50 protein-coding genes, 1 tRNA gene and 1 rRNA gene (1 of these 52 running past the window's edge) are annotated in these 57,671 nt (G+C 37.7%); 21 read left to right on the forward strand and 31 right to left on the reverse strand.

Features of this window, described 5'->3' with window-relative positions; all coding sequences use genetic code 11:
• Positions 1–81 precede the first annotated feature (81 nt).
• The 5 genes from rrf to recA all read left to right on the forward strand — a co-directional run bounded on the left by rrf (position 82) and on the right by recA (position 4,091).
• Positions 82–193, forward strand: a 5S ribosomal RNA gene (gene rrf / locus BMY50_RS26555).
• 182 nt (positions 194–375) lie between these two features.
• Positions 376–1,986, forward strand: a complete 1,611-nt coding sequence (locus BMY50_RS26560) for a S8 family peptidase (protein WP_093332554.1) — start codon at positions 376–378, stop codon at positions 1,984–1,986.
• Between the two features lie 80 nt (positions 1,987–2,066).
• Complete coding sequence (locus BMY50_RS26565; RefSeq protein ID WP_093332557.1) at positions 2,067–2,270, forward strand: hypothetical protein; 204 nt, start codon at positions 2,067–2,069, stop codon at positions 2,268–2,270.
• 90 nt (positions 2,271–2,360) lie between these two features.
• Positions 2,361–3,038 carry an endonuclease III gene (gene nth / locus BMY50_RS26570; RefSeq protein ID WP_093332560.1) on the forward strand — a complete coding sequence of 226 codons (678 nt, stop codon included), beginning with the start codon at positions 2,361–2,363 and terminating at the stop codon, positions 3,036–3,038.
• A gap of 57 nt (positions 3,039–3,095) precedes the next feature.
• A complete protein-coding gene (gene recA / locus BMY50_RS26575) occupies positions 3,096–4,091 on the forward strand; it encodes a recombinase RecA (protein ID WP_093332565.1) in 996 nt (331 codons plus the stop codon).
• 47 nt (positions 4,092–4,138) lie between these two features.
• On the opposite strand, the gene BMY50_RS26580 is transcribed toward recA, so the two are convergent.
• Both BMY50_RS26580 and tsaD read right to left on the reverse strand, forming a co-directional pair.
• Positions 4,139–4,342: a hypothetical protein gene (locus BMY50_RS26580; RefSeq protein WP_093332568.1), complete on the reverse strand. Its 204-nt coding sequence runs from the start codon at positions 4,340–4,342 to the stop codon at positions 4,139–4,141.
• Between the two features lie 12 nt (positions 4,343–4,354).
• Positions 4,355–5,374, reverse strand: coding sequence for a tRNA (adenosine(37)-N6)-threonylcarbamoyltransferase complex transferase subunit TsaD (gene tsaD, locus BMY50_RS26585; RefSeq protein WP_093332571.1), 1,020 nt, complete (start codon positions 5,372–5,374; stop codon positions 4,355–4,357).
• Between the two features lie 33 nt (positions 5,375–5,407).
• On the opposite strand from tsaD, the gene BMY50_RS26590 reads away from it, so the two are divergent.
• Positions 5,408–9,817: a translocation/assembly module TamB domain-containing protein gene (locus BMY50_RS26590; protein ID WP_449406641.1), complete on the forward strand. Its 4,410-nt coding sequence runs from the start codon at positions 5,408–5,410 to the stop codon at positions 9,815–9,817.
• Between the two features lie 49 nt (positions 9,818–9,866).
• On the opposite strand, the gene BMY50_RS26595 is transcribed toward BMY50_RS26590, so the two are convergent.
• The 3 genes from BMY50_RS26595 to BMY50_RS26605 form a co-directional block, all read right to left on the reverse strand.
• Positions 9,867–11,081 carry a bifunctional 3,4-dihydroxy-2-butanone-4-phosphate synthase/GTP cyclohydrolase II gene (locus BMY50_RS26595; protein WP_093332577.1) on the reverse strand — a complete coding sequence of 405 codons (1,215 nt, stop codon included), beginning with the start codon at positions 11,079–11,081 and terminating at the stop codon, positions 9,867–9,869.
• Between the two features lie 74 nt (positions 11,082–11,155).
• Complete coding sequence (locus tag BMY50_RS26600) at positions 11,156–12,634, reverse strand: LptF/LptG family permease (RefSeq protein ID WP_093332579.1); 1,479 nt, start codon at positions 12,632–12,634, stop codon at positions 11,156–11,158.
• 86 nt (positions 12,635–12,720) lie between these two features.
• Entirely contained in the window at positions 12,721–13,101 is a 381-nt protein-coding gene (locus tag BMY50_RS26605; protein WP_093332582.1) for an START-like domain-containing protein, read from the reverse strand.
• Positions 13,102–13,206: 105 nt separating this feature from the next.
• Between BMY50_RS26605 and BMY50_RS26610 the strand changes: the two genes are divergently transcribed.
• Positions 13,207–13,280: transfer RNA gene (locus BMY50_RS26610), tRNA-Met, on the forward strand.
• A gap of 167 nt (positions 13,281–13,447) precedes the next feature.
• Here the strand turns inward: BMY50_RS26610 and BMY50_RS26615 are convergent.
• The 3 genes from BMY50_RS26615 to BMY50_RS26625 form a co-directional block, all read right to left on the reverse strand.
• Positions 13,448–14,809, reverse strand: coding sequence for a Gfo/Idh/MocA family protein (locus tag BMY50_RS26615; protein WP_093332583.1), 1,362 nt, complete (start codon positions 14,807–14,809; stop codon positions 13,448–13,450).
• Positions 14,810–14,945: 136 nt separating this feature from the next.
• A complete protein-coding gene (locus tag BMY50_RS26620) occupies positions 14,946–15,776 on the reverse strand; it encodes a CvfB family protein (protein WP_093332585.1) in 831 nt (276 codons plus the stop codon).
• A 25-nt stretch (positions 15,777–15,801) separates the two neighbouring features.
• Positions 15,802–16,203 carry a lipocalin family protein gene (locus tag BMY50_RS26625; protein WP_162276684.1) on the reverse strand — a complete coding sequence of 134 codons (402 nt, stop codon included), beginning with the start codon at positions 16,201–16,203 and terminating at the stop codon, positions 15,802–15,804.
• 160 nt (positions 16,204–16,363) lie between these two features.
• Between BMY50_RS26625 and BMY50_RS26630 the strand changes: the two genes are divergently transcribed.
• The 5 genes from BMY50_RS26630 (at position 16,364) to BMY50_RS26650 (ending at position 21,398) form a co-directional block, all read left to right on the forward strand.
• The gene (locus BMY50_RS26630) at positions 16,364–18,190 is read left to right on the forward strand and encodes a DUF4670 domain-containing protein (protein WP_093332589.1); all 1,827 of its coding nucleotides are present in this window, start codon (positions 16,364–16,366) and stop codon (positions 18,188–18,190) included.
• 323 nt (positions 18,191–18,513) lie between these two features.
• Positions 18,514–19,512 (forward strand): SPFH domain-containing protein, encoded by a 999-nt coding sequence (locus tag BMY50_RS26635; RefSeq protein ID WP_093332592.1) that lies wholly within the window; start codon positions 18,514–18,516, stop codon positions 19,510–19,512.
• Between the two features lie 20 nt (positions 19,513–19,532).
• Positions 19,533–19,763, forward strand: coding sequence for a hypothetical protein (locus tag BMY50_RS26640; protein ID WP_093332594.1), 231 nt, complete (start codon positions 19,533–19,535; stop codon positions 19,761–19,763).
• 35 nt (positions 19,764–19,798) lie between these two features.
• Positions 19,799–20,590, forward strand: a complete 792-nt coding sequence (locus tag BMY50_RS26645; RefSeq protein ID WP_139202341.1) for a hypothetical protein — start codon at positions 19,799–19,801, stop codon at positions 20,588–20,590.
• Between the two features lie 40 nt (positions 20,591–20,630).
• On the forward strand, positions 20,631–21,398 hold the full coding sequence (locus tag BMY50_RS26650; RefSeq protein ID WP_093332598.1) for a DUF6620 family protein: 768 nt from the start codon (positions 20,631–20,633) through the stop codon (positions 21,396–21,398).
• A gap of 61 nt (positions 21,399–21,459) precedes the next feature.
• Here BMY50_RS26650 and BMY50_RS26655 read toward each other — a convergent pair whose 3' ends face one another.
• Both BMY50_RS26655 and BMY50_RS26660 read right to left on the reverse strand, forming a co-directional pair.
• Positions 21,460–21,981 carry a methylated-DNA--[protein]-cysteine S-methyltransferase gene (locus tag BMY50_RS26655; RefSeq protein WP_093332600.1) on the reverse strand — a complete coding sequence of 174 codons (522 nt, stop codon included), beginning with the start codon at positions 21,979–21,981 and terminating at the stop codon, positions 21,460–21,462.
• 78 nt (positions 21,982–22,059) lie between these two features.
• Complete coding sequence (locus BMY50_RS26660; RefSeq protein WP_238383900.1) at positions 22,060–22,935, reverse strand: diacylglycerol/lipid kinase family protein; 876 nt, start codon at positions 22,933–22,935, stop codon at positions 22,060–22,062.
• 56 nt (positions 22,936–22,991) lie between these two features.
• On the opposite strand from BMY50_RS26660, the gene BMY50_RS26665 reads away from it, so the two are divergent.
• The gene (locus BMY50_RS26665) at positions 22,992–23,987 is read left to right on the forward strand and encodes an App1 family protein (protein ID WP_093332602.1); all 996 of its coding nucleotides are present in this window, start codon (positions 22,992–22,994) and stop codon (positions 23,985–23,987) included.
• A 2-nt stretch (positions 23,988–23,989) separates the two neighbouring features.
• Here BMY50_RS26665 and BMY50_RS26670 read toward each other — a convergent pair whose 3' ends face one another.
• Positions 23,990–24,577: an RNA polymerase sigma factor gene (locus BMY50_RS26670; protein WP_093332604.1), complete on the reverse strand. Its 588-nt coding sequence runs from the start codon at positions 24,575–24,577 to the stop codon at positions 23,990–23,992.
• A 264-nt stretch (positions 24,578–24,841) separates the two neighbouring features.
• Here BMY50_RS26670 and uvrA point away from each other — a divergent pair, with 264 nt between their 5' ends.
• The 5 genes from uvrA to BMY50_RS26695 all read left to right on the forward strand — a co-directional run bounded on the left by uvrA (position 24,842) and on the right by BMY50_RS26695 (position 31,078).
• Positions 24,842–27,637 (forward strand): excinuclease ABC subunit UvrA, encoded by a 2,796-nt coding sequence (uvrA, locus tag BMY50_RS26675; RefSeq protein ID WP_093332606.1) that lies wholly within the window; start codon positions 24,842–24,844, stop codon positions 27,635–27,637.
• 134 nt (positions 27,638–27,771) lie between these two features.
• The gene (locus BMY50_RS26680; RefSeq protein ID WP_093332608.1) at positions 27,772–28,209 is read left to right on the forward strand and encodes an RrF2 family transcriptional regulator; all 438 of its coding nucleotides are present in this window, start codon (positions 27,772–27,774) and stop codon (positions 28,207–28,209) included.
• A 172-nt stretch (positions 28,210–28,381) separates the two neighbouring features.
• A complete protein-coding gene (gene cobA / locus BMY50_RS26685; RefSeq protein WP_093332610.1) occupies positions 28,382–29,182 on the forward strand; it encodes a uroporphyrinogen-III C-methyltransferase in 801 nt (266 codons plus the stop codon).
• Between the two features lie 198 nt (positions 29,183–29,380).
• Entirely contained in the window at positions 29,381–30,550 is a 1,170-nt protein-coding gene (locus BMY50_RS26690) for a trans-sulfuration enzyme family protein (RefSeq protein WP_093332612.1), read from the forward strand.
• A 114-nt stretch (positions 30,551–30,664) separates the two neighbouring features.
• Positions 30,665–31,078, forward strand: coding sequence for an OsmC family protein (locus BMY50_RS26695; protein WP_093332613.1), 414 nt, complete (start codon positions 30,665–30,667; stop codon positions 31,076–31,078).
• A 31-nt stretch (positions 31,079–31,109) separates the two neighbouring features.
• Here the strand turns inward: BMY50_RS26695 and BMY50_RS26700 are convergent, their stop codons facing one another.
• The 6 genes from BMY50_RS26700 to BMY50_RS26725 form a co-directional block, all read right to left on the reverse strand.
• On the reverse strand, positions 31,110–32,156 hold the full coding sequence (locus BMY50_RS26700) for a DUF2157 domain-containing protein (RefSeq protein ID WP_093332615.1): 1,047 nt from the start codon (positions 32,154–32,156) through the stop codon (positions 31,110–31,112).
• A gap of 68 nt (positions 32,157–32,224) precedes the next feature.
• Complete coding sequence (locus BMY50_RS26705) at positions 32,225–33,196, reverse strand: bifunctional riboflavin kinase/FAD synthetase (protein WP_093332620.1); 972 nt, start codon at positions 33,194–33,196, stop codon at positions 32,225–32,227.
• Positions 33,197–33,317: 121 nt separating this feature from the next.
• Positions 33,318–34,046: a tRNA pseudouridine(55) synthase TruB gene (gene truB / locus BMY50_RS26710; RefSeq protein ID WP_093332623.1), complete on the reverse strand. Its 729-nt coding sequence runs from the start codon at positions 34,044–34,046 to the stop codon at positions 33,318–33,320.
• 83 nt (positions 34,047–34,129) lie between these two features.
• Positions 34,130–34,924: an undecaprenyl-diphosphate phosphatase gene (locus BMY50_RS26715; RefSeq protein ID WP_093332626.1), complete on the reverse strand. Its 795-nt coding sequence runs from the start codon at positions 34,922–34,924 to the stop codon at positions 34,130–34,132.
• Positions 34,924–35,166, reverse strand: a complete 243-nt coding sequence (locus BMY50_RS26720; protein ID WP_093332629.1) for a DUF3098 domain-containing protein — start codon at positions 35,164–35,166, stop codon at positions 34,924–34,926. Before BMY50_RS26720 ends, BMY50_RS26715 begins: the two co-directional genes overlap by 1 nt.
• Positions 35,167–35,188: 22 nt before the next feature.
• A complete protein-coding gene (locus tag BMY50_RS26725) occupies positions 35,189–36,067 on the reverse strand; it encodes a cell division protein FtsX (protein WP_093332632.1) in 879 nt (292 codons plus the stop codon).
• A gap of 102 nt (positions 36,068–36,169) precedes the next feature.
• Here BMY50_RS26725 and leuS point away from each other — a divergent pair, with 102 nt between their 5' ends.
• Positions 36,170–38,959: a leucine--tRNA ligase gene (leuS, locus tag BMY50_RS26730; protein WP_093332634.1), complete on the forward strand. Its 2,790-nt coding sequence runs from the start codon at positions 36,170–36,172 to the stop codon at positions 38,957–38,959.
• 62 nt (positions 38,960–39,021) lie between these two features.
• Here leuS and BMY50_RS26735 read toward each other — a convergent pair whose 3' ends face one another.
• From BMY50_RS26735 to BMY50_RS26765, 7 genes are all read right to left on the reverse strand, one after another.
• A complete protein-coding gene (locus tag BMY50_RS26735) occupies positions 39,022–39,927 on the reverse strand; it encodes a DUF1338 domain-containing protein (protein ID WP_093332637.1) in 906 nt (301 codons plus the stop codon).
• An 89-nt stretch (positions 39,928–40,016) separates the two neighbouring features.
• The gene (locus tag BMY50_RS26740; RefSeq protein ID WP_093332639.1) at positions 40,017–40,529 is read right to left on the reverse strand and encodes a GNAT family N-acetyltransferase; all 513 of its coding nucleotides are present in this window, start codon (positions 40,527–40,529) and stop codon (positions 40,017–40,019) included.
• A gap of 14 nt (positions 40,530–40,543) precedes the next feature.
• Positions 40,544–41,026: a MarR family winged helix-turn-helix transcriptional regulator gene (locus tag BMY50_RS26745; protein ID WP_093332642.1), complete on the reverse strand. Its 483-nt coding sequence runs from the start codon at positions 41,024–41,026 to the stop codon at positions 40,544–40,546.
• Complete coding sequence (locus BMY50_RS26750; RefSeq protein ID WP_093332645.1) at positions 41,019–41,528, reverse strand: GNAT family N-acetyltransferase; 510 nt, start codon at positions 41,526–41,528, stop codon at positions 41,019–41,021. Before BMY50_RS26750 ends, BMY50_RS26745 begins: the two co-directional genes overlap by 8 nt.
• A 67-nt stretch (positions 41,529–41,595) precedes the next feature.
• Positions 41,596–42,738: a redoxin domain-containing protein gene (locus tag BMY50_RS26755; RefSeq protein ID WP_093332649.1), complete on the reverse strand. Its 1,143-nt coding sequence runs from the start codon at positions 42,736–42,738 to the stop codon at positions 41,596–41,598.
• A gap of 196 nt (positions 42,739–42,934) precedes the next feature.
• The gene (locus tag BMY50_RS26760) at positions 42,935–43,333 is read right to left on the reverse strand and encodes a GNAT family N-acetyltransferase (protein WP_093332652.1); all 399 of its coding nucleotides are present in this window, start codon (positions 43,331–43,333) and stop codon (positions 42,935–42,937) included.
• Between the two features lie 26 nt (positions 43,334–43,359).
• Positions 43,360–43,800, reverse strand: a complete 441-nt coding sequence (locus BMY50_RS26765; RefSeq protein WP_093332655.1) for a carboxymuconolactone decarboxylase family protein — start codon at positions 43,798–43,800, stop codon at positions 43,360–43,362.
• A gap of 79 nt (positions 43,801–43,879) precedes the next feature.
• Between BMY50_RS26765 and BMY50_RS26770 the strand changes: the two genes are divergently transcribed.
• Positions 43,880–45,352: an aminotransferase-like domain-containing protein gene (locus BMY50_RS26770; protein WP_093332658.1), complete on the forward strand. Its 1,473-nt coding sequence runs from the start codon at positions 43,880–43,882 to the stop codon at positions 45,350–45,352.
• A gap of 6 nt (positions 45,353–45,358) precedes the next feature.
• Here BMY50_RS26770 and BMY50_RS26775 read toward each other — a convergent pair whose 3' ends face one another.
• Together BMY50_RS26775 and BMY50_RS26780 are read right to left on the reverse strand one after the other, a co-directional pair.
• A complete protein-coding gene (locus BMY50_RS26775; RefSeq protein WP_093332660.1) occupies positions 45,359–47,137 on the reverse strand; it encodes an ABC transporter ATP-binding protein in 1,779 nt (592 codons plus the stop codon).
• A 195-nt stretch (positions 47,138–47,332) separates the two neighbouring features.
• Complete coding sequence (locus BMY50_RS26780; protein ID WP_093332663.1) at positions 47,333–47,521, reverse strand: hypothetical protein; 189 nt, start codon at positions 47,519–47,521, stop codon at positions 47,333–47,335.
• 191 nt (positions 47,522–47,712) lie between these two features.
• Here BMY50_RS26780 and BMY50_RS26785 point away from each other — a divergent pair, with 191 nt between their 5' ends.
• Positions 47,713–48,552, forward strand: a complete 840-nt coding sequence (locus BMY50_RS26785; RefSeq protein WP_162276685.1) for a phosphatase PAP2 family protein — start codon at positions 47,713–47,715, stop codon at positions 48,550–48,552.
• 2 nt (positions 48,553–48,554) lie between these two features.
• Here BMY50_RS26785 and BMY50_RS26790 read toward each other — a convergent pair whose 3' ends face one another.
• The 5 genes in view from BMY50_RS26790 to BMY50_RS26810 are tightly spaced (at most 25 nt apart) and all read right to left on the reverse strand, a layout consistent with a single transcriptional unit that may run on beyond the window.
• Positions 48,555–50,894: a hypothetical protein gene (locus tag BMY50_RS26790; protein WP_093332669.1), complete on the reverse strand. Its 2,340-nt coding sequence runs from the start codon at positions 50,892–50,894 to the stop codon at positions 48,555–48,557.
• Between the two features lie 16 nt (positions 50,895–50,910).
• Positions 50,911–54,540 (reverse strand): metallophosphoesterase, encoded by a 3,630-nt coding sequence (locus tag BMY50_RS26795; RefSeq protein ID WP_093332672.1) that lies wholly within the window; start codon positions 54,538–54,540, stop codon positions 50,911–50,913.
• A gap of 25 nt (positions 54,541–54,565) precedes the next feature.
• On the reverse strand, positions 54,566–55,426 hold the full coding sequence (locus BMY50_RS26800) for an SdiA-regulated domain-containing protein (RefSeq protein WP_093332675.1): 861 nt from the start codon (positions 55,424–55,426) through the stop codon (positions 54,566–54,568).
• A gap of 6 nt (positions 55,427–55,432) precedes the next feature.
• Entirely contained in the window at positions 55,433–57,484 is a 2,052-nt protein-coding gene (ppk1, locus tag BMY50_RS26805) for a polyphosphate kinase 1 (protein WP_093332678.1), read from the reverse strand.
• A gap of 7 nt (positions 57,485–57,491) precedes the next feature.
• Positions 57,492–57,671 carry the 3' portion of a Pycsar system effector family protein gene (locus tag BMY50_RS26810; protein ID WP_093332681.1) on the reverse strand. The gene runs 1,032 nt beyond the window's last position, so the window shows 180 of its 1,212 coding nt (coding positions 1,033–1,212); its start codon lies off the right edge, out of view — the gene reads right to left on this strand; its stop codon occupies positions 57,492–57,494.

Raw genomic sequence — 57,671 nt, forward strand, 5'->3', positions numbered from 1 at the left:
TAGCCCGAAGCTTTCTCAAGCAGCAGCAGACTGTTGTCTTCCTGTTTTTTTTCTTCCGGTATATATGTCATATAAAGATATTCGGGTGCCTATATCGGCGGTGTCCACCTCTTCCCATACCGAACAGAGAAGTTAAGCCCGCCAGAGCCGATGGTACTGCAGTAACATGTGGGAGAGTAGGTCGGTGCCACCTTTTACTGGGCCGTACAGCATTGCTGTACGGCCCTTTTTTTGTTACAGCCCAATGAAGTGGAACACCTTCCCTTCTTCTGTAAAAATATCCCTGCACATATGCTTTCCCGGCCGCTATTGAATAATTTGTGCTATCTTTAAGCGATACTATTTTTATTGCTTGCATCTGTTATAAATTTATACATGAATTTCTTAAAGTCATTATTATTCACTTCTCTATTTATCTTACCTCATTTAGTTTTTTCACAACCTAATAAACCAAAACCAAATTGGCAAAATTTGGACCTTCAGGAAGATGGAGTTCCGGGCATGAGTACGGAAAAAGCTTATAAAGAGTTGTTAAATGATAAAAAAGGTGAGCCTATAGTAGTAGCGGTTATCGATGGTGGTGTGGATACGAAACATGAGGACCTCGTAAATAAAATGTGGGTCAATAAGAATGAAGTGGGAAGTGACAGTGTAGATAATGATAAGAATGGTTATGTTGATGATATATATGGATGGAATTTTATTGGAAATGCTCATGGGGAAAATGTTCAATATGATAATATGGAACTTTTACGTTTAATTAAGGAGTTGCACCCTAAATATATTTCCGTATTGCCAACTACGCCACTGGATGAAAAGGAAAGACGTGAGTTTATTGCTTATCAGAAAATGAATACTGATTATATGGGTAAATTGCAGATCGCCCAATTGACCGAAAGAGTGATCAAAGCGTTTAAAAATCAAGTCGATTCAATTGTGGGTAACATTGGTTCGGACGCACCGACACAAATGGAATTTAAAAGATATAAACCAAAGAATAAAATGGAGGGAAGGACCCTTTCTATGATCAATAAGGGGATGGAAGAGGAAGGCGACTTTAAGAAGTTCTATGACGAATTAAAAGAAGGGGTGAAACATTATGAGGCGGAGGTGAATTATCATCTGAATATGGACTATGACCCTCGGGGAATTGTTGGTGATAATTATGAAAATGGAAAGGAACGAATTTATGGAAATGCAGATGTAAAAGGACCAGATGCTTTACATGGTACACACGTGGCCGGAATTATAGCTGCAGATAGGAATAACGATGTTGGTATTAAAGGTGTAGCTGATCATGCAAAAATTATGGCTATACGTGTAGTGCCAGATGGTGATGAAAGGGATAAAGATGTTGCCAATGCTATTTATTACGCGGTTGATAATGGCGCAAAAGTAATTAATATGAGCTTTGGTAAGCCTTATGTTAAAGACAAGCAATTAGTTGACAGCGCCGTACGTTATGCTGTATTGCAAGATGTTTTAATCGTTCATGCTTCTGGGAATGAGGGGGAAGATAATGACATAACGCAAAACTACCCAAATAGAAATTATGTTGATAGCTTAGGGTTAAATAAGGGAAAAGCTGAAAACTGGATAGAGGTGGGGGCAACTGGGTGGAAATATGATGCTTCACTTGTAACAGACTTCTCAAATTATGGGAAAAAGAGCGTGGACGTCTTTGCTCCTGGATTGGATATCAATTCAACCATCCCTGAGTCTAAATATAAAGTTGAACAAGGCACTAGCATGGCAGCCCCAATGGTAAGTGGTGTGGCGGCGCTCATTTGGTCATATTATCCATCGTTTAAGGCGGCAGACATAAAGAAGATCATCCTCGAATCCGTAGTGAAACCAGTACATAAAGTAAAGGTTGTACAGAATAAAAATAAACGAAAAGTCTTGATGTCTGAAATTAGTGTAACAGGTGGTGTTGTTAATGTCTATAATGCATTAAAGCTGGCGGAAGAGCGTTCCAAAATTTAATTAAAATCATTCATGTGAGCACAATATGGCAATGCGTTTTGCGTTAATAAATAATATCACTATTTAAAAAAATATAATCTATGGTTGAAACTTTTACATCAAAAATTAATGATCTTCTCGACAATAATCATGAGGTCTATGACGATCTCCAACTGAATGCCGAGGATAGGCTTTTCTACGCTATGTTAAATGAGCCTTTAAATGCGCTTTTAAAACAACCTTCTGTCGAAGCGGTTCATTCCATTTTAGATTTTTCCAGTAAGTATTCTGAGCAGAGTCATTAACGTTTAGGATTAAGATCGTTTAGAAAACTCTTTTTTAATCAACCAGCTTATCTGCTTTGGTTAAATAGAGATTTTGTTATAGGTTTGCGTATGCTAAAGAAAGATCGCTATCGGGAATTTGTTGCTTATTTCTCTTCACATAACCCAGATGCACAAACAGAACTTAACTATAGTAATCCATATGAACTATTAGTTGCTGTAATTCTATCTGCCCAATGCACGGATAAACGCATCAATCTGGTTACCCCTAAATTGTTTGAGCGATTTCCGGATGTTTACACACTAGCGATGGCTTCGGTTGATGAAGTTTTTAGTTATATTAGAAGCGTAAGTTATCCTAATAATAAGGCTAAACACTTAGTGGGTATGGCTACTAAATTAGTAGATAGTTTTAATGGGATTGTGCCGGCTGATGTGGATGAACTGCAGAAGCTACCTGGAGTAGGTAGAAAAACGGCTAATGTTATTGCTTCTGTCGTTTACAATGCACCTGCAATGGCTGTTGATACGCATGTATTCAGAGTAGCTAACAGAATAGGTTTAACGAATAATGCAACAACTCCCTTAGCTGTTGAGAAACAATTAGTCAAATTTCTACCAAAAGATACCTTGTCTATTGCCCATCATTGGCTTATTTTGCATGGACGGTATATCTGTTTAGCAAGGCGCCCAAAATGTGAAGAATGCCCAATAACCTATCTATGTAAATACTATGAGAAGGAATTTTTAAGCAATAAACAAGAAATAAAAGTAAATAAAATTCAATAATACTAAATATATTAGTATTATTGAATTTTATTTGTATATTTGATCAAAACATCGAAAATGAGTAATCAAGATAAACTAAAAGCGTTACAGTTAACATTAGATAAACTAGAGAAATCATATGGTAAAGGTACCATAATGAAATTGGGTGATTCGGCGGTTGAACCTATTGATGCTATTTCAACAGGATCTTTAGGTTTAGATATAGCGTTGGGTATTGGAGGTGTTCCGAAAGGTAGGGTAATAGAAATATATGGTCCTGAATCATCGGGGAAAACAACCCTGGCAACTCATATTATTGCGGAAGCTCAGAAAAAAGGAGGCATTGCTGCATTTATTGATGCAGAGCACGCCTTTGATAAATATTATGCCGGAAAACTCGGTGTTGATATTGAAAACCTATTGATATCTCAACCGGATAATGGAGAGCAGGCACTGGAGATTGCTGATAATCTTATTCGTTCTGGTGCCATTGATGTGATAGTGATAGATTCGGTTGCGGCTTTGGTACCGAAGGGAGAGATTGAGGGAGAGATGGGTGATTCAAAAATGGGCTTACAAGCTCGTCTTATGTCGCAGGCTTTACGCAAACTTACTGGCACAATTTCTAAAACAAATTGTTGCTGTATTTTTATTAATCAATTACGCGAAAAGATTGGGGTCATGTTTGGCAATCCGGAAACAACAACCGGGGGTAATGCATTGAAATTTTATGCATCTGTACGTCTTGATATTCGGAGAACATCACAAATTAAAGATGCTGATGAGGTGTCAGGGAACCGGGTGAAAGTGAAAATTGTGAAGAATAAAGTTGCTCCTCCTTTTAGAGTGGCCGAGTTTGATATTATGTTTGGTGAAGGGATCTCAAAGGTAGGTGAAATCATAGACCTAGGAGTTGATTTCAATGTTATAAAAAAATCCGGTTCATGGTTTAGTTATGGAGAGACTAAACTGGGGCAAGGGAGGGACGCTGTTAAATCATTATTGTTAGACAATCCCGATTTGATGGAAGAACTTGAGTCTAAAATTAAGACAATGATCTCTTCTGAAAATTAACATTAAATATAATAACGCTAACCATTTACTGGTTAGCGTTATTATATTTAATGATCTATTTGCTCATATTTTTCTCTATCCAATTCGCTTTTGCTAGCTTTTAAGGACGCCGCTACGGCAAAAACAACTAGGATGATAACCACAATTATCCCAAATATGCCCTTTTGCTTGTCTTTTTTCATTAGCCAGATTAAAAAGAGGATTAGTGGAATAGCAAAAATGCCAAAGAAAATTAAACTTGGAGCTCCCATTTTAAATGTTTTTTATTGTGAATGATTGACAGCCCATCTAGCTATTGGAGCTATTTCTTGAGATGCAAAATCTTGTTTTAAGTATTTGTGATAACCGGCAATAGCAATCATGGCGCCGTTGTCTGTACAGTATTCAAATTTAGGAATAAATACGTTCCAATTTTCTTTTTCAGCTAAACAAATTAAATCTTTACGCAAACCAGAATTGGCTGAAACGCCTCCTGCTATGGCGATATTGTTTATTTTTAATTCTTTCGCAGCAAGCGTTAATTTCTTCAATAGAATACTAACAATTCTTTTTTGGATAGAAGCGCAAACATCTTGTAGGTTATTTTCATTCTCAAGAAAATCGGATTGCTCTGATATTTTTTGTTGAATAAAGTAAAGTATAGAAGTTTTTAATCCACTGAAGCTGAAATCAAAACCTTTTATTTGAGGTTCTGGAAAGTTGTAAGCATCGGGATTCCCTAATTTTGCAAATTTATCAATGAGAGGACCTCCCGGGTAAGGCAGGTTCAATACCTTCGCACTTTTATCAAATGCTTCGCCTGCAGCATCGTCAATGGTTTGCCCAATTAATTGCATCTCAAAATAATCTTTCACCAATACGATTTGAGTATGTCCTCCTGATACAGTTAAACAAAGAAAGGGAAAAGCAGGTTTGGGATCTTCAATAAAATGAGCAAGAATATGTGCTTGCATATGATTTACCTCAATAAGTGGAATGTTTTTTGCTAAAGCAAAGGCTTTAGCAAAGGAAGTACCGACAAGAAGCGAACCCAATAAACCAGGCCCTCTTGTAAAAGCTATCGCATCTATATCATTTTTATGTATTTTTGCTTCTAGAATAGCAGTATGCACAGTTGGTATAATGTTTTGCTGATGAGCACGAGAAGCAAGTTCCGGTACAACTCCGCCAAACTTTTCATGTACTGTCTGGTTAGCTATAATATTTGATAGGATTTTTCCGTCTATACATATAGCGGCAGAAGTTTCGTCGCAGGATGATTCAATGCCTAAGATGGTTGCCAAAATAGATTATTTAATGTTTTAAACTACAAATTTATTAAAAAAGCCGCAAAAATAATATTGTATGTTTTTACAAGTACTTTAGTGCTTGTAATTGCTTTATTATTTGCCTTGCAATTCAAAGCAGTACAGACGTTTATATCACAGCGTGTTGCGACATATTTATCTAATGAACTCAATACCAAGATAAAAATTGAAGGGGTTTACTTTAAACCTTTTTCTTCTCTATTGTTAGAGAAAGTACTTATCGAAGATTTAGATCATGATACCCTTTTGTATGCAGAGGAGCTTAGGGCTGATTTGAATCTTCGCGGAATACGAAATAGGAAGATAAGCATCGAACAACTAACCTTATCTAAGACTAGTTTTTATCTGAAAAAGCAACTTGATTCTACCTCGAATCTTACTTTCCTCATTCGTTATTTTAGTAGTCCAAAAAAAGAAGAAAAAGAAGGCTCTTTTGTCGTCAACTTAAATAAATTGTCTCTCCGAGATATCAATTTTAGCTATAAAAACCTTTTGAACAAAGCGAAGAGCGACGGGATAAATTTTAATGATATAGCAGTATATCACCTAAACGGAGATCTTACAGATATTGATGTCGAAAACCACCTCATAAAGGCCCGGATAAAAAATGCCTATCTGAAAGAAAAAAGCGGATTTGAACTGAAAAAGCTTAATGCATTGGCAATCGTTGATAGTAATCGGATGGAGTTTAGTAAACTACATGCCGTTACTAATAGCAGTAACATTGGGGATTATTTGCGATTTGATTATAAAGATATTTCAGATTTCTCCGATTTTATTGAAAGTGTTAATGTGCTGGGTGTATTAAAAAATGCTAGAATAAATTCGAAGGATATTGCCTATTTCGCTCCATCTGTAAATATAACTAAGTTTGATGTTGGCTTGAATGGAGTGGTAAAGGGGAAGGTTGGCAACTTCAGTGGAAAAAAAATGCTTATAAAAACGGGCAAAACTACCTATTTAAAAGGAGACGTTCATATAGTTGGATTGCCTGATATTGATGAAACGATTTTTGATTTGGATCTTGAACAACTATCATCAAACTACGCTGATCTCGGTCCAATTATAACAGGTTTTAGCGGTAAAAACAACCTTAAGTTACCGGAATTTATTGAAACATTAGGTCACTTTAATTATGCAGGTAAGGTTCGGGGTAAATACTATCAGTTCCAATTGCAGGGAGCTCTGAAATCATCTGTCGGCATGCTGAAAACGGATTTAGCTATTAATCTTAAAGACAATTATACTTACCAGGGAGAACTGGAAACAGATAATCTTGATGTTGGCAAGCTATTTCAAAATACGGGCCTTGGTGATGTTTCTTTTGTATCCCGTATCGATGGACATGGTGCTACGATGGATGCTTTGAGTGCTGATATAGATGCGTCGATCAGGTATCTGGAATATAAAGGGTACAGCTACGAAAATCTTACCATGGATGGTCAAGTAGGAAACCGATTGATTCAAGGAGCTTTCACCATAAAGGATAAAAACTTAATAATAGATGCTAATGGCTCTGTAAATCTTCAGGATGACTTGCCTCTTATCACAGTACAAGCTGTGATGGAGAAAATTGATTTGAGGGAAATCGGGTTGTTTAAAGATTCACTTACTGCTCAGGGAAACGTAAATGCTGAATTTCAGGGGAATAATCTAAACAATATTATTGGTGCAATAAATCTCAAAGGTTTGGTGCTACGAAAACCTTCTTATACAACCGCTATTGATTCAATTGTGTTGGCAGCAAAGGGGATGGAAGATAAGCGAGTTATTTCGGTGAAGTCTGATATAGCAGATATTGTTATGAATGGTGAAATCGATTTAAACGCGTTTCCAGCCTATTTTAAATCAATAGCAAAGAGGCATATTCCGTCTTGGAAGGCAGATTTAAACCCAGGTGAGCAATCCTTTGATTTTGCCCTGACACTTAAACGGTCTGAACCTTTAACGGAATTGTTTGCACCTTCCATTAAGGTGCCCGATACAGTCGTGGTAAACGGGAAGTTTTCGACCATCGATCATATTGCAAACTTGAACGGCTATATACCAATGTTGGAAATTGGAAAAATTAAAGTAAAGGACGTTATCTTGGATGAGGTGGCAATGGATGAGTCGCTAAACCTTACATTAACGGCTGATAGAGTTAATATTACGGATAGTCTTTACGTTGACAATATTAATATATCAAATATTTTAAGCAATGACAGTTTACGTTTCAACGTCAAATTATCCGACATAGATGCGAAGAACCAATTAGACCTTAATGGATTAGTTGAATTTAATAGTAATGAGGCAGCTACATTAAGTCTTTTACCTTCGAACGTAGTTATTAATAAGGAAGAGTGGAAATTAGAAGATAAAGTGAATTTTGATTTTCATGAAGGCAATATTCATGTTAAAGGTTTTGAACTAGCAAATGGAGATCAGCATGTACACGTTGATGGTTTAATATCCAATAAAGAGACTGATGTACTGGATGTCAAGTTCGAAAAGTTTGATTTAGTCACGCTTGCCGGTCTAACGAATCCTTTGGGAATTGAACTGAAAGGGACATTAAATGGTGATCTCCAAGTATATTCTCTCTTAAAAAATCCCTATGTATCTGCAGATGTCAGTTCTTCTGATATATTTTATAATGATAGAGAAATCGGGGATATGGTATTAAAAGCAGATATGGACCCTGTTACTGATCTTGTTGGAATGAATATGGAAATAACGCGCCAGGAAGTAAAAACACTTAAGATTACAGGAGAATATAATGCAAAAGCAGCAACAAATAGCCTAAACTTACATGCTACGTTAGACGATAGTGAAATCGTTTTATTTGAACCTTTTCTGAAGAACTTGGTTTCTGATTTAGTTGGAAGTGTTTCTGCTGATATTGATATAACGGGAACCCCCTTTAACCCCGTAATAAGTGGCGATTGTCAATTTAATAAAACGAGTTTTACTGTTAATTATTTAAAGACAAGGTACACGATTAATGATAAAGTGAGTGTTCATAATAGCACTATTGAACTTCAGGAATTGACTGTCTTGGATCAGAATAATAACAAGGCAATAGCCAATGGCTCGGTAGATATGAGTAAGCCGACCGATCCTACTATTAATGTTCGCATAAAAGCCACTAACTTTATGGTGCTTAACACCACTGCAAAAGATAATGCTTTATATTATGGAACAGGTATTGGGACGGGCGATTTTAACTTCAAAGGACCTACAAGCAATATGGATATTGATATTAAAGCTTCCACTGAAGAAGGAACGATCTTTAATATACCGCTAAACGCCGCAGGCACCGTTAGCGAAAATGACTTTATTACGTTTGTGTCGAAAGACTCCACCTTCAGCAAACCAAAAAATTCTTATTTTGATGGTTTAACCTTGCATATTGACCTGGATATAAAAAGAAACGCGGAGGCAAATATATTTACTGATTTAGGAAAGCTATCTGGATCTGGTAATGGGAACATAACAATGAACGTCACAAGTTTAGGTGATTTTGAGATGTTTGGAGACTATGTTATTTTACAGGGAAAATTTACATTTACAGCCCAGGATTTTATTAATAAAATATTTGAAATTAGCAGAGGAGGAACTATTAGATGGACTGGTAACCCATCTGATGCCTTGATTAATCTCACAGCAGTTTACGAAGTAAGAACGAGCGTCCGGCCCCTGTATGTTGCTGCAGGAAGGGCAGGAACAGATCAACGAGTAGTTGCGCAGGCAGAAATGATGTTGGGTGGAAATCTTTTGCATCCGGAGATTAGTTTTGCAATAGATTTCCCGACGGATTCTTATGTTAAAGATGAATTACAAAATTATTTGAGTGATGCCAATAATATTAATCAACAGGCATTAAGTCTTATTGTACGTAGAAGCTTTGCGCCAGGAACGGGTACCGATCTGACGACTGAACTTAATAGTACGTTTTTAAGTGCAGGCACGGAGCTGGCATTCAATCAATTAAATAATATTATCGCACAGTCTTTGAATCTGAATTTTGTGGATTTTAATATTCGATCTTTTAATGAGGCGAGTGCTTCTATTCGGCTACTAAATAATAGGTTAATATTAACGGGGGGTGTTACAGATAGAAGAAGTGAGTTAAATGATTTAAATTTATTTAGTAATCAGGTGGCAAGTGATGTGGAGGCCTTATATGTAATACGAAAAAATGGCAATTTACTTTTTAGAGCATCGAACCGTTTAAATAATAGAAATTTTCTAAATCCTGATGATGAATATGTAAGTGCTTTAGGTTTAGTATATAGGCAAGAGTTCGATACGTTGGGGGAGTTTTTTAGGCGCATGTTTATGCTTAATAGAAAGAAGAGGAAAGAAGAGGAAACACCTTCACCGATACCAAATACAGAGGAAGATAATTCTCCTGTCAAAGGCAGTAAGGTCAATTAGTACTAAACGCCTATCGTATTTCATAGGCATTTAGTACCGTATATAAACATTAGGTATTTTTCATGATGGTGTGCCCCATCCGATCTCTTTTTGTGCGTAAGTATAACTCGTTATGTTTGTTTGATTGGATTTCAATTGGAACATTTTCGACCACCTCTAAGCCATATCCCACTAAGCCTGCGCGCTTTGTTGGATTATTAGATAGAAGTTTCATTTTTGTTACACCAAGATTTCTTAATATTTGAGCTCCTATTCCATAATCGCGCAAATCCGGACTGAAACCGAGTTGGATATTAGCGTCTACAGTGTCTAAGCCGTTTTCTTGTAGATTATAGGCATGCAGTTTATTTATTAGCCCGATGCCTCTTCCTTCTTGGTTCATATAAACAACAACGCCCTTGCCTTCTGCTTCGATCATTTCCATTGCTTTGTGTAATTGCGGACCGCAATCACAACGACATGATCCAAAGATGTCTCCAGTTAAACAAGAACTATGAACCCTTACTAAAATTGGCTCATCGGCTTCCCAAGACCCTTTGATAAGGGCTAAGTGCTGTTCGCCTGTGTTCTTCTGCTTATATGCTACTAAATCAAAATCCCCCCATTCAGTCGGTAATTTGACAGAAACTTCTTTCGTGATGAGCGAGTCTTTCGTTAAGCGATATTCAATCAAATCTTCAATAGAAATGATCTTTAAATCGAATTTCTTTGCAACTTCAATAAGATCAGGCAAACGGGCCATCTCTCCATCATCTTTAAGAATTTCTACTAATACACCTGCAGGTTCGAGTCCGGCCAGACGTGCTATATCAATTGCAGCTTCCGTATGCCCTGTTCTACGCAATACGCCTCCATCCTTTGCAATCAACGGGAAGATGTGTCCAGGTCTGCCCAGCTCTTCTGGGGTAGTATCAGGATTTATTAGTGCTTGTATTGTTTTTGATCTATCGGAAGCAGAAATGCCTGTTGTACAGCCATATCCCTGTAAATCCACGGATACCGTAAAATTCGTTTCATACACAGCAGTATTTTGACCAACCATAGGGCTAAGTTGAAGCTCCTGGCATCTCTGCTCCGTTAAAGGAGCACATACCAGTCCTCTGCCATGCGTTATCATAAAGTTGATTACCTCAGGCGTTGCTTTGCTAGCTGCCGCAATAAAGTCACCTTCATTTTCACGATCTTCATCGTCTACAACGATAATAACTTTTCCCGCCTTGATATCTTCGATTGCTTCTTCAATCGTATTTAAATGGAAACTCATTAGTATATGGTGTTAAAAAATTATACAAAGATAAGACTGTTGGTACAGACCTACATAATAAGAAAGTCATCTGTTTATTTTGCACCCCCGTTTTTGCTAGCCTTTTTATTAAAAAACGCTTTTAATTTGCTGAAGAATTTAGTTACAGCCAATTTGTAACTTTCGATATCAAAGAGTGCGGAATCCGTTGCTGCTTTATAAGTCAAAAATATACCCAGTGGAGTTAAGACGATGATGGCCATCCATATTCCCAAAACGGGATCAATATTCCCTTCCTTTGCAGATTTTTCTGCAACTGTCGAAATAATATGATAGATCAGAAAAAATATAATAGCCATCACAACAGGAAGACCAAGTCCACCTTTCCTTATAATGGCCCCAAGTGGAGCACCAATTGAAAACAATAATAGACAAGAAGCTGCTAACGTGAACTTCTTCTGATATTCAATAATATATCGAATAATTGTTGAGCCAAAATCCTTGTCGGATTTTGATTTCATTTCCAATACTTCCTTTATATATCGCGTATCAGTTAGCGAATTATTAATAGCCATCAAACGTTTATCTGTAGGAATGATTTCTTCAAAAGATTGCTTATAATGAATGGTAGATTTTCCGTTTTGTAATGGCTTATTATGAGAGGCTTGATAGGTGTTGAACAGTTTATAGTTTGACTTTATTTCGTTAAAAATTCTACCTCTAATACTATCTAACATTCTAGTTGTGGAATCAGTGTAGTACTTGAGCTGTTTTAGATTCAGCATCATAGAATGGCTGCTAAAAAGCTCCTGATCTGTTCTTTTCATTTGAAAGGTAGACATGTCAAACTTTTGTTCAGTTTGCTTAAAATAGTACCTTGTATATTGTTGCCGTGGGTTGTATGAACGGTCTCCAGCAGTTGTTTCTTCATAGCGTACGCCGTCTTTTAGCTTTAAGATCATGTAATTATTATCGCGTGAATTATACATCACGCCCTCTTTAGCTAATAGAACATTTGTTCCCCTTGATATATTTCCGTGTTGATAAATGATCAGATTATAGAGAATGGTTCCGTCTTTACTCTTGTTCTGTGCACGGATTGAATACCCAGGAATGCTACTATTGAAGATACCATCTTTTATCAAAAAGTCGGCCTTTTTATTTCGTACGTCATATAATAACGATCCCATCTTTAAATTAGTTATGGGAAGTATATAATCACTAAAAAAGAAAGAAGATATACTAATGAATCCCACTAAAATAATAAGTGGCATCATGGCCTTTCTAAGGGAAATACCTGCTGCTTTAATGGCTACTAGTTCATAACTTTCTCCTAGATTACCAAATGTCATGATAGACGACAGTAGCATAGCTAAGGGCATCGCCATTGAAATCTGAGCAGCAGAAGCATACCATAAAAGTTCTAAAATAACATACCATTCAAAACCTTTACCTATTAAGTCATCGATGTATTTAAATAGAAATAACATCAATAACACAAACATGACGATGAAAAAGGTGACTATAAAGGGTTTAATAAACGCCTTTAAAACGAGCACATGGACTTTTTTCATTTAACAAACATACCTCTATTCTACTCCACAACTTTCCAGCCAAAACCAATCGGGTGAATAAACTGTTGTTACAAAGGTAAAAAAAATTATGCTCCTCCTAGTACACTTAATAGGTATTGAATCTGGTTGTTCCAAATTAGTTTTCTCTCTGCTTCATTTTCTTCTAGCGCAAAGTCTGTGATGGCAAGGGCTAGGTCATTTGTCAATTCGTCTTGTAAAATTTCCAATTCGAAGTAATAGGGAGCATCATCTAACCAAGCAAATTTTACACTTTTATATTCTTTGGCATTTACGAGCTTAGCAGGGTGGGTTTCGTTATCCCATATGAAGTTATATTTATTATCTCTAAAGACAACATCGTCTGCAAACCATTGTGATAAACCATTAGGTTCGCTTATAAATGAATATAATATTTTTGGAGACGATTTTATCTCATATTCTAACTGCATTTTCCTTTTTTCTGCCATAGCGGTTTAGGATAATAAATAATTGTGAAAATACTTTTTTAACTTTTTTTCTAAAGAAAAGGAAAATAAACTATATTTGCAAACCCAAAAGGAAAGGGTAAATAAGGCGGGGTAGCTCAGATGGTTAGAGCGCAGGATTCATAACCCTGAGGTCGGCAGTTCGATCCTGCTCCCCGCTACAGAGGCTGATACGGAAGTGTCAGTCTTTTTTGTTGAGTAGCCTTTGGTATTGTGTAGATATTGCGCAGGCTTCTTATCCGCCAGCTGGCGGACGGCTTTCGATCCTGCTCCCCGCTACTAAGGCTAGTACGATGAGTATTGGCCTTTTTTATTGGCTTAGCTTAAATTACATCATATAGGGATGCTGCCAAGGCTGCCTATAAGGTCTTTTCAATAGCTTTGTTGCTTCGGGATCGTTAATACATGTCTTTTTTTGAGGATCATATTGAAGCGGCCGATTTAACTGCATGGATAGATTGGCTAGTATGCAACTAGCAGTTGATATGTGTCCCTCTTCAATATCTGCAACGGGTAAATGGTCATTTTCAATAGCCGATAGGAGATTCCGCATATGTTGCCGCGTAGCCGGCGCTGTATGTAATTCAATTCTGGGCTCATTTAAATCCGCTGGAAACTCTTCCTTCTCATAAACGACATCTTTTGTAATACGATCGCCTTTCCCTATTGGGATAAACTCATACTTCATGACACTTCCCTTTAGCGTACCTTTATCACCATAAATTATAAATGCCCATGGATATTCGGGATCGGTTGGGTTTCCCCATGTCCGATGTTGCCATACACAGTTCAGTTCATCATATTCAAAAATGGCGGTTTGCGTATCTGCAATATTTGACTTTCCCTCTTTTTGAACATAGATCCCCCCGGTTGCACTAACCTGCTTTGGCCATTTAAGTTGCAACAACCAACGCACCGTGTCAAACATATGCACACACATATCTCCCGTAATGCCATTTCCATATTCCATAAAAGTTCTCCACCAGCTTCCATGTGGCAAACCGTCATATGGACGTAAAGGAGCAGGGCCAGTCCACATTTCGTAATCAAGAAAGTCAGGAACAGCCTCTAGGGGTGGATTCCCATTCTTTCGCATATGATAGTAGCAACACATTTCTACGTGTGATATTTTACCTAGCAAACCTTTATCTATCACACGCTCTTTAGCATCGACGAGATGAGGAGTGCTTCTCCTTTGTGTGCCTACCTGCACTTTTTTGTTGTATTTTCGTGCCGTGCTGAGTATTGCTTCTCCCTCCAGTACATCAACGCTAACGGGTTTTTGTAAATAAACATGTGCTCCTGAGGTCATTGCGTCAATAGCATGTCGCGCATGCCAGTGATCGGGAGTTCCAATGAGCACCAGATCCAATTTATGTTCTGCAAGCATCTTTCTATAATCTTGGTATAACTTCGGCACCTGCTTGGAGGCTTGTCGTTCACTGATCAATTTTCCAGCTTCCTCCAGATGATTGCTGTCTACATCGCACACTGCGACAACATTGACATCGCTGACCTGAATGAGTCTAAAAAGATCACTTTTCCCGTACCATCCTGCTCCAATTAAACCAACCCGCATGTTGTTGAATGTGCCTGGAAACGTTACCCCCTTAGCCTGCAGTGCAGTTAAAGTTAAAACAGCGCTCGCGCCTTGAATGAATTTTCTACGGTTCAGATGAAAGTCAGCCATAATCTATTGGTTTATTATTTTTTATCAGGAAACAAAAAATGAAGATAAGGTTTATTTAACTATTTTCCGCCAAAGAAATAATAAGTGTGCATTTTGCAAAATGGGCAGGCAATAATGTTGTTCAATGTTAATTCATCTATTGATCGGCTAAGAGTTGGATTTGATAATCACTAAGCGTGATGAGCCTTTCTTTATATAGTCCGCCGATGGCCTTCCTAAAAGCATTTTTGCTGATCTGGAAGCGTGCCTGAATTTCTTCGGGTGTGCTTTTGTCGCCCAAGCCTATCGTTCCTCCCTCGCTCTTAAGAGCACGCAGGATCACCTTTTTGGTGTCAAGCACATGGCTAAAACCCTGTGGACGCAGGCTGAGGTCTATCTTGCCGTGAATATGTATGTTTTTGATCCAACCCTTACAGCTGTCGCCGATGGCGACATTGACAAATAATTCATTGCGGTACAACGTTCCTATGTGACGATTGTTAATAATTGCATGGAAGCCTAGATCAGTTTCTTCGCTAATGAGCAGTTTTACTTCATCCCCTACTTCAAAATCACCTTCTTCGATATATTTATGTAGCCACGACGATGCTACTATACGTTGATTCAACTCATCCGGGTAAAGATAAACGATATGCTTTTCACCCTGACGCATCGGTCTCTGCTGCTCTTTAATCGGTACATATACGTCTTTGCTGATGCCGAGATCTAAAAAAGCGCCGTCCTCACCAACGTCGACAACCGTTAAACAGGCAAAATCACCAACCTCTGCAAACGCTTGTTTGGTAGTGGCCAGAAGCTGTCCGGTCATGTTCAGAAATACAAAAACAGTAATAGTGTCGTTTACTTCTGCGTGCGGGGGCACCTCGTCGGATGGTAGTACGATTTCATTTTCCCCATCGGATAAAATTAAGCCATCGCTCTTCTTTCCCACTATCCTAAGGATGTTATATTTTCCTACTGCTGTCATTGTTTCTAAGCCTTTCTCTTAAGTTTTATCTCCTTTCAATTTGAAATTCGGTTTCTGCACCGTCAAAATTAGTTTTATAGAAAATGGCATCATCATCCTTAAAATGCAATACCTTATAAGTAACTATTCCGCGATTATCTGTACATGTTATAATGTTATTATCCAGCGTAAATCTTCCAATAAAACCAAGACCAGTACATTGGTTTTCGTCGGCATATTGGCCCTGTGTCTCAAATTGTAAGTATGAAGTTAAATTGCATGAGTCTATATTGGTCGTAAATTTATCGCCTATTTTTATTTTAGTTGTATACCATTTGCCAGCAAGTTCAGCATAGCTGGGAGCGTAGCCATTCTGATGTTCTATTTCGTCTTTACCACAAGAAGTGAAAACAAGAAAGAGAGCGGTAACCTGTAAATATTTGAGCATTATGTTTTTTGTTTCAAACATAATAAATTATAATTTAACAAAATTTTGCACAGTATAAACAATATATTTGTATATCATAGGATCATCGGAATGTGTCTAAGTAAGGTACATACGACTGATTGTGCCTTTTGCATGATTAGTTATCGATAGACAAAACCATATGACTAATAGACTTCTTCTTTTTTTATGGATACTATTTTATTTCTCTAGGGTTAATGTTTATGCCCAAGTGAAGGAGGATCTCGGACAACTTTTGGAAAAAGCCTATACAGCGCGACTCAAAGCAGACTATGACAGCAATCTTTATCTACTGAAAGAAGCCGAGAAAATCAGGAAACCGAAGCAGGATCCCTTATTATTGGCCAAGCTGTATGGAGAACTAAGTAAGCAGTATTTGATCAGCACAGACTACGATAAAGCTAAAAGTTATGCAGAAAAAAGCCTTCGAACAGGCCAAAAAGCCAAGGATGCATTAACAGAAGCTTATGGATATATTGCGGTATCCTCCTATTACAACTATCTGGAGATTGGGAGTCTTGCTGTAAGCAATGCCCAACAAGCTTTAAAGCTTCTGAAGGGTAAGCGTGACTTTTTCCTTCAATCCCGCGCATATTATATTCTTTATGGGGTTTATTCCGGTTGGAATGATGCTGCTCTCAGTGAAAAGTATGCGCGCCTTTCCATAGATGCTGCAATAAAGGGAAGGAATAACGAGATGCTTTCCAATGCCTACTCTGCCTATTCCGTAGCTATGGAATATCGTTATGGTCAAACCAAAGAACAAAAATACTTAGATAGTATGAAACTGTATCTCCATAAATCGGTGGATGTCTATAAACATTCTCCGGAGACAGTAGGTGTGCGTTCTTATGCTATCGCCAACATCAATCTGGCCAATTATTTTTTTACCTATCAACCCCTTACCGAACAGTCCACGCAGGATAGCATTCTGTATTATACAGACGTTGCTCGCCGTTTCTCCCAGGCGTCCGACAAAAATTACGTTATCATGGGTAATGTTAATGGTCTTTTGTCTGAAGTTGCTAGTTTACAAGGCAATAGCCAAATGGCGGAAGCCTACCTGATGGACTCGTATATCCATCTTACAGCATTGACAACGCCTTCTTATTATACGCTTTCTAATGTTGCTCAAGGATTGAGTGACTTGCACAGGAAACGTGGTGATTATGAAAAAGCATTATTCTATCAAAAGAAAAAAGAAGGGTTCAATGATAAGATCTTCAATGAGACACAGATGCTGGCGGCGAAGAAGTTGGAGGCACAGTATGAAAATAAAAAGCTTTTAGAAGATATTAAACTGACCTCAGAAAAGGCTAAAAGTCAACAGATGCAAAACATATTGTTGGCAGGTATTTGCATACTCTTGTTGGTGAGTTTATTGTTGCTGAGATACTCTTTCAAAAATAAAACGCAATTACAGGAGGAAAAAGCCTTGCGACTGCAGCAGGAAAAGAATGATGCCGAGCGCAACGCACAGCTTCAATCTAAAATGCAAGAGGAGGAGCAGGCCCGACTGCAAGCAGAGCAACAGCTCCTGTTGGTACAAAAAGAACAGATGCAGAAAGAGGCAATGGCCGATGCGTTACAGATTGAGCGCAAAAACCGCCTGCTGTTACAGATGAAAGACAAGTTGAAAAAATTAGAAACCGAACATAATACAGGTTACGTAGAAAGGGTTATTAGAGAAGAAATGCGTTTGGAGGAAACCGTAGAGCGTTCGGCAAAAGAATTTGAGAGTATCAATCCCGTGTTTTTTCGTATGCTCAAGGAAATGTCCGACGACAGACTCACTCTATTAGAACTCAAACATTGTGCATACCTCCATCTCAAGCTTAACACCAAGGAGATTGCTGCTGCTTTTTACATCGAACCAAAAAGTGTGCGTGTCAGTAAGTACCGAATCAAACAGAAGCTTGGATTAGATAAAGATATCGATCTAGATGGTTTTTTACAGAATTTAGGGTGATTAGGTGCAACAACAGCAATAACGAAACAACAAAGACCCGATGATGAACAACAATTGGGTAACGACATTTCTGACTTCTTCCTGAAAAATCAAAATCCTCTTTTACAGTGTCTTATATAAAGACGCATTACGCTTGTAGTCACTTTGTAGCCGATTATTTTAAAACATGTAGCCGCTTTGCAGCGTTCATAACTTGGAAAAAGACTGTCTCTGTAAGTACATTTGAAAATGACTGTTTTAGTCTGTCAGGTTAAGTAAATGAAATACTTTGAGGCTAGTAGATCGGTTAAAATGAATGACTATTTTATTATAAAAGAAAGATTATGAGTATGCCAACATCAAAATTACCTTTTCTGGAGGTCATTGAATGGGTCGAGCACGATCCTAACATTATGATGTGGAAAATCGCAGATGGAGATAAGGAAATCAAAAATGGTGCAAAGTTGATTGTAAGAGAAAGCCAGTCTGCTATGTTTCTGAATGAAGGTACCATTGCGGATATTTTTGTACCGGGTACTTATACGCTCCATACACAAAATATACCTATTTTATCCCGTTTAAGAGGTTGGAAATACGGATTTGAAAGCCCATTCAAGGCGGATGTTTACTACTTTTCGGTTAAGCAATTCGTCAATCTCAAATGGGGTACACCTGCGCCTGTCATTTTGCGAGATCCGCAATTTGGACAGGTGCGTGTTAGGGCTTTCGGTACTTACAACGTGCGTATTACGGATGCTGGACGATTTTTCAAAGAATATGCAGGGACATATCCGAAGCTTACCGTATCTGAGTTTGAGCGGCAACTGCGAGACTTTATCGCCCCTCAATTCAGCGAGGCGCTGGCACTTTCTAATATTTCTGTATTGGACATTGCCGGCAATATCTCATCACTAAACAAGCGTATAGAACCCCTAATCCGCCCATATTTTGAAGATTTTGGTATCGAGATTACCCAGTTCACGCTTACATCAGCTACACTTCCCGATGAAGTTACTCAGTATTACGATAAGGTGACAGGAATGAATATGGTTGGCAGTGATCTAGACAAATTTCAGCAATTTAACACCGCCATTGCCGTCAGCCAGGAAGGCAGCCCTGTGCAGCAAGGAGCACAGCAGGGTGTTGCTTTGGGTGTGCTGATGGGACAAGTGAATCCTAGCCAGCAAAATGTACAAGGCTCTCAACTAACTACACCTGCTTCCGCCGAGTCCAAAGATGAACCTACCATCAAACTGCAGAAAATTAAAGTCCTCTTTGAAAACGGACTGATCGATGAGGAGGAATACAAGGCGAAAAAGGCAGAAATATTATCACAATTATAAATAAAACAGTCAGTTTGGTTATGGAAAAACCCTTATCACTTGTTGCACGTATGAAGCAAAATGCCCTTCAGCAGAAACGGGAGGCATTTGTAGAAAAACAGGCTGGAATGGATACAATTACCTGCCCTAGCTGTGGAGGCGGTCGTGCTAAAGAGGATGGTATTACCCGATGTGCCTATTGTGGATTTGAGTTTATCTCTCACATGCTTTCCGACGGGATTCATATTAAAGATAGCGACAATTCAAAATAAAATAGACCTTAAAGCATGAACTCGAAAAAACAGCTATGATGAACTTTTTTAACTTCAATAAAGAAAAGAACCAAGCGGCCGATTCTACTGGAGGAACGCCACTGACCCAAAGGCTTCAAACTTTTTTGGGTAAATTGCATGCAAGAGCAGAAGAAATGCATGCCGAAGTGCAAGATTCTGCACAAAGCGTAGCTGATGCGGATAGCGATCCTTTTAAAAGAAGTTATTTACAATTTAAGGCGGGTATGATTGCGCAGTTTAACGCGATTATGCAAAAAGGGAGTGGGGTATATCAAAAGGAAGTTGTACCGAAGGCATCTCCTATGGAGTTAATGGCCCTCAGTCAACTATTCAACGACTGGAATATCAGCGTCTTAAACATGATGACCTCTGCTTTTGACCATGTGGTGGAGCGTGATTTAGAACGGGAATATAGGGAAATCATGGAAGAATATGAACGTTATAAAGATCGTTTCCATTGCAAACAATGTGGCGGTAAATTGGAGATACATACCTTTTATTTTACAGCTACCTATATAGCATGTCCATACTGCCGGACACAGAATACCTTTGACCCGGGTACCAAAGTTCGTATGGCAGAACATCTAGCGCGCCCACTTGCGGAGCTTCGCTGTAGGGGAGACTACGAAACATACAAACAGCAGCGTAAATTGCTTGGCGCAAAAGGTGCCGAGGAAAGCTATCGTGCTTATGTATTCGCGCTTATTGGTGAAATGGATAATATTCTTCCGGGCCTGGAAACGCAACATCAAAATTTTTGTAATAGGCTTTTGGATGATTACCAACGTCATGAAGTATTTAGATAACCAGCACAAATAACAATTTTTCACTAATAAATCCATTATCATGTTTAAGAAATTTTTTAAAGACCTCAGCGGAAATTTGGAAGATATTGCAAAAAATGTCTCAAAAGGACAGCAAGATACCGATACTAACGACGAGATACTCAAGGCCTACGCGAATGGAGATATGAATAAAATCTTCGATGTAGGTGCGGCCTCAGCAGGCTATACCACCATGAATACGGCGACAGAAGATCCTAATGATCCGCAATTGCAGCCTGTTCACGGTATTACAGTCTTTGACTATGCTGCCGGAGCGGCGAAAATTGGCGAAGGTTGTACAGAAGAACAGATCTGCCGTGCACTCGGTGTAGAAAGGCCTCAATGGGATGAAGCGCAGACCACTTGGAATAACCGTATGCGAGACGATAAGACCTTCAATGTCATTAATGTTTATTCCAAATATTTTGGAATGGTCAAGGAGCATGAAAAACTAGAGGGATTAAAACCTGATAATGCGCCTACCACAACTGTGGTATCAGAAGACGCAGCTGCCAATTTGCAAAGACTAGAGACTGACAAGCATTATTTCTTTGAGATACAAGCTGCTATGCAGGCTGCTTACGACAATGGCATAGATGGTGCACAATGGTTAATAGACAACCTTGGTCTTACTGTCGCACAAGTCAATGGTTCGGGAACGAAGTGGATGAATGACTTTAACACGATGGCCCAAATGATGGATTATCAAGAACAGAAGAAAAAAGAATATAGCGAACGGTTTGCCAAAGAATCTGGAACGGGGAGCGTTGCCGATGATATCAATTTTTAGCATGATCGTCTATATGTGATCTACTGCGGCACGACCAATATCAATGGAAAAGCCGCAGTAGTTACCAAAGTGTTGGATTTCTCCTTGAATCTTCGAATTTCAGTAAGCGCGATTTGTTTTCCAATCCACCGGCAAAGCCAATTAATTTGCCAGACGTACCGATAACGCGATGGCACGGTGCTATAATCGATATCGGGTTTTTATTCGCGGCACCACCGACCGCTCTTACTGCTTTTGGAGTGCTAATTTGCTTTGCAATTTGACCATATGTTCGAGTTTCTCCAAAAGGTATAGTTAGCAACGCTTCCCACACTTTTTTTTGAAATTCCGTTCCTATAAAATCTAATTCCAGGTCAAAGTTTATCCGCTCCTTCTCGAAATACTCCTTTAGCTGTTTTGCTGTCTCAACGAGAATAGGGTGGTCATTGTATTCTTCACTTTCTCTTATTTGTATTCTTTGGGGATCATCATCCTCCCACAATACAGCAGCAAGACCTTTATTGCTTGCGATAAGTTTTAATTCTCCGAGAGGGGAATTTATCGTTTTATGATAGTAGTTTATGCTATTCTCTCTATGTGTCATTTTTTGCAAAAGATAATAATCTAATATTTATTTGTTTTACAATATGCTTTCATTAGGTAGGCTGTAGCTATGATTTTTCTATGTAATAAGAAGCAATGCTTTCGGTATTATTTTAGCCTCAATCTGATTCACTTTTCCGATATATTCTCCGTCTACTTGAAAAAATGTATTCTCCTTCATATGTAATACAACTTCTTTTGTATGTATAATTTCAGTTTTAAAAGGATTAGGAGGCGCCTTAAAATTAAACCACATTTTGAACAGTTCTATTATCGAAAACCATTTTACAATAACTATTTCAAATTGATCGTCAAATAAGGAACCTGTTCTGTTTATTTTTACACCTGTTCCATAGGTAGTGCCATTTGCCAATACCACCATTTCTGCTTTCCTATATTTTGTTTGTCCGTTTATAGTAATAGAGACATGCATTTTCTTATGCCTTTTTAGCGCCCTCCACGTAGCTCTAGCATATCCAAGCATTCCTCGTTCTTTTAATGATTGGAATTTTTTTACGATACGTGCATTTATTCCAATATCGGCAAGATGAATACTAAGTTCATTATTAATAGACAACGCATGGATCTCTTTCACTTCCCCCTTTACCATCAAGTTGAGTGCGATGTCCAGATTGGTCTTTAGATTAATTTCCTTGGCCATACCATTCGCAGAGCCGGTAGGAATGATAGCTAAAGGAATACCGGTGTGTAATAGACATTCGGCAACAAGCTTTACCGTTCCATCGCCTCCGACTGCTGCAACCCTATGGGGTTTACAGCGGTGTATTTCTTCTTTAATTGAGGCAAGGGTACAATTCTTTTCCAATTTATAAATATGCGCCTTATAACCAGTATCTTTAAAGTGATCTAGTATAAGTGCCGTATAATCTTGATTTTGGCTGCCTGATTTAGGATTTATAATGAAAAATAAAACCAGTGATTGCTCTTTGCTCATTTATGATGTCCTAATTTACTATAAAACCACAAAAGGTTTTATATGTTTGAAGATTAATGAAGACTTCTACAGAGATAAAAATTTACAATGGCTATGGTCATTCCAAGAATTTGGTTGTTTATGGACATGTTTTTAAATGGAGGCCAAAATTAAGTAATAAATACGATAAAAATAGTTTGCGTCATGCTTGGAGTTTGTTAAAGCTGTTCATGGCCAGGCCCTATAGAAATGCGAATTTAAAATTATATTTTAAAGATCAAATAATAAATACACAAGCTGATCATGATGGTTTTTTTAAATTTAAGTGGGCCTCTAATGTGCACTTAGAAGCAGGCCTACACGATCTGAAAATAGCATTAGTTAATACTTCTGGCGAGGTTTCTCATTTCACGAGAGGCAAAATATATATACCTCATTCTACTCAGTACGTATTTGTGTCTGATATTGACGACACCATTTTAATTTCTCATTCGGCCACTGTATGGAAAAGGTTACGGGAGTTATTGGGGAGAAACCCCTATAAACGCAAAATCTTCGCCAATCAAGTTCATTGGTATAATCATTTGTCTCTATCGGGTACTGATCCTGAACATCTGAATCCCTTTTTCTACGTTTCCAGTAGCGAATGGAATCTTTATGATCATCTGCGTGAAATTTTTAATTATAATCTCCTGCCTACGGGTTCTTTTCTCTTAAGTCATTTTAAACAGTGGTATGATTTTTTTAAAACCGGCAGAACCAAACATGAAGATAAATATAGAAGAATCGACCGCTTACTAAGAGTTTTTCCAAAACAAAAATTTGTGCTCATAGGCGATAATTCCCAACGCGATCCTATTATTTACGCTGTATTGGCAAATCATTACCCTGATAGAATAGTAGCTATATATATCCGCAATGTTAAACCTAGAAAAGCCGGAGTATCGCTCCAGCTTTTTACGAATCTAATAAACAAGAATATTTATACATGTCTGTTCGACACTAACCAAGATGCCTTTTCGCATTCTGTAAAAGTAGGTTTAATCCGAGTTAAGCGAACAGAAGTTAATTAAAATTAGCCTGTTTTTAATGCAACCTCTGCACTTGTAATCATTTTGCGTAGGTTGTTTAAAGCATAACGCATTCTCCCAAGAGCTGTATTAATACTTACATCGGTTACTTCGGCTATTTCCTTAAAGCTCATTTCGCCGTAATGACGCATTATTAATACCTCTTTCTGATCGTCAGGAAGCAGTTGGATCATTTTACGCAAATCTTTGTAGGATTGATGCCTGATTATCCGTTCCTCCATACTTTCATCATAAAATGGAAGTACATCAAAGATATCAAACCCGTCACCGTTAGCAATTAGCGGTGTGCGTTTTTCTTTTCTATAATAATCGATAACTAAATTATGGGCAATGCGCATTGCCCAAGGGAGAAATTTTCCTTCATCGTTGTACCTTCCGGCTTTTAAAGTCTTAATAACTTTAATAAACGTATCTTGAAATAAGTCTTCCGCTAAATAGGAATCTTTTACAAGTAGATAAATGGAAGTATATATTTTTGATTTGTATCGATGTACCAGCTCTTCAATAGCGCCCTCATTGCCGGCTAAGTATAAATGAACTAGCTGTCGGTCAGTTTTCTTTTGCAGTGTCATGCTATGCTACTTTTCGTCTTCTTTTTACTGTAAAAAGTTTTTTAAGTAGTTTTTTTCTCTATAGCAGTCCTCCTAATTTGTTTTTGCTAAACAGTATTTTGTCTGTTTGTCCTTGTTAAATTTCTTCAAATCAAAACATTTTTTTTAGAAAAACAAAGAAAAAATATCAAAATCGTTAGTTCGTTCATTAATCTGTATTTTTGTGGTAACATTTTCTCAGCACTAAAATTAGTTGGATGAGAAACAAAAATTAGGAAAGATTTCATGGCAAATAAAGCAGATTTAAGCGCTAAATCTCATATAATAATCAAAGGCGCGCGTGTGCATAATCTAAAGAATATTGATGTAGCAATACCAAAAAACAGATTAGTAGTGATTACAGGCATGTCGGGGTCTGGCAAATCATCCTTGGCGTTTGATACTTTATATGCGGAAGGACAAAGGAGATATGTAGAGAGCTTATCGTCTTATGCACGGCAGTTCATGGGAAGAATGAATAAACCTGAGGTGGACTATATAAAAGGCATTGCACCGGCAATCGCTATTGAGCAGCGTGTTATCACGAGCAACCCCCGATCAACAGTTGGTACTTCAACAGAAATATATGATTATTTAAAATTGCTTTTTGCCAGAATAGGAAAAACAATTTCTCCAATTTCGGGCGAAGTGGTTAAGAAAGATACCGTTACTGATGTGGTTAATTTTGTTGCCACGCTTCCAGTGGACGCTGTTGTTACTATTTACTGTCCTTTGCATCCACATAATAACAGAAAACTGAAAGAAGAATTGGCTGTATTGCTACAAAAAGGCTTTGTAAGGGTAGAATACAACGGGAAACTCGAGAAGATAGAAGCGTTACTGGATGATAAAAAAGTGGCTAACGATAAGATTAAAGATGGTGATTTAAGAATTGTTGTTGATAGAATTCGTGTAGATCGCGAAGAGGAGACATTAAGTCGGGTGGCAGATTCTGTGCAAACAGCTTTTTTTGAAGGAAAGGGTGATTGTTTTGTGAATGATGGGAACAAAGAATATTTCTTTTGCGATCGTTTTGAGTTAGACGGTGTTATTTTCGAAGAACCGACAGCGAACTTCTTTAGTTTCAATAATCCGTACGGCGCCTGTGCAAGATGTGAGGGCTATGGGAAAATTATCGGTATTGATCCCGATTTAGTTGTGCCTGATAAGAGCAAATCAGTATACGACGGCGCAATAGCTCCATGGCGAGGGGAAAAAATGGGTGAGTGGCTAAGTAGACTTGTTAAAGTTGCTATTAAGTTTGATTTTCCCATACACAGAGCTTACAAAGATTTAACGGCCGATCAGAAGGATCTATTGTGGACTGGCAACAATTATTTCAGGGGGCTAAATGACTTTTTTCAAGAATTGGAGGAACAAACGTACAAAATACAGTATCGGGTAATGTTGTCTAGATATCGAGGAAAGACCGATTGCCCAGATTGTAAAGGTACCCGCCTGCGCAAAGATGCAAGCTATGTCAAAGTAGGAGGTAAATCTATAACTGATATTGTGTTGATGCCATTAGATGAACTTCTAGGTTTTTTCAATGCATTAACACTTTCTGAAAATGAAGCAGTAATCGCAAAAAGACTGTTGTTAGAGGTTACAAACCGAATACGATTTTTGACGGAAGTTGGATTAAGCTATTTGACCCTAAACAGGTTATCAAATACCCTTTCTGGAGGAGAATCTCAGCGGATCAATTTAGCGACTTCTTTGGGTAGTTCTTTGGTAGGTTCTATATATGTTTTAGACGAACCAAGTATTGGCCTACATCCGAGAGACACGCAACGTTTAATAAATGTACTTAAATCGCTGAGAAATATTGGTAATACAGTAATTGTTGTAGAGCATGAGGAGGAAATGATGCAGGCCGCTGATCACCTTATTGATATAGGTCCTGAAGCAGGTGTAAATGGTGGGAAACTGGTGTTTTCCGGAGATTTTAAGGATATATTAAAGGACAGCGATAGTCTAACAGGAAAATATTTAAGTGGAGCTGAAAAAATAGCTGTTCCAAGCCAGAGAAGAAAATGGCAACATTTTATTGAAATTAAAGGTGCCAGGGAGAATAACTTAAAGGGCGTCGATATTAAATTTCCGTTGTATAATTTTACTGTAGTATCCGGCGTTTCCGGATCGGGTAAAACATCTTTAATTAAACGGATATTATATCCGGCCTTACAGAAGGCTACTGGAAATTATTCGGGTGAGCAAACGGGTCTTTTTGATAAACTAGAAGGCGATATTAGTTTAGTTGAAAAGGTGGAAATGATTGATCAGAATCCGATAGGAAGATCCTCGCGTTCCAATCCTGTTACTTATGTGAAAGCGTGGGACGAAATCAGGGCCTTATATAGTAACCAATCCGCTTCAAAGGCAGCGGGATTAAAACCGGCCGCATTTTCTTTCAATGTAGAAGGGGGAAGATGTGATGTTTGCCAGGGCGAGGGGGAAGTGAAAATAGAGATGCAATTTATGGCAGATATCTATCTTCCTTGTGAGGCTTGTGGTGGAAGGCGGTTCAAGCAGCAGGTATTAGATGTTACCTGGCATGATAAGAATGTTTATGAAATTTTGGAGCTTACGGTAGATGAAGCGTTGTCTTTTTTTCAGGATCAGCCAAAAATTCTAAATAAAATTCAACCGCTGGCGGATGTAGGACTAGGCTATGTTAAACTAGGCCAATCTTCAAATACATTATCGGGGGGAGAGGCACAACGGATAAAATTGGCTTCATTCCTTGTAAAAGGAAATAATAGTAAAAACACCTTGTTTATATTTGATGAACCAACTATAGGCTTACATTTCCATGATATAAAGAAACTACTAAAATCTTTCGACGCATTAATTGCGCAAGGAAATACAATATTAGTAATTGAACATAATATGGATGTGATCAAATGCGCTGACTGGGTAATTGATATTGGGCCAGAAGGAGGTGAACGTGGTGGAGGATTAGTGTTTGAGGGGATGCCAGAGGACCTTGTTAAGCAGAAAAATTCTTATACAGGAACGTTTTTAAAGGGCCGTTTGTAAAAGATTTGGCCCTGTTGTTTATTAAATTATATTCAATCATTACGAAGGGACAATCGGTAAGCATTAACCCTTAAGCTATAAAATGGTTTAATACTAAACTAAATTTTGTAATTTTACATGCAAAGTGAATAAATATGCTTTCTAAAAAATCCAAATATGCCATAAAAGCCCTTATTGTGTTGGGTAAAAATTATGGTAAAGAACCAATGCAAATTTTGAAGATTGCAGAGGAAGAAAATATTCCAAAGAAATTTTTAGAGCAAATACTGCTTGAAATGCGTAATGCCGGAATCTTGTATAGTAAAAAAGGCGCTGGAGGGGGGTATAGTTTGAATAAAGATCCGGAAGATATTCGTTTATCGCAGGTTATTCGATTAACTGATGGACCAATTGCCTTATTGCCCTGTGTTAGCCTTAACTTCTACAGGCGGTGTGATGAGTGTAAATCAGAGGAGGTTTGCGGTATTAGAGATACATTTGTTGATGTGCGTAATGCTATGCTTCAGATACTTAATGATACCAGTATTGCTGATATTATTAAAAGAGAAGGAAATTTAGCCTTGAATCTATAAAATAACTACTTGATTTTTAGCTAATTGAATTAATAAATATGTTCTTTATTAAAAAAGACTACTAAATAGGTATATTTTATATATATTTGCCTTGTGAAATAAACAAAGCGATTTAAAACGGCATCACGATATGTGTAGCCTTTTTTAACAATTAATATAAGGAGGTAAGCAAATGGAAAGGCAATTTACCGATAAAGAACGGTCTTACGTTGAACCGAAAATCACACTTGTAGGCGCGGGGCCAGGTGATCCTGATTTAATTAGCGTTAAAGGTGTAAAGGCGTTGAAAATTGCCGACGTGATAATATACGATGCTTTAGTAGACGAAGCGCTGTTGGATTATGTACCAAAAGAGGCAACGAGGGTTTATGTGGGAAACCCTTCAGGAGATGAAAATTTTTCTCAATCCACCGTCAATCAGCTCATGGTCGACTATGCGTTGAACTTTGGACATGTTGTGCGATTAAAAGGGGGGGATCTTTTTGTTTTCGGACGCGGATACGAGGAGCTTGAATATGCGGCCTCTTATAGTATTGAAACAGAGATTATACCGGGCATTAGCAGCGCCATTTCAGTGCCAGGATTGCAAGGAATTCCTGTTACACATAAGGGAGATAGTGATGGACTGTGGATATTATGTGGAACAAATGAGAAAGGGCACATTAATACGGAATTAATAAATGCAGCATCTAGTAAGGCAACCGTAGTGGTATTGCTTGGCTATGACCAGCTTCACGATATTGTGAATATCTATCAAAGTATTGGTAAAGGACGCTTACCTGCTGCCGTTATCCAAAATGGGTCTATGAAAAATGAAAAAATTGCGGTAGGGATTGTGAATACTATTGAAGAAATAGTTGAAGAAGAAGGAATTGACAATTCAGGTCCGGTTTTGTTAGTGTTTGGACAAACGGTGGCACATCATCATCGGTTTTGCTCCATCCTAAATTTTCTTGAGGGTGATCATTATTGATTACCTATTGAAGCGTCTTCATTTCTAAGTGTAAAAAAGATTGGCTGCTGTAAGCATTACTTACAGCAGCCAATCTTTTTTACAAGTGAATCTTATTGCTAAGTGTGTTAGGGTATAAAGATTTTTTACAAAACAATTAAAATAAAGTTTTATTGTAAATAAATTTTATGCTAGGTTTGAGTCCATAATAAAATAAGAATGAAGGAACAAAGTAAATTAGTTCGTAATCAAACGCAACGATCGCAGAATAGGGAACATTCTGTACCCTTATATTTAACATCCAGTTTTATTTTTGATGATGCAGAACAAGGACGAGCGATATTTGCAGGAGAAGAGGACGGTAATGTCTATTCGAGATACTCAAACCCTAATACCAACGAATTTATACAAAAGATTTGCGCCTTAGAAGGGGCTGAAGCTGGTTTGGCTTTCTCTTCGGGAATGGCAGCAGTATTTGCATCTTTTGCAGCACTATTAAAGGCAGGTGACCATATCGTAGCATGTAGATCGATTTTTGGTTCAACCCATCAACTGTTCACCCAATTATTTCCTCGCTGGGGTATTACTACTTCTTATGTGGAGGCTTCAGAACCAGAAACTTGGGAGCAAGCAATCCAGGCAAACACCAAAATGATTTTTTTGGAAACACCATCCAATCCTGGGTTGGAATTGATTGATTTAGAGTGGTTGGGAGGATTTAAAAAAAAATATCCACACATCATACTTAATGTCGACAACTGTTTTGCAACACCATATTTGCAGAAACCCATAAATTATGGTTTTGATTTAGTGAGTCATTCCGCAACAAAATATATGGATGGTCAAGGTCGAGTATTAGGCGGTATTGTTGTGGGGAAACAAGAACTTATTGACGAAATGATGTTCTTTATCCGCCATACTGGCCCTGCAATGTCACCATTTAATGCGTGGGTAATCTCTAAAAGTTTAGAAACGTTAGGTTTAAGAATGGATAGACACTGTAACAATGCATTGGCGGTAGCACAAAAATTGGAGGCTAGCGCTGAGGTGGAGATTGTTCGTTATCCTTTTCTTCCCTCGCACCCACAATATGAATTGGCAAAAAAACAAATGAAGGCCGGGGGGGGGATTGTAACGTTTATTATTCATGGGGGCTTTGATCGGGCGAAGCGCTTTTTAGATAATCTGAATATGATTCTCATTACTTCTAATTTGGGAGATTCCCGTTCGATCGCCACACATCCTGCATCAACAACTCACTCTAAATTAACGGATGAAGAACGAAAAATGATCGGAATTTATCCCGGCACTATTAGGATATCTGTTGGGTTAGAAGATATAGAGGATATTCTCGAAGATATCGAACAAGCATTAGCCGCAAGTAAATAGGCTTCAATGAAACTGAAAGATATAGAGAAGGAAGCTTCATATTAAATAGATATGAACCGCTAAGCGGTTCATGAAGGCTATAAATGTAAAACATAAATAAACGATTATTTACAGATGAAAGTAGTATTAAATAGGGTTAATAAAGCGGTACATTTTGAGGGGGATAGCCCCACATCTACTGTTAAGATTCATATTGATGGCTCTCCTGATATAGGAGGCGAAGGATTAGGTGCAAGGCCAATGGAATTGGTGTTGATGGCTTTAGGGTCTTGTAGTGTGCTTGATCTTATAAATATCCTTAAAAAACAGAAACAGGAAATTGAAGATGTATCAATTGAAGTAGAAGGAAAAAGAGTTGATTCAATACCTGCTGTGTTTACGGATATTCATATAATATTTAAGCTAAAAGGTACTGTTGACTATAATAAGGCAGTTAAAGCAGCGGAGCTAGCTGTCAAAAAGTACTGTTCCGTGCATGATATGCTGGCTGCGGGAGGGGTAAATATAACTTATGAAGTACAGCTGTAAATTCATTTTTATCAAATACGAATGATGCCATTTATTTCTTAAGAAAGCTTCCACTCCATATTTTTTCCGCCTTTCTGCCTATCAGCCAAAAGGATAATGCCAGTAGGGAGAAGAATATTGCTCGGTTCACGTTGTCCCACAAATACTCAAAAAAGCGGGTATAGAGATTTATTAGAAGAAAAGTGATGCCAAATTCCCTTGCGATGGCATCTTTCTTCTTTAAGCCATACCAGGCAAATAGGAGTGATACAAGTGTAGATAATATACCCCAATAAAGAATATGGTATTGTTTAACAGTAGCCCATTTATCTAAGTCGCTATAATTGCCGAAAATAGATAATAGCCATAAGGATATAAAAAGATAGAGTATACCAATGGCATAGCTCAACGGTTGAAAAGGCTGTATAATCTTCCATTGTTTATGTAGCGAGAAAGCAAAGGCCGTAAGCACCGCACCGAATAATGTAAAACGTAATGGATAATTCATGCCCCAAAACTTAAATCCCCAATTACTATGATAGGCAGTTTCAGAGGCAAACCAAATACCCAGGGCGATCAGCATAAAAATCCATATCGTTTTTGAGGATAATTTTATGGCTAAGATGGTGTAAATTAAAATAGAGCAGAAAAATAATAAGGAATACAGCCCGCTAACCTTATCAACAATCTTTCCCAAGTACCCAATACTGGTAGCGGTGGCGAAAACGCCTAAAACAATTAAACTTTCGTTACTTAATTGTTTTTCAGGGTACTTTTTCTTGTTGTAATAACCGGCATAGTAAAAAAAGGCAGCAAGAGCAGCACAAATAATGCTTATAATGATGTTCGGCGTTTCATAGAGCGTTTCCAACATCGCTAGAATTTCTTTATCAATAAATAGAGAAAGAAATGCAAGGACAATACAAGAGAGGGCTATCCAAAAGGAATATTGCGCTAAACGACGCCAGTCGAATCCTTTTACTTCATACGATGTTCTTAACTGTTGAGCCGTTTCTAAATCGATAAGATTTTCTTTCTGCCAATGATTAATAGCAGTTTCAATGACTTCTTGCTCATGTCTATCAATATTAAGTTTCATTAAACGATGGTTTACTTTGCTTAATCACATATGATTGTTAATTTTTGTTGACAATGGGCATCGAATTGCTAATTAAGAAGGGCCCTTATGTTTTTCTCATCTTCTGCCAATTGCTTAGTCATTTCTTCTATATTTTCGAACTTATGATCATGTCTTACAAAATGAATAAATTCAATGCGCAGTGTCTTACCATATAGATCTTCATTTAAGTCAAAGAAATTAATTTCTATGCTCCTATTAATGCCTTTAACTGTTGGACGCGTCCCGATGTATCCCATTCCCTTTAATCTTGGACCTGTTATGGCCGGCTTATAGTCGCCTGTTGACATTTCTTCCTGTTCAACGATAGTTGCTTCCACAGCATAAATACCATAGGCCGGAATAAGTTTGTAGTTTTCAGGCACTTCTATGTTTGCGGTGGGATAACCAATAGTTCTACCTAACTGCTGTCCCTTGATCACTTTTCCCGTAATATGGAAAGGATAACCAAGATACTTATTAGCGGTAGCTATTTCACCTATTATCAGAGCTTCTCTAATTTTTGTAGAAGAAACGGCTACATCGTTGATGTCCTGTTCCGGTATTTCCTGAACTGTATAGTGATATAGTTCGGCGTATTTAAGAAGGTCAACCAATGATCCTTTTCTATCTTTTCCAAAATGGTGGTCGTATCCTATAATAATGCGCTTTGTGCCAATTTTACTTACTAAAATTTCACGTATATATTCTTCGGCCGATTGGTTAGAAAAATCACGTGTAAAAGGGGTAATAATCAGATGATCAATCCCACTATCAGCTAAACGATCGGCTTTTTCCTCGATGGTGTTAATTAGGCGTAGGCTGTCGTCATCGGGATGTAAAATCATTCTAGGGTGCGGGAAAAACGTTAAAAGAACAGTTTCCCCATTGATTTTTTGAGCATACTCCCTTAAACTACTGATAATTTTTTGGTGCCCAATGTGTACACCATCAAAAGTACCTATGGTAACCACTGCATTATCCAGTGGTATAAAATCTTCGATATTTCTATAAATCTTCATGTTACAATGTCGTTCTCCGAGATGGGGAAATGTTAGTTAATAACTCCTTTTTGATTTATAGAGTTTTTGTATGTCGGGTTAAAAAGATCATTTAGTAATATTAGGTCGTATATGTGGTGCATTATTGCTCCCCCGAAGGTTCCCTTAAAGAACGAATATGGGCGGATAAATCTAACACATCATATGCATTGTTTACATGAAATGCGCCGCTTCTGGTTCTTCTCAATTTGCTGAGGTAAGCGCCGTTGTTCATAAATTTTCCAAAATCATGCGCTAAAGATCGAATATAAGTCCCTTTACTGCAAACAACTCTGAAATCCACTTCTGGCAAATCAATACGTGTTAATTCAAATTCAAAAATAGTAACTTTTCTTGTTTTTAACTCAACTATTTCGCCACGTCGTGCTTTCTCATATAATCTTTCCCCTTCTACCTTTACCGCAGAATGAGCTGGAGGATATTGATCCAACTCTCCTATAAAATTTTTGGTAGCATTAACTAAATCAATTTCTTGTAATTCTGAGGTATCAAAATGTTGATCTGGATCTGTTTCCAAATCATAGGACGGCGTAGTGGCTCCTAATGTAAAAGTTCCGGTATATTCTTTTTCCTGTGCTTGTAAGGTATCAATAGTCTTCGTACGTTTTCCGGTACATACAATAAGCAAACCGGTGGCTAAGGGGTCCAATGTGCCTGCATGACCAACTTTTATCTTAAGTGGTTTGAGCGAATTTCTTATCTTACTCACTACATCGAAACTGGTCCACTCAAAAGGTTTATCTATCAACAGCACCTCGCCCTCTGAAAAATCAAAATCGGGATATATATGTTCTCTATTGCTGTCTTTCACAAATTTTTGTCTATGCGTGCTTACGAATCGTTTCCATAGCTCTGCTATGTTTGTGAACTAAAACTCGTACGCTTGATGATTTATTAGATTATGGATAAACTATGGCCACTTAATAGCATGACGATAATAATCGCCCCAATTACAATTCTATACCAGCCAAATGCTTTGAATCCATATTTGGTTACAAAGCCAATAAAACTTTTAATGGCAATGATGGCAACAATGAATCCAAGCACATTTCCTATAATTAATACATTCACTTCTTGCGACGTGAACTGGTTCCCATCTTTATAAAAATCTAATAATTTTTTGGCTGTAGCGCCGAACATAGTAGGTACCGCTAAAAAGAAGGAGAATTCCGCTGCTGCTTTCCTAGATAAATTTTGTGCCATACCGCCAACTATCGTAGCGCCAGACCTCGAAGTGCCTGGAATCATTGCTAAACATTGAAACAGGCCAATTTTGAGCGCAGTAAAATACGATATGTTATCCGAGTCTTCAATCTGTGGCTTATTAAACCATTTATCTACAAATAACAATATTATACCACCTATTACCAAGGTAATTGCAACCGTCATGGGACTTTCCAGCATATTATCAATAACATCACTAAACAGTAAACCAAAAACTGCAGCGGGGATAAACGCAACTAAAAGTTTAAAATAAAAATCTAACGACTTGAAGAATCGCTTAAAATAAAGAACAACTACTGATATGATAGTCCCCAGCTGAATCGCTACGGTAAAAAGCTTTACAAAAGCGGAGGGTTCTATACCCAGTAGGGCAGTAGCGATGATGAGGTGGCCGGTGGATGATACGGGTAAGAATTCTGTTAAACCTTCTACAATGGCTAAAACAATCGTTTCTATTAAAGTCATTATTTATTTTCTTTGTTGGGGTTTCTTAAGATGGCTACAATGCCTAATGCAAAACCAGCTACCACAACCAAAGGTGCCAAGGTGATTTTAGTGAAGCTATATATATCTGTTTTACCGGCCATTAAAATAAATCCTATAATGACTATTACAATACTTAAAAGCATTAATTGATAATTCAATTTACCAAAAACAAAGTTTGCTTTTTGTGGAGGGGGTGTTGTTTTTTTTCTTTCTTGAGACATAATAATAAAATTAAGACAAGGCTTATCTATATAGATCGTTCATGCGTAACCGCAAATATTTACTTACAGCAAAATAGGTGCTTGCTCCCGATATAAGAATGCCTAAGCAGATGACGCCGATGAATATGAGCGCAAATTCAAAATAGTTACGCAAAATAACGATTTCGGGAATTTGCTCCTGTGCAAAATATAAAGTTACCAGTAGTAATATAATAGCAATTAACCCACCTAACAATCCGTGTAAAATGCCGTATCCCAGAAAAGGACGTCTAATGAAACCCTTTGTCGCGCCAACCATTTGCATACTTTTAATAAGAAAACGTTGCGAATAAATAGCTAAACGGATAGTGTTGTTAATGAGCGCTACTGCAATGATAAGTAATATAGCAGCAAAAGCTAAAATAATTAAACCTATTATACGGATATTTTGGTTAACCATATCTATCAGCGAGTCTTGATATACCACTTCTTTAACTAGGCTGTTTTCTGAGATCTGTTTAGAGAAAGTTTCTACGCCTGCTTTGTTTGCATAATCTGCCTTTAGGTATACATCAATAGAAGATAAAAGTGGATTGTACCCCAAGAATTTCACAAAGTCTTCTCCAAGATCATTTTGTAAATTTCTAGCAGCGAGCTCTTTGCTTACGTATTGGGTTCGCAATACAGCAGGATTGCCATCGAGCTCCTTTTGCAGACTTAAGATATCGGCTTCGGTTACGCCATCATTTACGATGATATTAAGTACAATATTTTCTTTTACATAGTTAGATAGGTTTTTGGCGTGCACCAAGATAAGACCCAGCAAGCCCGTCATTAATAGCACCAACGCTATACTTATAACAGTTGAAATATATACCGACTTTGTTTTACGTGATGATGTGCTTACTTCAAATTCTTCCATGCGTAAATGTTTGATTTGCGAAATTAACAATTACATATGAGATATAAGATATGAGATGTGAGATTTTTCGTACTTTCGCAAGTCATACTGTAATGTGTTATAATGGACTATCAATTTCGAACTATAGAAAAAAAATGGCAAAAGTTTTGGGCTTCTAACCAAACGTTTAAAGTGAGTAATACGTCAAATAAGCCAAAATATTATGTGTTAGATATGTTTCCTTATCCTTCAGGAGCCGGTTTGCACGTTGGTCATCCATTGGGATATATCGCTTCTGATATATTTACACGCTATAAGCGATTAAAAGGCTTTAATGTTCTGCATCCAATGGGATATGACTCCTTTGGTTTACCTGCTGAACAATATGCTATACAAACAGGTCAACATCCTGCAATTACTACCGATACGAATATAAAACGTTATCGTGAGCAATTAGATAATATAGGTTTTTCTTTTGATTGGAGCCGTGAAATAAGAACCAGTAGTCCATCTTATTATAAGTGGACACAATGGATTTTTATGCAGCTTTTCAATTCATATTACAATACTGATATGGATAAAGCCCAATCGATCGAGTCTTTAATAGCTAAGTTTGAGCAAAATGGAAGTGAAGGAGTACATGCTGTAAGCGATGAAGATGCCTCGAATTTTACTGCTGCAGATTGGAATCACTTTGATGAAGAGCGCAAACAAGTAGAATTATTAAAATATAGGCTAGCTTACCTTAGAGAAAGCTCTGTAAATTGGTGCCAGGCATTGGGGACTGTATTAGCGAATGATGAAGTTAAAGATGGTGTCTCTGAAAGAGGGGGATACCCTGTTATTCAAAAGAAAATGATGCAATGGAGCATGCGCATCACCGCCTATGCTGAACGCTTATTAGAAGGGTTAGATACAGTGGATTGGCCTGAACCATTGGTGGAGATGCAACGAAACTGGATAGGAAAAAGCATTGGAGCGAGCGTTAAATTCGAAGTCGCTGACAGGCAGGAACCCACTTTTGTGGAAGTGTTTACTACCCGTGTGGATACTATTTATGGTGTTAGTTTTGTCGTTTTAGCCCCTGAGCATGAGCTAGTCGCTTCTTTGGTTAAAGCTGAGCAACAGCAGGAGGTGGATCAATATATTGAACAGACCAAAAAGAAATCTGAACGAGATAGAATGGCTGATACCAGATCTGTATCAGGTGCATTTACAGGTAGTTATGTGCTTCATCCTTTGACGGAGGAAAAAATTCCCGTATGGATCGCAGACTATGTGCTAGCAGGCTATGGAACCGGTGCTGTAATGGCTGTGCCGTCGGGTGATCAGCGTGATTATCTTTTTGCGAAACATTTTAATTTACCCATTATTAAAATACTTGATAGCCAGCAATTAGAAGAAGAGGCTGATAGTAGAAAAGAAGGGGTGTACGTTCATTCGGATCTAATTAATGGTTTGACTTATGAAGCGGCTGTACCTGTACTTATTAAAGAGCTGGAGAAGAAAAAAGCAGGTAAAGCGAAAATTAACTTCAGAATGCGAGATGCTATCTTCGGCAGACAGCGTTATTGGGGCGAGCCTGTGCCCGTATATTTTAAGAATGAAACACCTTACCTAATAAAAGAACAAGAACTACCTCTTTTGTTGCCAGAAGTTGATAAGTATTTGCCAACGGAAAGTGGCGAACCACCATTAGGTAGAGCAAAAGATTGGAAGTATCAGCAAATGTACGAGTATGAACTAAGCACAATGCCTGGCTGGGCCGGTTCAAGTTGGTATTGGTATCGATATATGGATGCAGAAAACGATCGAGTGTTTGCATCTAAAGAAGCTGTTGATTATTGGAAGGCGGTTGACTTGTATATAGGAGGTTCAGAACATGCTACTGGGCATTTATTATATAGCCGTTTCTGGAATAAGTTTTTAAAGGATATTGGTGTGGTAAAAGAAGAGGAACCCTTTAAGAAACTCATTAATCAGGGAATGATTCAAGGCCGCTCAAATTTTATCTATCGTTTATTGGATGAAAACGGAACAGGAACAAATACTTTTGTTTCCTATGGATTACTGCAACAGTATAAGACGACGGCTTTGCATGTAGATGTGAATATTGTCCATAATGATGTGCTAGACCTCGCAAAATTTAGGAGCTCCAGACCCGAATACGAAAATGCAGATTTTATCCTTGAAGACGGCCGATATGTTTGTGGCCATGAGGTCGAAAAGATGTCGAAATCTAAATTCAATGTTGTAAATCCGGATGATATAATAGCCCAGTATGGCGCTGATACCTTACGGATGTACGAAATGTTTCTTGGTCCTCTTGAACAAAGTAAACCTTGGAATACAAATGGCATTGAGGGGGTATATAAATTTTTGCGAAAATTTTGGAAATTATTTCACGATCCACAACTCAATTTTCATGTATCTGATGAAAGACCAACAAAGGCTGAATTAAAATCTCTACATAAGATAATAAAAAAGGTGGAAGATGACATAGAACGTTTTTCGTTTAATACATCTGTATCCAGTTTTATGATATGTGTAAATGAATTAACCGATCTAAACTGCAATAAACGCGAAATTCTTCAGGAACTCATTGTCGTTTTATCGCCTTATGCACCGCATATCTGTGAAGAGCTTTGGGAATTGCTGGGTAATGAGGCCGGTTCCTTGTCTTACGTGAGCTATCCTAAGTTTAACCCTGATTTTCTCATTGAAAACGAATTTGAATATCCTATTTCATTTAATGGCAAGATGCGCATGAAATTGAATATGTCTTTAAGTTTAGAACCTGACGATATTGAAAAAGAGGTGTTAAATAATGAAGATGTGCAGCGTTATATCGATGGTAAACAGCCTAAAAAGGTAATTATAGTAAAAGGTAAAATAGTTAATATAGTAGTTTAAGTTGGTATCAACAGTATCTGCAATGTTAAGGTGCCGATACTGTTGACTACTTTCGTTGTGGTTTAATCTTTTGCCCGCGTTTGTGAACTATAAGTGCTTTCAAATATTTTATCCGCATTATTTGCTTCAAATCCGTCTCTACGATGCTGTCTTCTTATTTGGTTAGGCGGTAGGTCTGCATATTCAGGTAATATTCTTCTTTCTGCAAATTCAACATATGAACCGGAAATAAGTTGTCTTTCACCTCCTTCAAAATTAGCGGCTATCATTTCGGCCACGGTAGCACTTTGTAATAAACCTCCATCTGGACTTTTTTTAATTTTACCGCCCGAAGTATTAAGCTTGAATCCATGTTTTTCAAGAAATTCATTAAACTCTTCAATATGGTTGTACCCCTGCTTTAAATTATGAATGCTTATGGTAAAATGATTAAGATAATAACGATTATAAATGACCCAAGCAGCATATTCGCTTTCTTCAGCAAGTTTATTGTAATCTTCAAGGGAGGAAATTCTCCAAAGAGGACTATGTAAAAAAGAATCTACTTCTTCGGCATTATTCAGATTCAATTTATCGACCGGGTCTGACGTAACTTCATTGGTATAACTCGATATAATTTTTTGTGCTTCATGAGAGAGATCCTGAACTCTGAGCTCGCTAACAAAAATTCGCGGATGTTTTTCAGTGGGTGGCGCATACCAATAAGCATCTAATTTTTTCGTTGGAAAGTTGTAGTAATCCCTTTTAGTATAGCCGTAGTGCGTGAAAATCTTTTCAAATGATTTGATGCCCAACTGAGGTACACCCATGGTTCGAAATGCTATATGATCATTTTCTATGTCGTCGGCATCTCGAATGACACCTTCTTGCTGCATGGCAGCAATGATTCCGCCTACATCTGGTACCCGTTCTTTGTACCTGGTCATTAATCCGTTCAAGACGCTGTCTAATATATCAATGCGGTTCATAAGCTCACTATTTGTTACAATCTGAATTCGATTATTATTTTCGGTTCAGGTTATATGTAAAGGTAAGATTTATATAAATCTAAAAGAAATCAAAAGGGGGCATCACTTTTAGTGTCTTGGTTGAGCTTCTTCAACATCCAGATAGTACAAGCGAAATGTCCGGAGTTGCCCAAAGGGCCTGAAAGCATTTCAAAACCTGCCTTTTCATACATGCTAACAGCCTTTTCGAATTGCGGAAAAGACTCTAGGTATAAATGCGTATAACCTAACGCGGCAGCAGCAGTAAAGCATTTTTCTAGCATCATTTTTCCAATTCCTTTTCCTCTGCTTTGATTAGACAGATAGAATTTAACAAGTTCTGCACATTTCTTGGGTAAACCTTCGGTTGGATATACACCGCAGCCACCCAATATGACCCCGTCTTCTTCTGCTACGTAATAAATACTATTAGACGGCTTGAAAAGCGCATAAAGATTGTCAGTCGTTGGGTCGGTATAAACGGTTCCCTCTTGCGGGACATTAAATTCATCAAGCGAATTTCTTAAAATTTTAGCTAAGGCAACATTATCAGTGTCCTTTATGACCCGTATTATTATACTCATTCTATTTATTGTCTTTATTCTTTTCTTTTTATCAATTGGGCACGTTGGTAAAAGCTCTGTTTCTCCATTTCCTCTTCTACTTCTTCAATGGCCTTCATGATGTTGTTGGAAGTATCGGTTAATGTCGTCAGCGATTTAACCATGGTGTTCCAAACAGGTTTCATTTGTTCTACTAGCATGTTACCTTTTTCAGTCAGCACCAAAAGCCTTTTTCGCTCATCCGTTTTGTCACGTTTAGACCTGATGAGCTTTTGCTTTTCTAACTCTTTTAATAAACTAATTGTCGATGGATGTGTATAACCTATCTCGTTTGCTATTTCTACGACACTTAAAATAGGCTTTTGATATAAGGTATATATGACAGGAAACCATTTTGGTTCGAAGGCTACTCCGTATAATTCGTATATCTTTTGTCCATCTTTCCTCAGCTGATCACTAAGTCGTTGTAACCTTGTTGAAATGGCTAATAAGCCTGATTGATCAATAACGTTATGCATTACCTAACGGGGTTAGTTTCAAATGATAGAATATATTATCTACCCGTACTAGCGGGAAATTGGCTGGTAAAGTATTTTTTTCTAGTTGAATGAAATCATTTTTTTCATAAAAGCGAAGGGCGGCTTTTAAAAGATCGACTGTACCCAAATAAAGATCTGTTATTTCATTTGTACGGGCATAATTTATTAAATGATTAAGTAAATGCTGTGCTATGCCTAATTCCTTACCCCTGAACTCTTTTTTAACAAACATCTTCCGGATAACTCCACCTTGTCTGTCCTGCATATTAATTAAAGCGATGGTACCGATAATCTCTCCTTGATGTTTGACCCCCCAAAAACCTCCGCCGGTTTGATGATAATATTTTTCAATGTCCAATAAATCTGGTTGATCTTCAATTGTTACGGGCACCTGGTGCTCTATTTGTTGAATCGGTAAGATGAGATTTATGATTTGCGCCTCATCCACATTTCTCAATGGCTCTATTTTAACCTGAAGCATTTTTATTTCAAAACTACGTAGTTAACTACATATATGCAAATATTTTTGTAATGATCTTTTTGAAATTTTAAAAATAATACCTGCCTATGTGTTTTAAAATCTCCTTTTTCATTTGAACGGGGTCTATCTCTCCTTGCTTGCTGTATAATATTTTACCACCAGGAGCCACCAATAAGGTGTAAGGGAGTGCTCCGGGCCAATTTTCGTCAATAGCTTCTATTAAATCGTATTTACTTTTGCCAGCAAATAGGAAATTTTGGTTGGCAGCTCCTTTCTTTTTTAGAAAATCTACTGCAAGTTGCGGTTTTTTGGGGTCATCCGCGCTGATGGTAATTAATTCAAATGGGCGATTCCTATACATTCTATTGATTGTAACAAACGAAGAAAATTCTGCTACACATGGGCCGCACCAGGTTGCCCAAACATTAATTAATCTAAGTTTGTCTGACTTATTTTCAATGAGCGAATCGATTTGTGTAACTTGTATCGGATTGAGTGTAACCGGTTCCTTCGCCCAAGCCGCATCTGCTTTTTGTACGGTGTTTTCCTTCTCTGCCCATTTTACGCTACAGCCAAATGTTTTTGTTTCCTGAACGGCAACCTCTTTTTTAGCGAGCAGCGATTCTATGGCCGATATCACATTATGGTGCTGTACCTCTTTCGGGTTTTCATTATCATCGAATCTTCCCCTATATTGTAGTGTTCTTTTGTTATCAAATATAAATACATGCGGAGTAGCTACCGCGCCATATTGTTTTGATACAATTTGTTCCTCTCCGTCGTATAAATAAGGGAAATTGAATTTTTTGTCTTGCGCACGCAGTTTCATTTCTTCTAACGAATCACTGTATTCACTATATCCCAATTCATCAAGGCGAACAGCAGAGGGATCATTTGGAGATATAGCCACTACGGAAACACCCTGACTCTGGTATTTATTAGTAAGGTTGATAATGCGATCTTCATAGGCTTGAGCAGTCGGGCAATGGTTACACGTAAATATGACTACTAAGATAGGCGACTTCTCAAAATCTTTAAGTGTATAGCGTTTATCGTCTATGCCACGGAGTGAAAAATCTGGTGCCTTGTCATTGATCTTTAATGCTTCCTGATAATTTTTCCTATGAGTAAAGGAAGTAAGGGTGCTAAATAATAATAAAAATAGCATGCCTAGCGAATAAGGGAACACATGTTTAGTTAAACGTATCATAATTAATAGGGATTTACTATAAACGTTAACAATAGCAACTTTAAAAATTTTACTTTATAAGCCGTAAGTGATATAATTGGTCTTTATGATGCTTTGTAATTTAATAGCAATGTAGCAAAATAAATTTTACCTTACAATAGTTAATAACACTCCTTCATAATTCATGGTGAGGGCTGCCCTCCGCAATTTGTCTTATTTACCTTAGGCGATTGATGATGAAGCCGTTTTCTACCTTATGCATGCCGATCTTAGGGTAATACTCCATTGCTGTTTCAACTGAAAGCAAAAGTAACATACTCTGATCACCTATTTTCTTTTTTGTCAAAGAAACCAATTCTCTACCGATGCCAAATTTCTGATAATGTTTTTTAACGGCAAGGTCAGAAAGGTAACAAGCAAAACAGAAATCAGTAAGCGAGCGCGCAACTCCAACAAGTTCATCACCGTTCCAGGCTGTTATCACAAGATTAGATTGCTCATACATTTTCCCAATTCTCAATGAATCAGTTGTGGGCCTGCTTAACGGGGCGTCATTATAAAGTTCAATTATTTGTTCTGCTGACGGAATGACGTCAACTTTATAAGTTATATTCATTTTCTAAAGATTTCATGTAAGTTTTACTATCCTTCTACCTCCCTGGCAGTTGTTATACCGATTCGATTCCAGGCGTTCATTGCAACAATACCCATGATTACGGCAGTTGCGTACGACTGTCCTAGCAATGCTATTGCTTTATTGTATACCTCGTCTGATACTCCTTTTTCGGCAATAAGAGTCATTTCTTCCACGAGGGCCAAGATTGCTTTTTCTTCCTCCGAAAAGAGTGGAACCTCTTTCCAGGCACTTAGCAAAAATATTCTTTGTTCTGTTTCTCCGGCGGCGCGAGCATCCTTTGTATGTTTGTTTATACAATAAGCGCAACCATTAATCTGTGAAACCCTTATTTTAATTAACTCAGCATGGGTTTTTGTTAAGGGACTTTGTGCAAGATAATTTTCAAAGGCCATCATCGCCTGGAATGCCTTGGGATCTGCTTCTTGAAGTGTTTTTCTTTTTGACATGATATTATTTTATATTCAAAGATATAGTATATTTGGACTAGTGTTGTCGTCCAGATTGTATATATAAAATAGTCCAGATATGCTCCCTTTTGTAAACCTCTTAATTATTAATAGGAAATCGGCTGTTCCCGTTTATCTACAAATTGCTAATCAACTAACAGCCTTAATACGAAGAGGAGTTCTTAAATCGAAGCAAAAATTGCCAAGCTCGCGGGAGTTGGCAGATTTGTTACAGGTGCATCGCAAAACGATAGTAGCAGCATACAGCGAAATTCAAATGCAGGGCTGGACAACTACTTCACCGAAAAGAGGAGTATTTGTATCGTCTGCGTTGCCCGAACTGACGCCGGTAAAATGGGAAAAGGATGGACCCTATGAAAGGTTATCGGTACCGCTTCCTTTTTATAGGGTTAATACACATTATATTGCCGAACCTACAGTTGAGTCATCAAAATATGACTGGGTAATTGATGATGGGTTGCCAGATGCCCGAATCGCACCATTAGAAGCACTTATAAGGGAGTATAAGATACGAATACAAAAGAATTTTTTATTTAAGAATAATGCTGGTACGCTCTCTCCGGGGTCTCTATCGCTGCGAGAAACGTTGCTGTCTTATTTGGCAGAAACCAGAGGGATCCAGGCGATAACGCCAAATATTTTAATTACCCAAGGGGCTCAAATGGGAATTTTTATGTCGGCACAACTTTTATTGAGACCGGGAGACTATGTGGTTGTTGGTGAACCTGGTTATTTTATGGCTAATAGTGTATTTGAAAGCTTGGAAGCCAATATTCTTCGCGCATTAGTAGACAAGGACGGGATTGACGTTGATCAGGTAGAAGAATTTTGTTTAAAGTATAACGTAAAGATGTTATACATTATTCCACACCATCATCATCCTACTACAGTAACATTGAGCCCTCAACGACGCATGCAACTCATCGCGCTGGCCGAAAAGTTTAATTTTGTCATTGTAGAAGATGACTATGATTACGACTTCCATTATCATTCAGCCCCCTATTTACCTTTAGTAAGCTATAACAGTAATAGAATTATTTATATTGGTTCACTCACGAAATGCCTAGCGCCATCCATCAGAATAGGTTTCATGGTCGCCCCTGTCGAACTTATAGACGAGGCCATAAAAATACGGCGTAGTATTAGCTTGCGGGGAGATTTTATAATGGAAGAGGCTTTGTCGGTTCTCATAGCTTCAGGAGATATTAATCGTCATATAAAAAAATCGAACAAAATTTATATGCATAGGAGGGATCTGTTATGTGAACTGATGAGGCAGCATCTTCAAGACTTTGTGACATTTGATATCCCAACGGGCGGAATGGCCGTTTGGATAAAATTTGGGAAGGGGTATCCACTTAAAAAAATTGCATCAAATGCAGCCAAACACCGATTATTAATGAGTGATGGTACTAAATATAATACACATAACGAGGATTATAATGCTATTCGGTTTGGCTTTGCTTCCTTAACTGATATCGAATTAACAGAAGTCATTCAACTATTAAAAGCTTCTTTGCAAAAGGCATAGTGATTGTCAAATTGTCTCAACAGTATCTTCTTTGCGTTCACCTATTTGCTGACGCCACATCGCGTAATAAAGTCCTTTCAGATCTAATAAATCGAGATGATTACCTGTCTCTATGATTTTTCCTTTTTCAAGTACATAAATTCTATCAGCATGCATAACAGTGGATAATCTGTGCGCGATCATAATAGTTAAATGCTGCCTTTGTGCTGTAATATGCCTAATCGTGCTTGAAATGGCATCTTCCGTTAAAGAATCGAGTGCAGAAGTAGCCTCATCGAATATTAATAAATTAGGCTGTCGTAATAAAGCTCTTGCTATGGATAAACGTTGTCTTTCTCCACCAGATAGTTTTAATCCCCCCTCGCCAATAACCGTTTCAAGCCCTTTTTCAGCACGCGCCAAAATGTTTTGGCCAGAAGCTTTATGAATAACATCGATGATCATGTCATCAGTAGCGGTTGGATTCACAAATAAAAGATTCTCTCTGATCGTACCTGAGAAAAGCTGTGTGTCTTGTGTAACAAAACCAATCTGATGCCTTAACTCCTCAAAGTCAACCTCTGTATCGCTAAAATTGTTATAAAAAACTTTACCTGCACTTGGATGATATAATCCTACCAGTAGTTTTACTAAGGTCGTTTTTCCAGAGCCGGAGGGCCCAACAAATGCAATGGTTTCTCCCTGCGTTACAGAAAATGTTATACCATCAAGGGCAGGCTTAGTAGCCGATTGGTGTTGAAAACGAACAGCCTCAAACCGTAATTCATGAATTGCATTGATTCTTTTTGGAGCTGTCGGTTGGTACTCTATTTTTTTACTTAGGAGGCTTTGCAGGTTATTTAATGAAGCTTCCGCCTCACGATATGACATAATAATATTACCTAGTTCCTGAAGGGGACCGAATATAAAGAAAGAATAGAATTGCATCATCATCATCTGTCCAACGGTAATTTTATCCCTAAACACAAAAAACAAAAGTGCAAACATGATACATTGTTGTAAGAAGTTAACGAAAGTACCTTGAATAAAACTCACCGACCGGATACTTTTTACCTTTCGCAATTCTAGTTTTAAGATTTTCATCGTAGTATCATTCAACCTACCAATTTCCTGATGGGTCAACCCTAAACTTTTAACTAATTCGATGTTCCGCAATGATTCTGTTGTAGATCCGGCAAGTGCAGTGGTTTCTCCCACAATATTTTTTTGAATATATTTTATTTTTCGACTTAAAAAGCTGGTAAGAAGTGCTAAAACAACAGATCCAACTAAATAAATAGCTGGCAATAAAGGACTCAGCTTAAATGCTACTATTACTACAAATACAATTCCCACGAGGGTAGCAAAAAGAACGTTTACAAAACTGGTAATAAACTTTTCACAGTCGGCCCTCACTTTTTGTAAAACAGAAAGTGTTTCACCACTTCGCTGATCTTCAAAATCTTGAAACGGTAGCCGTAAAGCATGCTGTAGTCCGTCGGTATAAAGCTTAGCACCAAATTTTTGGATGACCACGTTTACTACATAATCTTGAAATGCTTTCGCGATGCGTGAAACCATTGCCACGCCAATAATCATTAAAAGTCCAATGGTGATTCCCTTAAAAAACGCATTATCTGCACCATTGTCTCGAAAGCTTTGTGCTTTGTTCGCATAAGGGTCGATTATTAAGTTACCCAAAATATATGGGTTTAATAAAGAGAAAACTTGATTGATAGCCGCTAGTATTAAGGCTAGAAAAATCAACCATTTATATTCACTAAGGTATCTTAGAAGTAATTTCATGATCAGTAATTATCGCGCAGTAAATATAGTATATGTTTGTGCATATAATTGTTGTAGAAATTTCAAGTTATTTTATATTTATAATAAATTATTGTAATTCAGGTTTATAGCGAGTTTGGATAACCGCTAAAATTTTGCATTAATAAATGCCAAACAATTAGGAGGAATTGAGCTTGTTATAGAGTTAAACGATCACTAATCATAGCGATAATTGTAGTTTTTCTTTCGTTGTCCGGGAGCAAATTGTTTAGCCGATTTTTTACCATAGGCTTTTTTTGCTTGCCCTGGAGGTACCTTTCCACTACGTCCGGCTGTACGGTGGGAATAGCAACTCGAAAAGAGTAGCATAGCAGCTATTAAACTAAGAGATAATATTTTTTTCATTTTAATTTTTATACAAGTTCTGTGCCAAGTCTTAATACTATTCTATCGACTTAAATAAATGGTCACAGGAGATTTGAGTGATCGCGTGTACATACCAGCGCAATGTTCTTTTTATCAGTTTAATTTTTTATTTTGCGATATATTTTATGTCCTTCAAAAGTTTTGATGATTATATAATTGCTTGCATGCGGATGATTCAAAAGAGACTAACCTTATTTTTCGTGCTTTTAAGCTTTGTTAGCACTTTAGCAAATGCTTATGAAGAGGTAACCGATTCAATTCCTGTAAAACCAAAGTCAAACGATGCCATTCGCTTTGCTGATGCTTCGATTCATACGCTCATATCTCCCATACGTTGGAAAAGCAAAGATTGGCTGAAGGTGGGTGGCGTAATTGGTGGCACAGCATTGCTTACATTAGTAGATAAGCCGGTGAGAAGTTTTTGGCAGAAGAGAGATTCAAAGGTATGGGATGGTGTAGAGCGGGCGGGTTTTCATTATGGAAAGCCGTATGCCGCTTTTATCATGACGGGAGGTTTTTATCTTACTGGCGTAGTTATTAAAAATAAATGGGCAAGAGAAACAGGTTTAATGTTAGCTGCTGCTTATCTCACAGGTGGTGCTGTCCAAACGTTCATGAAGACAGCTGTAGGCAGAGCGAGACCTGGTACAGGTGTAGGCCCTTGGCGCTTTGATCCTTTTTCTCCCGACCCAGGTTATCACTCTTTTCCATCTGGACATATTCAAATTGCCACTATCAGCGCCGTAATATTAGCACATCGAGTAGAAAGCCCTGTGCTAAAAGCTGCTTTTTATGGCACGGCGGGAGTTACCTTAGTTAGTCGCATGTATTCAGACGCCCATTGGCTATCCGATATGGCGTTTGGGGGAGCTATTTCATGGTTCTGTGCCCAATCAGTTATCAAAAGAATGGAACAAAACAAGAACACAAACCTTTTCAGAAGGAAAGACAAAATTACTTGGAACTTTAGTCCATCTATGCGGGGATTTACTTTAACAGGAAATTTTTAATACTAAAGCTTCACACCTATTCTAATGGCCTTCAAACCACTTACGCCTTGTAATTCTTCCAATTCTACTTCTTCCATATCTTCTAGTAAAATATCTTTATTTTGCAGATAGGTAATATAACTTAGATATTCCCGTATTTCCCTAGCGTCGCTATATACTAAGGCTATTTTTCCAGGCTGCGTTAAGCGTTCAAGCGAATCTTTTAAGTGAACTTTGTCTATTCGCTTTTTGATAATATGGTACCGTATATTGTAAGCTCCTTCTACATCGAACCGCCTTTCATCCACTCTAAAACTAATATCAATATCATTCCCATTAATGAAAATTAGCTGCGTCGTTTCAAGCGGTGTTTCCATCTGGTGGATGAGGTTATGCGTAATCTTAGCGATAGCAGCCATCGATGAAATTTGCCATAATCGCACATTTTTTAAATAAAGATTATCAAATGGCTTTTTTGGGGCGATGGATTGGCCTATATAAATATCATATTCAATCCCGTCCGTTCTAAATTTTTCGAAATAACAAGGATAGGATTGTTGTATTTCTTCATTCAGCAATTCCAAATAACCATTGATAGCACTGTTAATAGTTGCAATAGATGATTCTAATGCTCTCCTTCGTTCATGGGTGGAGCCTGTTTCCGGCAGTGTTTCATCTTCATAATTTTGGATAGTTTTTGCCAATTGGTGGTTACTACTTTTGAAATGTTGAAGTAGCATGTAAGCTTCCTTTTCCATGAAGTCTCTTACTTTCATCTGTACACTGTCAATTGGCTCCCTATCTAATTTTTCCATCCACTTATTGCAATTAAAGATCATCTCATCTAACAAAGCTATGTTGTAGAAACTCTTTATCTCATGAAGTACATGTTGCAGTAAATTTAATTGCGTTTTATAATCGGCAATAAGTGCTGTATTACGTTCAATGGTTGAATTGCGTATATCAATAGCTCCATACAGCGGAAATACATTTTTAAATTGTATATTATCTATAGCGGGTTTAGGCTTGTTAGGAACTATATTTTTTAAATACTCATAAGCTGTTTCATTAAATTTCCATTGCACAGCAGGTTGCAGCGATGTAAACTTTTCTTTAATAACATCTTCTATTTTAGTGCTGAACCTATTGGCCTGATCATATAGTAATTGGGCAAGTAACGGCGATACTTTTTGAAGTTTGGCTAGAGCAACTTTATCGAATGTATAACCATTCTCTGTATAAACTTCCAAAAGACCGGTAACATCACTGTTATAATAGAGCGGAATACATACATAAGAGGTAACGCCCAAATCTGATAAATCATTGAGAAATTTAAAAGAGCTGTCTCCAACTTCTACCCCAATATTATAAACGATAATTTGGGGGTTTGATAAATAGGATTCTGAGATATTTGCCTCTGCGCAATTTTTGGTTTTCTTCTTTAATAGGTTGGGTAAAATGCTGCCATGTATGTATACCTGATCTAAAATAGGTTTTTCATTGAGACTTAAAATAGGAGAGAGGCCAAATTTAATATGCTGGTTTCCTGTTAAAATTTGCAGGGATTCTTCCAATATTGAATAGTGGTTTTGAATATCATCATCCGTATTTTTACTCACAATATTGCGAATATTTTGAATGACGCGATCGGTGGTAATTTCCTTTAGGGAAATAATCGAAAAGCCTTTAAACTTAAATTCCTTAAGGGGAAGCATTTCCCGAAGAATTTTCCAATCGAAGGGCTGAACTTTTTGCTGCTTCAGCTTTTTATAATCCATTGGTGGTAGCTCAGCTCTTGGAACGATTTCAACGAAATCATTATTTATTTCAATGGCGTAATACTTTGGTAACCCTGTTTGGAGATCTTCGCCTGAATATATTATTTCTTCACCGTCAAATGCTGGGAAGTCATAGAATCGCTCTAGTATCAGGGCATATATGGTTTGTTCTTCTAGATCTTGATGATTATTTTTTTCTTGACCTTTAGGGAAACTATCTTTACAAAACGCCTGATTAAGTAACTGATAGAAACTGTTTGTCCCATAGTAGATTTTTCCTCCTAAAGGAGCAGCCAGCGCCCATAAACTTTCTTTTTCATCAATTAGTGGCGGTACCAGTAAATTGTATGTATAAAAAAGAGCATTCGAATATTGACTTAAATTGCTTTCAGACAATGATCCGAAAGTATTCTTGGCTGTTGAAAGTTTTTCCAATATAAATGTAAACATTTCGCGCTTCGCCTCCTCTACCTCTCCTGTCATCCGTTCTACATGTGCGATGAAGTGATCTAAGGATAGTTCAATATCTAAATCATCGAGTATAGAATTTTTAATTTCCGATATGTTAATTACCTGTGTATGCATGATGATTGTAATGCAATTAAAAACGAAACCCCATAGTAAAGTATGGATACCACCCTTCTCTTGAATGACCAAATACAAACTGCAGCAAGGCAATGCGGGCAGGAGCATAATAAAACCCTCCTCCTGTTCCCTGATGTATACGCTCGCTGTTAAGTCCTTCTGCCCACACCTTACCAATGTCGTAAAAGCCAATAATACCTAATTGACCGGGTACGATATAGCTGCCTATTTGAGCTAATTTAATTCTGGCTTCAAAATTATTAAAAAATAACTGTTCACCGGCAAATCGATATTGTCGATAACCCCATAAATTTTCTTGGCCACCAAGAAATAATGCCTGATAAAACGTGGTTTTCCCAAAAGTTGCTCCACCACCTATTCGATTAGCAATAACAATAGCCTTTTGGAAGAAACTTTTATAAACAGCCATTTCAACCTTTGCTTGTAAAAAGGATTTTGAAAAACTGTTTAGACCTTTATATCCATTAACGTCAAAGCGGAAATATCCACCATCAGTTGTTAATAGTGCGCTGTTACGACTATCTTTTATAAATCGTGCATAAATACCCGCGAATGTTTTGTCCTTTGCGATCGTTAAGCTATCATAGGTATGAAGTTGGCTTGTATTGTTGATGAAGCGCCCTTCATTATCATCCGAGTCATAATAGTAAAGCTGAAAGGCAGGACCAATACTTAAGGTAGCATTTTCAGAAGGTGTCCATTGCAATGCACTTTGTACCTCATAGAGGTTGAATCGAGCTCTATAGTACCGTACATTATGCTGGTCTTTGTCATATACAGAAGTATTGCCCAGGCCGAAAAAGTTCTGCGTGTTATTCGGAGCATTTATATGAACGTCCAAACGTAAGTCGGCTTTACCTATCAATTCTTTCCAAAGCCCATGATACCTCACTTTTACCGCGCCGGTAGCAAAAGCACCGGATACGAGTAGTTGCTGCCTATTGGTAAACGGCGTCTTTCGGAAGCCTCGTTGATGGGTGTATCTAAAACCCCCGCCAACCATCAAACCGTCGTCGGCATTATAACCAAGGGTAACTAATGGCATCCAAACATTATATAAATTTACAGGTACAAAGGCTGTATTGGCGCTATCATTAGATAAATGTCTGCGTAACTTCTCCGTATGTCCAGAAAAAGAAGTTCTACTAGCAACATCATATAATTTAATATTGTTAGCTGCTGTGTCAATATGATAATCTTTTGACCCTTGGCCCCCTATAATACGAAGTTTAATTTTGGATTGGCTATTGTTTATGTGCACGCTGTCGTCCCCTCCTCCCAAATAAATACGTATTTCTTCCGTGAGGTCAGGATCATAGACCTTCTCCATCAACTTTTTTGTTACCTCACCTTCTTTATTGATTTTGCGTACGCTTACTTTTAGCGCATCTCGAGATTCATCCGTTACTTCTACCCTTTCATGTTTATCGCTTAATTTAATATCTATAATATTGTTTATAAATCGATAATAGGTATCCATTGCTTCAGGGATGGCATCTCGTCGTTGCTTTAGTTTTTCAAATAAAGCATCGTGTCTTATCTTATAAGAAGAAGAAGGTAGTCGTCTTAAGCTCTCTTCCAATACGCTATCTGTTATGTCTTTAACAAATTCGTCGACCATCTTCATCCATTCCTTATGGCTAAATTGAGCTTTAGGATGGGCATTTAAAAAGTCCGACTTAAAGAGTGAATAATCCACATGTTTAATAGTCGAAGAGAAGCCTTGCAAGGTAGGAAGGACCCAGCTTTTGGAAGCAATACCTGGAAAAAAACCATCTGTTACGCGAAAAGCCTGGTCACGATCACGCGGTATAGGTAAATAATCTTTATCTCCTTCTTTGCCTTCATCTTTCCATCTCCATTGATCTTCATGCCGATCCCAATCTCCAATCAATAAATCTAACATTCTTGCACGTAAGAATGTCTTAGCTTTGTAGGTATCATCATTATCATGATTCAATTTACTAAGCATTTTGGGTGTATTATCCGAATCTCCAAGCGGTTCCCGCTCTTCGACGAGGCATAAAGTGTTGGCAAAAATCTTATTAAATACGCCAAGAGCGGTGTCTGGAGCAATAATGCCTATTATTGGATTGGTATGTGGTATACCTACAGCATCAGCGAGTGGAGGAACCATAAGTGCACTATAGGGGTGTTGCGCGCTATTCGCATCGTCAAGAAAGTCGCGTGCAAAGGTTTGTTGCAGTTCTGCTGGCAACAATGCATCCGTATTCTTATTAACACTTCGAATGACCCACTGCTTCCCCTTTTTATCTTCCAGTCGCAGTGACACCGTTTGCATACCACCACCACGTTTTAAAGGGGTTAGTCCGCCCTCAAAAGATGAAATCCGAATAATAGGAACTTCTGTTTCAGCTGCCCATTCTTTTCTATAATTTTCTCCGAAAAGCTTTCGATGGAAATTTCCAACTTTATCGTATGTAGGATTCGCCTGCGTATAAATGCTATCTTCCTGTGAAAGAGCTGCTGGGAGCGAGTCAATCAGCGTTGCTGACGAATTATAGGGTTTAACGTATGAAAATGCTTCTTGTAAATGGTTGTTCTCATAGGTGTAAAAGGTTATTCGTATATTTTTATTTAATAATTCGTCTACAGCTACAAAACCAGGTTTTGCGGCTTTGAATAACGAATTTTTACTTTTTTTGATAGGTGTTGTTTTAGCTCCAGCTCCACTTATAATTTGTAGCGTATGTTGATAATTTATAAGTTGAAGCCCATGTTCATGGCCTCCAATAAATAGGATATTTGGGAACTCTTCAAATGCCTGACTGATTTTAGCAATCATTTGTTGATAAGCGGGATGATGCAGGTCTTCAGGATTTAAGAATACAGTTGAACGTAAAACAGGATATAGTGACCCTATTAAGGGTAATGGCACGAAAAGATTTTTATTAAGATTGGTCAGTGGGAAAATATGATCTTTCCAAGAATAATAACCTCCGTGTACTCCATATGAGCGAAAAGGATGGTGGGCGGCCAGTAAAATCATTTTATCCCTGTTTTTGTACAAGAGCTCTTCCATCCGTTCCTCTACCTCTTGGGTTGATTCGCAATCACAGGTAATGCCTGCGCTTAATTTTTTATACGGAAAGAGCCACCACTCACTATCATAAACAATCATCACCACATTTTCAGAAACCTGTATTTCAATGGGGTCAGGGCAACCATTGTCGGGTACCATCTTCAATAGGGAATCCTGAAAAGTTTTTATAAAAGCTGATTGGGCTCTTATTTTTTCTAAACCCTTTTTACCCGAATGATCCCAGTCGTGATTTCCGGGAATGAAGTATACTGGAGCACCTTTTGCTCGCATAGGTTCAAACTGTGTACGTAAGATATTTTGATCGTGCTTTATGGTTTGATCGCCCGTTAGCGCCATACCGTTTGGATAAATATTGTCACCTAAAAAAACAACATTTGTTTTGTTTGGAATTATATAGCGTGCGGCGTTGGAAAGTATATCTTCTTGCTGGCTATTAATCTCTCCGGCGTCTCCTATGAAAATAGTGCGGCTTTTAATAGAATCAATGTTTTGCGCTCGTAAGTTAGTAAAGCTCCAACATAGAGAAAAGAGCAATGCAAAATGAGCGAGATGCGGTTTCATGATTATAAGTTAAAATTAACTAATCCTACTTTTTGTTTTCATCAAAGCTAAATTTCAGAAGCGTAGCGTTACCAGTTGGATCTCCTGCTTCATTACTGATATAGAGATTGCCAGCTTTATCAAAAGCAATTCCTTCAGGTTGGTTAAATAATTTAGGATCTAAAGGATAAGCCGCTTTTATTTGCCACTGCGGGTCCGTTACGACCAGTACGCTGTTAACAGAAGATAGAATAAACCATTCATTTGTTTTTAAATTCTTTGTTAAAGCAGAAGGTCTAAAAGCCTTTCCTTTTAGATCGTGCTTTTTACTGATCGCGTCGTTATCAATGGTAAAGGTGCTGCCGTTGTTACGGACGTTTCCTGCTGCAATTTTAAGAATATATCCAGTGGTTTTGGATGTTTTTTTATCAATATTACATTGCTTACATAGTACATATAATAGGCTATCCTGATCCGTTGCGGCAAGGCCTTCATATTCACCTTTAGGTAATAAATCTTTCCAGTGCTTTGCTTCAACGGTCTCTTGTTTTATACTCGATAGGGGAAAAGTGAATAAGGACCCATCACTTCTTAGCATAACTACAAAGTTGTTGGTAACGGCAAGATCTTCGTAATCTCCCTTTTTACCAAAAACTACAGATTGCTGAGTATTGTCCCCCGGCTTAAAGTAGAACAATTTACCTTCTTCATCCTGCTGGGCGAACAAAAGGTCTGGATTCCCTTTTTCGAAAGTGATGCCAGATATTTCCTGCAGATCTTCTGACAGCGTAAATTTTTCTGGGTTGCTGAAATCGTAACCATTCGGTGCGTCATATGACTTTTCTTTTTTTTGTGCGCACGCAAAGCAGGTAAACAGGGCTATATATAAGGTAAATAAAAGTTTCATACTATGCTATGTTATATTTGGTGATATACTATGTTTATTTTGAACAAGTTGATGGATTGCCAATTGCGAACGTATATAATTGCTCGGCTGGATATGAATATTGTTCATGTTTTCATCCAAATGAACGGCTGCTATGTCATCCATAAGTTGAAGTTGGACAATCTGTTTTATCTCTTCTTTTAATATTGTATTATAAATGGGAAAACATACTTCAATCCGTCGGTAAATATTTCTGTTCATCCAGTCAGATGAGCCTAAAAACACCTTTTCGTCACCACGGTTGTGAAAGATAAAGATACGTCCATGTTCTAGAAACCGGTCAACTATACGGGAGACCTCTATATTGGTACTGAGACCGGGAATGCCAGGTTTAAGCCTGCAAATGCTTCTAACAATGATCTTGATTTTTACACCAAGCTTACTTGCGTCATATAATTTTTGGATCAATACCTCCTCTTCCAGATTATTCAATTTCAATATGATCGCTGCCGCGTGCCCTTGTTGTGCTGATTTAATTTCATTTTCAATTAAATCAATAAAGGTGGGCAATAAGTTAAATTGAGCAACCAGTAGGTGGTCAAAAATTATCGCAGGGCGTTTCAATAAAGGAACTTTGTTCTGTAGATAGGTGAATAAGACATCCAATTCCTTTGTTATATTAATATGGGAAGTCAACAAAGTATGATCTGTATAAGTTTTGGCGGTATGTTCATTTAAATTTCCAGTAGAAAGTAAAGCGACATGTTTAGCATTTTCCTGCTTAAACTTTATTAAAGCGATCTTCGCATGTACCTTTAGCGTTGGGAGACTGTAAATAATTTGTATCCCGGCATCTTTCATTCTTTTTGCCCACTTAATGTTGTTGGCTTCATCAAAACGAGCCTTCAATTCAACCAGTACAGCTACTTTCTTTCCATTTTTTGCTGCGTTAATAAGCGCATACATGATACGTGAATCAGCTGCAACCCTATACATAGTAGTATAGATTTCTGCCACATGGGGATTAATAACGCCTTCGTTAAAAAATCGCAAAACTGTATTGTAAGAATCATAGGGTGTATGCAATAATACATCTTTCTTAAGTACCTCTTCAAATAGTGTATGGAAGCTAGGAACGAATTGATTTGGTATAAATGGGGGATACTTCCACTCCTCACGATCAACAGGAAACTTAAAAAAATCACTTAAATTATGATAAAAGCCTCCAGCCATATGACTTGAATGCTCTATCTGTAAGGTTTTGATAAGCATATTAAGCGTGTCTTCGGGAATATCCGGTTGGTACAGGAATCGAGTAGCCATTCCATAGTCCCGAAGACTTATTAATTTCTCAATTTCCTCCGCAATATCTCCTGTATATTCATCTTGTAAGTCGATCTCAGCATCTCTAGTTACCTTGAACGTATAGGCTCCAACAAGTTCATCGGTAAAAATATGAGTGAGATGCTGCTTGAGAATATCTTCTAGAAACACAATATACTGGATGTTGTTCTCTGAGATAGTAAAAAACCTAGAAATTATATCAGAAGGGATGTTAATAATAGCCAGTGGGGAATTAGTTGTATTTTGCAGTCTTACAGCTAAATAAAGTTGGTTGTTTTTCGGGAAAAATGATGCTTCATTGGGGTATACAATTTCTAAATAAGAGGCTAGCACGTTAAAGAAAAATTCTTTAGTTTGTTGCACAATCACAGGAGGAATACATTCGTTATATATTAATTGGACATTGCTATGCCTAAGTGCTGGCACAATACGCTGTTGGATAATAGCCCCAAACTGCCCAAGTTGCTGTTCAATTACTTTCTTTGCTTTTTTTAGTATTCCCTTCTTTATGGGTAGGTTGTTCAGGGTGTTCTTTTTCTTGATTTCCTTTAAGGCCATCAATACGGGAATCCGTACCCTGTAAAATTCATCCAAATTGGATGAATATATAGCTAAAAATTTTATTCTTTCAAGCAAAGGAATCTCTTCATTTGCAGCTTCTTCAAGTACTCTTGCGTTGAAAGATAGCCAGCTGAGATCTCTACTGAAAAAACTTTTTTTGTCTTTAGTTATCATGTTGTTTTTAGCTAAAACCAAGGATAACAGCAGTAAAAGTTAATACTGAAATTATCAATCCAAACATAAAAATATTGTAAGCTATTCGCAGTAACCTGTATTTTCTACCTAATACTACTCCTTGAGAATAGACATCTTTTATAAGCGTACCATAAAGATAATCGCGATCTTCCATTACGGCCTGCAT

It is taken from the genome of Olivibacter domesticus (assembly GCF_900109575.1).
GTDB lineage: Bacteria > Bacteroidota > Bacteroidia > Sphingobacteriales > Sphingobacteriaceae > Olivibacter > Olivibacter domesticus.

What these genes read in the sequence shown, in the direction of transcription:
- BMY50_RS26560 (WP_093332554.1), top strand. Translation starts at nt 376, where the DNA reads ATGAATTTCTTAAAGTCATTATTATTCACTTCTCTATTTATCTTACCT.
- BMY50_RS26565 (WP_093332557.1), top strand. Translation starts at nt 2,067, where the DNA reads ATGGTTGAAACTTTTACATCAAAAATTAATGATCTTCTCGACAATAAT.
- nth (WP_093332560.1), top strand. Translation starts at nt 2,361, where the DNA reads ATGCTAAAGAAAGATCGCTATCGGGAATTTGTTGCTTATTTCTCTTCA.
- recA (WP_093332565.1), top strand. Translation starts at nt 3,096, where the DNA reads ATGAGTAATCAAGATAAACTAAAAGCGTTACAGTTAACATTAGATAAA.
- BMY50_RS26580 (WP_093332568.1), bottom strand. Translation starts at nt 4,342, where the DNA reads ATGGGAGCTCCAAGTTTAATTTTCTTTGGCATTTTTGCTATTCCACTA.
- BMY50_RS26595 (WP_093332577.1), bottom strand. Translation starts at nt 11,081, where the DNA reads ATGAGTTTCCATTTAAATACGATTGAAGAAGCAATCGAAGATATCAAG.
- BMY50_RS26600 (WP_093332579.1), bottom strand. Translation starts at nt 12,634, where the DNA reads ATGAAAAAAGTCCATGTGCTCGTTTTAAAGGCGTTTATTAAACCCTTT.
- BMY50_RS26605 (WP_093332582.1), bottom strand. Translation starts at nt 13,101, where the DNA reads ATGGCAGAAAAAAGGAAAATGCAGTTAGAATATGAGATAAAATCGTCT.
- BMY50_RS26615 (WP_093332583.1), bottom strand. Translation starts at nt 14,809, where the DNA reads ATGGCTGACTTTCATCTGAACCGTAGAAAATTCATTCAAGGCGCGAGC.
- BMY50_RS26620 (WP_093332585.1), bottom strand. Translation starts at nt 15,776, where the DNA reads ATGACAGCAGTAGGAAAATATAACATCCTTAGGATAGTGGGAAAGAAG.
- BMY50_RS26625 (WP_162276684.1), bottom strand. Translation starts at nt 16,203, where the DNA reads ATGCTCAAATATTTACAGGTTACCGCTCTCTTTCTTGTTTTCACTTCT.
- BMY50_RS26630 (WP_093332589.1), top strand. Translation starts at nt 16,364, where the DNA reads ATGACTAATAGACTTCTTCTTTTTTTATGGATACTATTTTATTTCTCT.
- BMY50_RS26635 (WP_093332592.1), top strand. Translation starts at nt 18,514, where the DNA reads ATGAGTATGCCAACATCAAAATTACCTTTTCTGGAGGTCATTGAATGG.
- BMY50_RS26640 (WP_093332594.1), top strand. Translation starts at nt 19,533, where the DNA reads ATGGAAAAACCCTTATCACTTGTTGCACGTATGAAGCAAAATGCCCTT.
- BMY50_RS26645 (WP_139202341.1), top strand. Translation starts at nt 19,799, where the DNA reads ATGATGAACTTTTTTAACTTCAATAAAGAAAAGAACCAAGCGGCCGAT.
- BMY50_RS26650 (WP_093332598.1), top strand. Translation starts at nt 20,631, where the DNA reads ATGTTTAAGAAATTTTTTAAAGACCTCAGCGGAAATTTGGAAGATATT.
- BMY50_RS26655 (WP_093332600.1), bottom strand. Translation starts at nt 21,981, where the DNA reads ATGACACATAGAGAGAATAGCATAAACTACTATCATAAAACGATAAAT.
- BMY50_RS26660 (WP_238383900.1), bottom strand. Translation starts at nt 22,935, where the DNA reads ATGAGCAAAGAGCAATCACTGGTTTTATTTTTCATTATAAATCCTAAA.
- BMY50_RS26665 (WP_093332602.1), top strand. Translation starts at nt 22,992, where the DNA reads ATGAAGACTTCTACAGAGATAAAAATTTACAATGGCTATGGTCATTCC.
- BMY50_RS26670 (WP_093332604.1), bottom strand. Translation starts at nt 24,577, where the DNA reads ATGACACTGCAAAAGAAAACTGACCGACAGCTAGTTCATTTATACTTA.
- uvrA (WP_093332606.1), top strand. Translation starts at nt 24,842, where the DNA reads ATGGCAAATAAAGCAGATTTAAGCGCTAAATCTCATATAATAATCAAA.
- BMY50_RS26680 (WP_093332608.1), top strand. Translation starts at nt 27,772, where the DNA reads ATGCTTTCTAAAAAATCCAAATATGCCATAAAAGCCCTTATTGTGTTG.
- cobA (WP_093332610.1), top strand. Translation starts at nt 28,382, where the DNA reads ATGGAAAGGCAATTTACCGATAAAGAACGGTCTTACGTTGAACCGAAA.
- BMY50_RS26690 (WP_093332612.1), top strand. Translation starts at nt 29,381, where the DNA reads ATGAAGGAACAAAGTAAATTAGTTCGTAATCAAACGCAACGATCGCAG.
- BMY50_RS26695 (WP_093332613.1), top strand. Translation starts at nt 30,665, where the DNA reads ATGAAAGTAGTATTAAATAGGGTTAATAAAGCGGTACATTTTGAGGGG.
- BMY50_RS26700 (WP_093332615.1), bottom strand. Translation starts at nt 32,156, where the DNA reads ATGAAACTTAATATTGATAGACATGAGCAAGAAGTCATTGAAACTGCT.
- BMY50_RS26705 (WP_093332620.1), bottom strand. Translation starts at nt 33,196, where the DNA reads ATGAAGATTTATAGAAATATCGAAGATTTTATACCACTGGATAATGCA.
- BMY50_RS26715 (WP_093332626.1), bottom strand. Translation starts at nt 34,924, where the DNA reads ATGACTTTAATAGAAACGATTGTTTTAGCCATTGTAGAAGGTTTAACA.
- BMY50_RS26720 (WP_093332629.1), bottom strand. Translation starts at nt 35,166, where the DNA reads ATGTCTCAAGAAAGAAAAAAAACAACACCCCCTCCACAAAAAGCAAAC.
- BMY50_RS26725 (WP_093332632.1), bottom strand. Translation starts at nt 36,067, where the DNA reads ATGGAAGAATTTGAAGTAAGCACATCATCACGTAAAACAAAGTCGGTA.
- leuS (WP_093332634.1), top strand. Translation starts at nt 36,170, where the DNA reads ATGGACTATCAATTTCGAACTATAGAAAAAAAATGGCAAAAGTTTTGG.
- BMY50_RS26735 (WP_093332637.1), bottom strand. Translation starts at nt 39,927, where the DNA reads ATGAACCGCATTGATATATTAGACAGCGTCTTGAACGGATTAATGACC.
- BMY50_RS26740 (WP_093332639.1), bottom strand. Translation starts at nt 40,529, where the DNA reads ATGAGTATAATAATACGGGTCATAAAGGACACTGATAATGTTGCCTTA.
- BMY50_RS26745 (WP_093332642.1), bottom strand. Translation starts at nt 41,026, where the DNA reads ATGCATAACGTTATTGATCAATCAGGCTTATTAGCCATTTCAACAAGG.
- BMY50_RS26750 (WP_093332645.1), bottom strand. Translation starts at nt 41,528, where the DNA reads ATGCTTCAGGTTAAAATAGAGCCATTGAGAAATGTGGATGAGGCGCAA.
- BMY50_RS26755 (WP_093332649.1), bottom strand. Translation starts at nt 42,738, where the DNA reads ATGATACGTTTAACTAAACATGTGTTCCCTTATTCGCTAGGCATGCTA.
- BMY50_RS26760 (WP_093332652.1), bottom strand. Translation starts at nt 43,333, where the DNA reads ATGAATATAACTTATAAAGTTGACGTCATTCCGTCAGCAGAACAAATA.
- BMY50_RS26765 (WP_093332655.1), bottom strand. Translation starts at nt 43,800, where the DNA reads ATGTCAAAAAGAAAAACACTTCAAGAAGCAGATCCCAAGGCATTCCAG.
- BMY50_RS26770 (WP_093332658.1), top strand. Translation starts at nt 43,880, where the DNA reads ATGCTCCCTTTTGTAAACCTCTTAATTATTAATAGGAAATCGGCTGTT.
- BMY50_RS26775 (WP_093332660.1), bottom strand. Translation starts at nt 47,137, where the DNA reads ATGAAATTACTTCTAAGATACCTTAGTGAATATAAATGGTTGATTTTT.
- BMY50_RS26780 (WP_093332663.1), bottom strand. Translation starts at nt 47,521, where the DNA reads ATGAAAAAAATATTATCTCTTAGTTTAATAGCTGCTATGCTACTCTTT.
- BMY50_RS26785 (WP_162276685.1), top strand. Translation starts at nt 47,713, where the DNA reads ATGATTCAAAAGAGACTAACCTTATTTTTCGTGCTTTTAAGCTTTGTT.
- BMY50_RS26790 (WP_093332669.1), bottom strand. Translation starts at nt 50,894, where the DNA reads ATGCATACACAGGTAATTAACATATCGGAAATTAAAAATTCTATACTC.
- BMY50_RS26795 (WP_093332672.1), bottom strand. Translation starts at nt 54,540, where the DNA reads ATGAAACCGCATCTCGCTCATTTTGCATTGCTCTTTTCTCTATGTTGG.
- BMY50_RS26800 (WP_093332675.1), bottom strand. Translation starts at nt 55,426, where the DNA reads ATGAAACTTTTATTTACCTTATATATAGCCCTGTTTACCTGCTTTGCG.
- ppk1 (WP_093332678.1), bottom strand. Translation starts at nt 57,484, where the DNA reads ATGATAACTAAAGACAAAAAAAGTTTTTTCAGTAGAGATCTCAGCTGG.